At 59.3% G+C, this 40,724-nt stretch carries 15 protein-coding genes and 5 pseudogenes; 6 read left to right on the top strand and 14 right to left on the bottom strand.

Features of this window, described 5'->3' with window-relative positions:
• Positions 1 to 48 precede the first annotated feature (48 nt).
• A complete protein-coding gene (locus JMF86_RS34130) occupies positions 49 to 1,023 on the bottom strand; it encodes an N-acyl homoserine lactonase (RefSeq protein ID WP_201317409.1) in 975 nt (324 codons plus the stop codon).
• A gap of 574 nt (positions 1,024 to 1,597) precedes the next feature.
• Positions 1,598 to 4,816 carry a YadA family autotransporter adhesin gene (locus JMF86_RS34135; protein WP_201317410.1) on the bottom strand — a complete coding sequence of 1,073 codons (3,219 nt, stop codon included), beginning with the start codon at positions 4,814 to 4,816 and terminating at the stop codon, positions 1,598 to 1,600.
• Between the two features lie 543 nt (positions 4,817 to 5,359).
• Here JMF86_RS34135 and JMF86_RS34140 point away from each other — a divergent pair.
• The 3 genes from JMF86_RS34140 to JMF86_RS34150 all read left to right on the top strand — a co-directional run bounded on the left by JMF86_RS34140 (position 5,360) and on the right by JMF86_RS34150 (position 11,442).
• Entirely contained in the window at positions 5,360 to 6,271 is a 912-nt protein-coding gene (locus JMF86_RS34140; protein WP_201317411.1) for an N-acyl homoserine lactonase, read from the top strand.
• Between the two features lie 755 nt (positions 6,272 to 7,026).
• Positions 7,027 to 7,668, top strand: coding sequence for a response regulator transcription factor (locus JMF86_RS34145; protein ID WP_050014196.1), 642 nt, complete (start codon positions 7,027 to 7,029; stop codon positions 7,666 to 7,668).
• 168 nt (positions 7,669 to 7,836) lie between these two features.
• Positions 7,837 to 11,442 (top strand): ATP-binding protein, encoded by a 3,606-nt coding sequence (locus JMF86_RS34150; RefSeq protein WP_236593055.1) that lies wholly within the window; start codon positions 7,837 to 7,839, stop codon positions 11,440 to 11,442.
• A gap of 82 nt (positions 11,443 to 11,524) precedes the next feature.
• Here the strand turns inward: JMF86_RS34150 and JMF86_RS34155 are convergent, their stop codons facing one another.
• From JMF86_RS34155 to JMF86_RS34175, 5 genes and pseudogenes are all read right to left on the bottom strand, one after another.
• The gene (locus JMF86_RS34155; RefSeq protein WP_201317412.1) at positions 11,525 to 12,349 is read right to left on the bottom strand and encodes a S8 family serine peptidase; all 825 of its coding nucleotides are present in this window, start codon (positions 12,347 to 12,349) and stop codon (positions 11,525 to 11,527) included.
• Positions 12,350 to 12,421: 72 nt separating this feature from the next.
• Positions 12,422 to 13,147, bottom strand: coding sequence for a response regulator transcription factor (locus JMF86_RS34160; RefSeq protein ID WP_236593056.1), 726 nt, complete (start codon positions 13,145 to 13,147; stop codon positions 12,422 to 12,424).
• 443 nt (positions 13,148 to 13,590) lie between these two features.
• A complete protein-coding gene (locus JMF86_RS34165) occupies positions 13,591 to 13,788 on the bottom strand; it encodes a hypothetical protein (protein ID WP_201317414.1) in 198 nt (65 codons plus the stop codon).
• A 906-nt stretch (positions 13,789 to 14,694) separates the two neighbouring features.
• Positions 14,695 to 15,071, bottom strand: a pseudogene (locus JMF86_RS34170) (transposase); the annotation flags it as partial.
• A 64-nt stretch (positions 15,072 to 15,135) separates the two neighbouring features.
• Positions 15,136 to 15,369, bottom strand: coding sequence for a tautomerase family protein (locus JMF86_RS34175; RefSeq protein ID WP_050014192.1), 234 nt, complete (start codon positions 15,367 to 15,369; stop codon positions 15,136 to 15,138).
• Positions 15,370 to 15,790: 421 nt separating this feature from the next.
• Here JMF86_RS34175 and JMF86_RS34180 point away from each other — a divergent pair, with 421 nt between their 5' ends.
• Both JMF86_RS34180 and JMF86_RS34185 read left to right on the top strand, forming a co-directional pair.
• Positions 15,791 to 16,432, top strand: coding sequence for a response regulator transcription factor (locus JMF86_RS34180; protein ID WP_201317415.1), 642 nt, complete (start codon positions 15,791 to 15,793; stop codon positions 16,430 to 16,432).
• A gap of 204 nt (positions 16,433 to 16,636) precedes the next feature.
• Positions 16,637 to 19,798, top strand: a pseudogene (locus JMF86_RS34185) (ATP-binding protein); the annotation flags it as partial.
• Positions 19,799 to 20,038: 240 nt separating this feature from the next.
• On the opposite strand, the gene JMF86_RS34190 reads toward JMF86_RS34185, so the two are convergent.
• From JMF86_RS34190 to JMF86_RS35445, 4 genes and pseudogenes are all read right to left on the bottom strand, one after another.
• Positions 20,039 to 20,992, bottom strand: coding sequence for a sulfite exporter TauE/SafE family protein (locus JMF86_RS34190; RefSeq protein WP_236593058.1), 954 nt, complete (start codon positions 20,990 to 20,992; stop codon positions 20,039 to 20,041).
• A 91-nt stretch (positions 20,993 to 21,083) separates the two neighbouring features.
• A complete protein-coding gene (locus tag JMF86_RS34195; protein ID WP_082409467.1) occupies positions 21,084 to 22,013 on the bottom strand; it encodes a DUF2726 domain-containing protein in 930 nt (309 codons plus the stop codon).
• A 245-nt stretch (positions 22,014 to 22,258) separates the two neighbouring features.
• Positions 22,259 to 34,174: a YadA-like family protein gene (locus JMF86_RS34200; protein WP_269189824.1), complete on the bottom strand. Its 11,916-nt coding sequence runs from the start codon at positions 34,172 to 34,174 to the stop codon at positions 22,259 to 22,261.
• 225 nt (positions 34,175 to 34,399) lie between these two features.
• Positions 34,400 to 34,525 (bottom strand): annotated as a pseudogene (locus JMF86_RS35445) (ESPR domain-containing protein); the annotation flags it as partial.
• Positions 34,526 to 34,899: 374 nt separating this feature from the next.
• On the opposite strand from JMF86_RS35445, the pseudogene JMF86_RS34205 reads away from it, so the two are divergent.
• Positions 34,900 to 35,641: pseudogene (locus JMF86_RS34205) on the top strand (IS3 family transposase); the annotation flags it as partial.
• 161 nt (positions 35,642 to 35,802) lie between these two features.
• On the opposite strand, the gene JMF86_RS34210 reads toward JMF86_RS34205, so the two are convergent.
• From JMF86_RS34210 to JMF86_RS35215, 3 genes and pseudogenes are all read right to left on the bottom strand, one after another.
• The gene (locus tag JMF86_RS34210) at positions 35,803 to 39,162 is read right to left on the bottom strand and encodes an ATP-binding protein (protein WP_201317418.1); all 3,360 of its coding nucleotides are present in this window, start codon (positions 39,160 to 39,162) and stop codon (positions 35,803 to 35,805) included.
• Positions 39,159 to 39,833, bottom strand: a complete 675-nt coding sequence (locus JMF86_RS34215) for a response regulator transcription factor (protein ID WP_201317419.1) — start codon at positions 39,831 to 39,833, stop codon at positions 39,159 to 39,161. The genes JMF86_RS34210 and JMF86_RS34215 overlap by 4 nt, the downstream gene beginning before the upstream one ends.
• Before the next feature lie 651 nt (positions 39,834 to 40,484).
• Positions 40,485 to 40,724: pseudogene (locus JMF86_RS35215) on the bottom strand (DUF2827 domain-containing protein); the annotation flags it as partial.

Genomic DNA, 40,724 nt, shown 5'->3' on the forward strand with positions numbered 1-40,724 from the left:
GTATGCGATCTGCTCTTCGGTGAACTTGCTCTCCGTCACGGCATGACCTCACGCGGGAGGGATCGGCGGAACCAGCAGAGTCGGATCAACCCGCGGATTCGCAATTTGCGGAGGCACAACCATCTGATCATTCTTGTCATAGACGAACGTAGCCTCGTCTGACCGCGATGACGGAAGCGTTATCCGGATGATGGGTACGATGCGCTTCGAGGCTTGCTGGTAATCCACTTGGTCACCCTGAGCCCCCTTAAGTCCATTTGCGTGACCTGCAAGATAGAAAAATGCCATGACTGGCAGCTTCTCAGGGATATCTTGCTCCCATGTAGCTAAACGCAGTTCATTTTGCTCGTGCATGGATTCTTCGCCAATCAACGCCATTGCCTCAATGCTGGTTTTGAAAATCGCAGAGGTCGACGGGGCGCCGTGATGTACGTCGAAGCCACATTGGTGTGCGTGCTTATTGCCACTTGTGCTGCGGTAGTGTGAAAGCCATTCCGAAGCAGTTGAAATGCCTCGCGCCTGACATGGACCGCTGTCAGTCGGAAATGAGTTATCCGCGCCGCATCCTTTGTCCACTCGATTTTCAGTGTTGGCGTCGATCGGGAATGAGCATATAACTTCAGGCTCGACGACATTCGGCTTTATATTATACCTATACGGAACGAAAATTAATCCGTTACCGTACCCATAAGCCAGCTTGCTGAACTTCGAATCTTTTCGCAGATAGGAGAATGAGACGCCTCCACTCGAAACGGAAGCAGGACTCGGGTTCCATGAGTGGTACTGAGACGAATGCATGGTCCCGCGAAGCATTACTCCGGAACAGCGAAACGCCGGGTTTGTAGCACTACCGCAATCTGGAGCCAGATTATTGTAATTGTCCGTGAGCTGTTGCGCGACCTTGTTGCCAGCGACTCCGACGAGCGCGACCGAGCCATCTTCGCCCGAGTATGCATGGGCGAGTGATATTCCAGCGAGGAAAGACACTATTATTATCAAGATAAAAAACCATTTGTGTTTCATTTTCCACTTTTCTTAAAATGGATAAAATTTATGAGACATGCCGAATTTTCATCATCGGCACTCTTGCTTTTAATATGATTGAGCGAATGAGCTCCATCATCTCGCCCGGGCGCCAATGGAATGGACGCTCCGCGACATGGATATGTCGAAATGGCAAATAATCGGAGACGGTGTCGAATAGGTGCCATGGCGCCGTTAACTTTCCCGACGATATGGGCAGCCCGATGGCGTCATTGCTTATGGGAGTGAATGATGCGTTTCCACGACTCTCGCTTGCGACGGCTTCGGCGCACGGGAACCGCCCTCGGCCTGTCATGAACCGCGCGGTGGAATTTGTGGGGGTTGCGGCGGATATCGTCCGTACTCGCAGGCGATCGATCGTTGAAGTCCCGACGCTCGTTCGGCGCCGCCGTCACTGAGAATATTTGCCCAACGTCGGCGGCTCGTCGGTGGCCTCTATCTCGTTGCTCGATGTCTGCTGGTCCTGCCGCGTACTGCCGACAGGACCAGCGCTGGCAATGAGGTAGGTCCTAAGCACCACCCGCAACGCAGCTCAAAGCGTCATTCCGGTTGCTCACCACACGAAACCAGCGCCGACACCACCCGCCACAGTTCCTCGTGTGTTCGTCGAACCGGAAGCCTTGATGATCCAGCGCCCAGCGTAGGTGGACAAACCCACCGCAAGAGCAGACTGGCCGGCGTACGTGCCGCCGCCCACTGCGACGACGCTCTTCCCAGGCGCCGGCGCTTGCGGCAGCGACGCAATGGCCACGGCTGACGCGGTGCCTCCATTTGCATCCGCACGATCGTGTTCGATCTGCGATCGCAAGCCGCCCATCGATTCGTTGAGCTGTTGGACGTTGACGGCGTCCGTCGGTGCGACACCGGCCGACACGTTGGTCAGCGTACGCGTCATGCCCGTGGCGCTGTTGCCGAACGAGACGGCATTGTCCGCGTCAGCCACGGAACCTGCACCAATTGCAACGCTGTTAGTGCCCCAAGCGGTCGCGCCCTGTCCGACCACGGTGCTGTTCTCGCCGTGAGCGGATGCAGATTGCCCGATCGCCGTGCTATTGATCGCACGTGCATCCGCCCCGGCGCCGATCGCTGTCGCGCCCGACGCTTGCAGCGCCGAATTCGCGCCGATTGCCGTGGTGTCGCCGGCATCGCTGTCGATAACGGAGCCTGAGCCGGCCCCGACGTCGCTAACGTCCCGGCGCAGATTGGCCATCGTCATGACCCGACCATCACCGCGCGGATCGCCGGCATCGGTTTCGATCTTGCTGACGCGATTGTCCATCGCGCCCATTCGGTTTTCGAAGTCGCTTTGCAGCGACGACAACTGGCCATAGTTCACCGCGTCGTATCGGCTCTTGCCATCGGCAACGTTGGTCAGCATCACCGGCGCTGCCGACGGACCGCCCAGCGTCACCGAGCCATAGTTCGGATTGCCGTGCGAGTCGAGATCGTAGCGCAGCGCCAGCGAATCCGTGGCGCCATACGCCGCAGCCGCCTGCACCGCCTCCGATACCGTCCCGTACTGGTGACCGTGCACTTCAATCGAATGAATGGCCACGTGGCCGCTTCCATCGACCGTCGTGTCGCCGCCGATCGCGTTCGCAAGACTCGTAGCCGCGCCGTGCAACTGCGCCACGTTCACCGCGTCGGTACCCTGCGTACCCGCCGCAACGTTCACGATCTGGCGCTCGCTTCCGGCATTGCCCACTGAAACGGTATTGGCTCGACTCGCCTGGGAACCCGCCCCCAGTGCCACAGCGCCGTTCGCCCCTTTTTCCACGAAGGCTTTCGCGCCGAGCGCCATCGCGTCGGTCACGTTCCGGGCAACGCTCGCCCCCGTGCCCAGCGCAATGCCATTCGTCGCGCCCACCACGGCCTCGGCGCCATTGCCGATCGCAATCGAACTTTCGCCGATCGCGTGCACATCGTTATTGCCGATAGCGATCGCGTTCTCGCCGTTCGCCCTCGCCTGCGAACCGATTGCAAGGGCGCTGGCACCATTCGTCGTCACATGCGAGCCGATCGCCACCGAGTACGGCTGCTCGGCACCGGTTTGCGCCATATTGCCGATCGCCACGGAGTTGTCCGAGTTCGCGATGGTACGCATGCCAATGGCAATCGTGTCTGCGCCCGACGCAACCGACCCGACACCGATTGCAGCCGAGGTCGTACTCGCCGGATCGCCGTCGGCGATACTCGCCGCGTTCGGCAGGCTACCGTCAGCACCCTGGCCGTCGATCAGCACGAAATTGGACAAACGTTGCTCGTCGATGGCAAAGGGATTGGCAACCAGCAAGCTGCGCCGCGACGCCAGATCGGACGAGAGCTTGTCGGTACGGCTCGACACCTTCCCGATCGCATCAGTCAGCTGATTCAAGTTGACTGCATCGGTACCTTTCGTACCCGCCGCCAGGTTCGAAATGCGGCGCTCGCGCCCGACGTCGCCCACCGACACTTGGTTTGCTTCCAGTGCGACCGAGTTGATACCGATCGCAACCGAATTGACTCCGGTCACGCGCGAACCCGCACCCAAAGCGATCGAGCCATTCGCTATCGCATTTGCACCGGCGCCAATCGCAACGGCATTCGTTCCCGTCGCAATCGCGTCTACACCTTGAGGCTTGATCTGGATGGCCTTCATTGCAAGGCTGACGTCAGCCAGCTCATCCCGTATCGGCTGCGTCGCAGCAGTCAATTGCCCCACATTGACCGCATCGGTATCCGCACTGCCTGCCGCGACGTTCTTCAATGTCGTGCCATGCTCGCCACGCAGCGTTATCGTGCTGCCCGCGGCATCGTCGTACGCCACCGCGTTCGGATCGATACCGCCGCCACTGTCCGCGGCTGCCGCGATCGCGTCGCCGACGTTACCGTAGGTTTTGTCACCGACGCGATACTTCGGCGCCATCACGTTACCTCTCGCGTCCACCGTCGAACCGCCCCCCAGTGCCGTCGCGACACTCTGTGACGCACGGTGCAATTGCGAACCGTTTATCGCTTCCATACTCGTCGCACTGACCGTGCCGGCCGCCACGTTCTTCAGTGTCGTGCCCTTCACGCCAAGCGTGATCGAGCGCTTGGCGGAATCGTCATAAACGACCGCATTCGGATCCGTACCGCTATCGACGGCTGCCGCAATCGCATCCGCGACGTTGTCGAAAGATTTGCTGCCCACTCGATATGTCGGCGTCGTTACGTGGCCGTTGGTGTCGATATTCACGCCAAGCACGTTCGCCACCCTCGAAAGCTGGTTGACGTTGACTGCATCACCGGCGTGCGCGCCGTTCTTGACGTTGGAGATTCTAGAACCCGATACGCTGATTCCCGCTCTGGACGACAACACAAGCCGGCTGCCGGCAATGGTCGCGCCTTCGGCATCGACGATTATCCGATTCGCCTTGAACGGGTCGTCACCATAAAACAGCCCGGCCGATCTGCTTCCCGCCCATACTCCCGACCACAAATATGTGTCGGCCCCATTTCCAGAGGTAAGATAAGAAAAATACCGGCCCGCCATCTGGGAAAAATGAGCCCCACGCACACCCCTATAATTTGAATTATCCCATCTAGCGCAATTTTCAAATAGCACGCCGCTATTTATACAATTGCTGGCCACCGGGGTTTCATATCCAATGTATGGATTATGCGCATACGCGGCAGAAGAAAACAGGACACCACACCCGCCGCCAGCGACCGTCGCGAGAAAGACGGAAACCTTATACAGCTCGCGCGCCCCCACGTGCAACACCGTGCCTGAAACAAATTTACGTCGCATACCAATCAATTCCAATAGTTACAACACAAACCGACAACCATCAAAACAATTCGCAAGATTTTTAAAATCGGTTGCGTTGGCAGCAGAATACCGGCATCTGGAGAGCAGCCTCAATACATAGTCGGCGCGCTGTTGTAATTTCGGAAATTTCTCTAGTTCCAGAATTATCTAGCAGCGTTTCGAAGCGAACACGCTTATCGTCCCGGTCGGGCGGTTACATATATCCAGTTGGCGTTGCCCCCTCCGCGCCGCGTAGCGACGGATTAGATGCATAGCATCCTTGGAGCACCGAATGTCGGTGTTTCGGTGGTTGGCAACCGAGGCATCGTGGAAGATCAATGCTCACGGGCATGCACGCCGATCTCTCTTTCCAAGCGTTGTGCAACGCGCGCCCCGTGGTTTGCCGTCAGCGCCGCAGGGCGAGAGTCGACACGACAACTCCTAAAACACCCGAACGATACGGAGGAATTTATCGAACAGAAAAATGGCGATTAAAAATCGCAAAAAGGGTGCCGCCAGCCAATTTCCACCAACAGCATCACCATGAATCATTTATTCAAACTTTTATTATCTTCAATAGCAATCTTTTTTCTCAGCCAAACTGCACTCGCACAAAACACCGCCACCCAGGCAGAAGCAAAAGTTATCGACTACGTCGGACCTATTGCGATCAGCCAGCTATACGATTGGTATTACAAAACTCCCAAAAGCTGCGGCGGCCAGTATCGACCAGCTTTCCTGTGTAGCGGAGTAATGTTGCGCGCCACCGTGGAAAGTCCCGCATTCCGGCCATGGAACCCAAGCCCGGCCTCACAAGCGAGTGGCGGCGTCTCTTTCTCGTGGATCAGAGCCGACAGTAATTTTTCAAAGCTTGTTTTTGGTTATAAGAATGGATTCATACTATACCCCGGATATAGCACGCTTCAAGGCAAAGACAGCATCATGGTTCTCTGTGCTTATTCAATGGATGGAGGCACCGACCAGCGCCCTGGGAATGGTTGCGGCGCGTCCGCCAATTACCCTACCGAGAGCCGTCCCTGCATCGAGCAGGGAATCACAGATGCTCAAAAATGGATAAAACATTTTGATTCGCTAAAGATAAAATACAGCGATCAATGCGGCTGGGATGTCACCAAAGGACACTCAGGTACCGCAGATCATTTTTATCAAAGCATTCTGGCGAGGCAAAAGATGCTTTCGCCATGGTGGGATATCCAAAACGAGTTGCGCGTGGCTACATGGAAGCAAAACAATGGCAAAAAACTTCCGATTCATTCGTTTTTCTACATAACCGGCGACAATCAGGCCCTAATCAATGCAAAAATCGATCAAAAAACCTTCTATCAGGAATATGGAATTGTAGTTCCGGTGGTTGCGATCACTCTTCCAACATCGAAAGGCAAGGAAGCCTCTTTTTCCTATAAACGCAGCGATCAATCTTCGGAAGTTTTGTAACTGACTTGGGGGTTTTGCCCCCCAAGCTCGGCATGGTGTTCGCCTTGGTGCTGTCATGATCCCTGGTGCTGTCACCGGGCTTGGCGGGTGGCTCGTGATTTCCGAAAGGGGCTGGCCAGGATATCCGACACCGTCCGTAACGTGAAGACGTGCCATGTCATCCGATGCGGAATCCATGCTGCGACGTCACTCCCGTGTGGTCCGCACGATACCGGACCCGTCCGATTACGCCGCACCGCTTCAATCCTGGGCGGCCCCCTGTCCATGCACGACAGAAGCAATCAGAGACGCACTCAGCAGCAGAAATTCCTGCACTGTATACCCGAGCTTCCGCGCCGCCGACTCGATATGTCGGTAATCACTGGAACCCACCTCCACGATCACTGCCTTACCGTCCACCCAAGCGCTTCTCATTCCTCCTCCTTGCATCCGACTTCTCGAATCTACTCGGCTTCATCCTCGATGCCATTTGCAACGTCGCCCGGTACCGAAACACCCCAAAAAAGAGCTGTAACGATTAGCATTCTAATTACCGCCATACTCACCAAAAAATCGCCCAAAAAATTTACTAGTAGAAGGCAAATACAAACCTGATAAATCCCGATAAGACTATAAGGCAAAGCGTCCATTTTACATATCAGCCAATGCTTATTTTCAATCCAAGCGCGTAGGCGCATTCTGGTTTTATTCTTTGATGAGCATAAGCGGTCTATCACTTGCTAAAATTTGCCGAAATTAATTTGGGAGATTCTGAAATGGCTTGGCGCGTTGTGCTCGCAGACGACCATCCCATCATGTTGCTCGGTTGCCGTCTTCTGATTGAGCAGAATGGCATGGAGGTCGTGGGAGAGGCGCGCGACTCGAGCGAGTTGATGTCAATCCTGGCCCACGTCGCCTGCGATATCGTCATCACGGATTTCTCGATGCCCAACACCGGACGCGCCGATGGACTCGCAATGCTGTCGACCCTTCGACGGGATCACGGCGCCTTACCCGTCATCGTGCTCACGAATATGGCGAATGCCGGTTTGTTGCGTGCAATGTTGAACGAAGGCGTACTGGGCATCGTGGAAAAGGGAGCGGAAAAAAGTGAACTGTTCGCTGCCGTTCGCACTGCGCTGCGAGGCGCGATCTACATCAGTGCCAGACTGCAGCGCGAATTGACGAAACTCGGACTGACCGAGATGGAAAGCCAGCGGGCCGCGAATTTGACGCCCCGCGAGTTGGAGGTGCTGCGCCTTCTTGCCAGCGGCAAATCGCCGACGGAAGTCGGCCAGATACTACATCGGACCATCAAGACCGTCAGCTGGGCCAAGACATCGGCAAAGCGCAAGCTCGGCCTCAAAAGCGATGCCGAACTGTACGAGTATGTCGTCAATCTCGGACTCATTGGCTGATGCCGCTTGCCCGGCCGCGACGGCGGTCGGACGTGGCAGACGGCCCCGGTTCAGGCGTCATGCCCACCGGAACGATTCGATTCGCGCCCCCATCAACTGAAATGTGCGTGCCGCATCGGCGGCAGCATCGCCATCCAATCGCACGGTAAGTCAATTTTGAAGAACAGCTTGTGGGTCAGCTTGCGGTTGAGCGTGGCTGTCGTCGTCGCGGTCCTGAGCACGTGTCCGATCGAGTCCGTAACGGTTGCAAATGTCGGAGAATCGACGCTTCGGTCGGCGGTGCCCTGGCCGAAGGAACCGACGGTGCCGATACAAACTCATCGCACGGTCGAGCGCTTGACGCTTACGCCGGAAGACCGTAGCTGGCTGGCCTCGCTTCCCCCGATCAAACTGGGCGTGGACCCGGAATGGGCGCCCATTGCCTACCTTGACGCAAACGATCGCCCGAGCGGCATTGCTGCGGACTATCTGGGCCATATCTCGGCATCGCTAGGCATTCGCTTTGCTGTCGTGAAAACGAATTCGTGGGCGGAAACCTTGTCTCGCGCGCAGTCGGGTGAACTGGATGCTGCCATACCGGTCAATACGCCGGTCGCCCGCGACGGGGTCTTGCTCTATAGCGTCCCGTTCATCACGCTCCCGGACGTGGTCGTGACTCGACCTCACGTGTCGCCGCAAGGAATCGTCGATCTAGCCGGCCGCCGGATAGCGGTCTCGGATCCCAGCGAGCTTCCCGCCACGGTACGGCAACAGATGCCCGACGCGGAAATCGTCATGGCCGCGAGCGCTCATCAAGCGATGAGCGCGGTGGCAGAAGGACGTGCCGATGCCTATGTCGGAAACGCGGCGATCGTCGATTTCAACATCCGGAACTATTTCCCTGGCATTCTCAAGATCGCGTCGCCGGCCGATCTCGACAGCCGGCTGAGTATTGCAGTCAACCGCCGCTACGAACGACTGATTCCCCTGATCAACTGTGCGCTTGCAGCTATCCCCAAGAGGGAACAACAACGCATTCGAAGCCGATGGCTGTGGCCTCGATATTCGGCGGGCCTGCCATGGAAAACGTTCGAGCTTGTGTTGCTCGGCACCGCGATCGTATTGGCAACCATTACCACTGCATACGTCCGGCTGCGCCGCGAGGTTCGCCGGCGATTGGCAGTTGAGCGTGAACTGGCCGATCAGCTCAGCTTCCGCGAAGCGCTGATGGAATCCCTTCCATACCCATTGGTCGCGAAAGATAGCGCGAACCGATATATCGCGCTCAATCACGCTTATGAAACTGCATTCTCGGTGAAGCGCGACGAGCTGATCGGTAAAACGACGCTCGACGCGTCGCCGCTGGATCCCCAATGGAATCGGAGCATCCACGCGATGAGCGAACGAGTTCAGGATCAGCAACAACCTCATCACGCCGAGGTCAATCTGATGGATCGCGACCAGAAGCAGCGGTCCTGGCTGTACTGGATGCATCCCTTTCAATTGCCGAGTGGGAAGCCGGGCGGGCTGCTCGTCACGTTGGTGGATGTCACCACGATTCGTGATGCAGAACAGCGTGCACGCGCGCTGGATCAACGATTGAGGCGCGTGACCGCCCATCTTCCGGCAGTCGTCTTCGAATTGCGTCGCACTCCGGATGGCGTGCTCCGTTTTCCTTATGTCGGAGGCAATACCCGCGCCATGTGGGATCTGGATGCGCAAACGATGGAAGACGATGCGCTGACGGCGCTTTCACGGGTGCATCCCGATGACCGACCTCTCATCAAATCGGCTGTCAGGCATTCCGCACGGACCATGCAGCGGGTTTCCATCGATTTTCGCTGCCGTTCCCAGGGATGCGAGCGCTGGATTCACACGGAAGCGACACCCCAAACCGAGCATGACGGGACGATATTCTGGAGTGGCGTGTGGTCGGATGTCACTCACATCAAGGCGCAAGCCAGGGAACTGGCCCGTGCGAAAGAAGTGGCCGAATTGGCCGCGGCATCAAAAGCGAGATTTCTCGCCACCATGAGCCACGAGATACGCACACCGATGAACGGGATCATAGGGATGCTCGAGCTGTTGCGACACGAGTCGTTGAGCATCAGGCAGCAGCGCATGCTTCACATGATCGGGGAATCCGCGATGACGTTGATGCAGATTCTCGACGACGTTCTGGACTTCTCGAAGATCGATGCAGGACAGTTGGAAATCGTGAACGAACCGACCGACCTGCGCGCGCTCCTGGACGGCGTCAGTGCGGTAGCCGCCACGCTCGCCCACGACAAGGGCCTCGTCGTGCGCAATTTCGTCAGCCACCGACTCGCCGCTGAACTCGAGATAGACGGCCTGCGTCTTCGCCAGATTCTATTCAACCTGATGAGCAACGCAATCAAGTTCACGGAAAGCGGCGAGGTCGGCGTACGCGTCGAGATTATCGACTACCGCAATGCGTGCCAGCGCGTTCGCTTCACGGTACACGACACAGGCATCGGCATCACCCCGGCGCAACTGCAATGTCTGTTCGCGCCTTTCACACAGGCCGACACGTCGATCTCGCGCCGCTTCGGCGGCACCGGTCTGGGGCTGGCCATCTGCAAACGACTGGTCGAACTGATGCAGGGCTCCATTCGCATTGACAGCACGCCGCGTGTCGGTACGCACGTCATCGTCGAATTCGACCTGAACGTCCATCTTGTGGCTCGGTCTACGCCGGTCGCAGGCAAGCAGGCCACTATCGACTTATCCGACATAGCGCTCGCGGCCGCGCTGCGCGAAGTCCTGATGCCGCTCGGCGTCGTCGTGACCGGCGATACGTCGCGGGCAGACATACGCTTTGTGGACGAATGCCGGCTCTTCGAAATCCGCGACGACGGGCTCGTTATCGGCCTGACCGACGAACCCATCCCGACGGGCTACGAGATCTCGCCCGACGGCACGTGTCGGCTCAGCCACAATCCGTTGACATGCGCCGCGGTCGAAGCACTATGCCTTCATGCCACTGCCGCACCTCGCTTCGCAGGGACCGATACCCGCCCTCCATCCGTTGAATATCCGTCGTCGGGTATTCGAATCCTCGTCGTGGACGACCATCCGATCAATCGGCTCGTCATCGAGGCGCAACTCGCTCGACTCGGCTATACCGCCATTGCGGTCTCCAACGGCACGGACGCACTGCACGCGCTGGACGATTCCGGTATCGCGCTGGTGCTCAGCGATTGCGCGATGCCGGACATGGATGGTTACGACCTGGCGAGACGTATCCGCTCCCGGGAGCCCCGATCGCGGCGCATCCCCATTCTTGCGTTGACGGCCAACGCATTGCCCGACGAAGCGATTCGGTGCGCCGAAGCCGGCATGGACGGCCTGCTCGTCAAACCCACCACGCTGGCGGTACTGCGCGAGCAGCTCGCGCGTTGGGTGCCGACGGCGCCTTGCCAGATACAGACGGACGCCATGCGCTGGCTTTCCCCGCCCGTCTCGCCTGAAGAACGCACGCACTTGCCCAAGCTGATCCGGGGATTTCTGGCCGAGACCGCGAAGGATATGGCCTTCCTTCAGGCCGCAATACAAAGCGGCAACGCAGTGGCGGCGGCCGAGCATATCCACCGCATCGCCGGTGCCAGCAAATTATTCGGCTCGGATGTCCTGGCTGATGCCGGCGAGCGATTATCCGAGCGACTTCGAGAGGATGGCGTGACGGGCCAGGAGGCAGCACTGGCGGCGTTTTTCGCACAAGTCGAGCAGTTGACCACCAGACTCAGCACGTTGATGGCCGCACAGCGTGAATAGTGTGGCCACCCGGCGCGAAAAATCGGATTGTGGCGAGCGCCACCTCTAAAATGAAAGTCGGCCCTTTCATTAGCGGGTCGGGCTATTCCGCTCGGCGGCAGCAGTCGATACAGCAGCCTGCTGCATCGTGTATGCCACCTCTCGGCGAAATCACCCTGCGCGATCGTGTCTCCGGCGCAATTGACGCAAAACGTGCCGTGCGCTTCAAAATGCTCGCGACCTCAGCGGGGGTCAACCAAGGGTTGGTCGTCAACATCAGCGATACCACGCCCGACACCTGGGGTGCCGCGAGACTAGTGCCATGCATATCGCCGTGGGACGCATCGGCTGGTACTCGCGTACCGGTATGGGAGAGAGTCCCGATGTTCGTCCCCGGTGAGCTCAGCGTCACACGTGAATGCGTATTGCCGCCGAGCACGCGACGACCGGCCTGGTCGCTTTTCGCCACTGAAATCATATCCCGACGACCCGGCGATGCATCGATCTCGCTAACGACATCATTGCTGGCGGCAGCGACAACCGTCACGCCTTGCCCCATGAGATCGTCGATAGCGTCCTGAAATGTCCAACTGCAGGCGTCGACCGATGCGACGCTCAGGTTGACTGCCTTTTCAGGACGTCGATTTTCCAGCGCGCGAGTAACCGGCACCGTCGCCCATCGCGTTCCGTCAACTACATCGTTGTACATGTCCCGTGCCATCACGGTGCCGTAACGCTGCGTCCCGCCGGACGATCGGCGCATCTTGACGACGATCTCGTTGCCGTGGTTTTCCTTCCACCCGATGCTCCCTACCCCAGAATCGCCACCGCATGAGGAAAGTAATACGGCTATCATTACAAAAGCGGGGCATAAGAGCGGGAATTTCCTGCGATCTTCAATCACGTCGAGCTCGAAAACGTAATTCAACGGTGGCGCGGGCGGCCCTTTCATTGAAAAGAACCATTGTCAGAAAATGGTCGAACCGCGTCAAAAAATCAGCTAGCCTCGCCAAAGCATATCCCGCACGGCGTCTACCAGATCGACATTGGTCTTCACGCCGAACTTCTTCATTGCATTTGCCTTTTGCGTACTGATCGTTTTCCGACTTCGACTGAGCTTTTCCGCGATTTCCCCGACTGCCATTCCGCGCGACAGAAGCCGTACCACATCAAGCTCGCGCGGTGACAATAAATTGGTTCGCGCCTGCCTGTCACCACCTCGACCCGAATCGCACAGCATATCTCCCGCAATGTCCGGATCCACATACCTTTTCCCGCGCATGACTTTATCGACGATTTTCGGCAAGGAAAGTGAATCGTCACTCGATTTCACAACGAATGCCGATACGCCCTTTTTCATCACGCGCTGGACGGACAGTCCATCCCTCAACTCGGCCAACAGGATAATCTTCACGTTCGGATGGTTTCTGCGGATGGTTTCAAGCATTCGCATCCCGTCCGGCTCCGGATCGTCGCCAAATGCATAATCGCAAATCAACACATCACATTCGAAAGTGCTCAACATCGACGCCATGCCGGACAACGTATGCGCCTCGGCGACGATTTGCATACTTTCCACACTCGAGAAAATGTGACGCAGGCCCTGCACTATCATCGGATAGGAGTCTGCGACGACAATATTTATCTTCCGTGCCGAAATAAAATCATCTGCATTCATGCCGGACGAAAACGAACTCGAATAGCTTTCTCGATCAATAAAACTCATCGATGGAAATTCCAAACATGGCTATCAAAAAACTGTCGTGGCGACACCTCCGACACGACAGAAGGTATCAAGTCACTGCGACAGTACGCTATCCCAAGCTGGAGATCGTGACACCGACGGTCGCGCGAAATCCAATGCCTGAACAATAGCGCTCGACATCGCCGTAAGGGACTAGAAAATTCTCATCGTCGGTGCGAAAAAAGCACATTCATCGTGCATCATTGCGAAGACCATGGCGCGAGAAAGGCGCTTAGATGCGTTTGTAACCTACATGCGCAGCCCGTCCGGTATGTGCACGTGGCTCATGCCCGCCGTTCTCAGCGCAGATGGCATGTCGCGCCCGATCAAATGGCATTGTTCGATCACGCGTTATGGGGTGCCCACTGGCGGAACGGCTTCGGATCGTGAGGATTTCGGCTAGGTCGTGAACGCGTCGTCCACTGTCAATACGGGATCAGGCGCGGGTGGTTGATGGAGTCGAAGTACCACTTGCCCTGTTCGGAGAGGGGCTCTCGACGGCGGGAATGATCCCGCGTCGCTTCCCGCCAGTGCACGAATTCAGCGTCGGTCATGTCAAGTCCTTCGGCCAAGCGCTCTACCGACGCTCCATGCTCGGCCTTGGCTTGCACGTTCGTGCGCATCGTTCGCACCGAGGTGTGCCCGCCACGGTTGTGAGACTTCGTCACTGCCGTCGGGGCGGCAGCGTTGCGCACCGGGTCACGATGCGATGCCTCATCCCGTGACATGGCACGCGAATACGGCCCCAGCGCCGCCTCCACCTCTACGTCGTCAGCGGCCGATACGCGCGCTGGTACCGATTGCCGCGTCGACACACCGGAGATGGAGCCCCGGTAAACGGTGTCTGGAGATGGATGTGCTGGCCCGTTTTCGAGCATATGTGTCGCAAGGCAGCACGACGCCGCGAACGCAAGGCCAACGGCAAGCGTCCGCCGCAACGAACGGGACGCAGGACGCTGACGCAGCCATGCAGCGTTGCCAGATCCGAAATCCGCCGCGGACGCTTTTGCTTGCTCACGCGAGATTCCGTGGGAGCACAAGTCGAACACGCGTGGCCCGGGGCCGCCCCTTTTCTCACACATGCTACGGCACCGACCGTACGGCGGCGGCACATCCGAAAAAGGGGGCGTAAGCGGGAGCGCGAAACGACCGGTAATGTCCTGCATATCCGTATGTGAGCGACGATTCTGCCGACACGTGACGCGTCGCCCCTCCGTCAATTTGAATGAAGTGCCGAGTATCGCTGTGGGTTCCGACCGCCGTAAATCAGCCAAGGACGAATCAGCGCAGTCCGGCGTCGGCCGATTCCCATCCGCCCCGGACTTGCATCCGCAGCAGTGTAGTAAGCACGATGGTGGCAGCCATCGCGAGCAGAACGCTCCCGGCAGCAGCACCTACGGAGTCGTGGCCGGTGCCTGGAGAATCACCGTCGATGTCGGCTCCGCCGCAAGCGCGCCCGTCGCTGCGCTTGCCCAATGGGGTTGCGATTGATCTGGAATGCTCGTGCAGAACACACCCCTGTTCAACGCGATGATGCGTTTGTCAAAGCCGGTGAAGCGGTGCTCATGCTTTGGAATCGGGATCAGCTCGAAGCTGCCGTCGCGATCGCGGGGGACGTCGACCCGGACCGGGCCGCGATCGGTGATGACCGTTTTGCCGCCGGCGCCGTTGCGCTCGTTGGCCTGCCCAGTGGCTTGGACGGGCTCTGCAGGTAGCCCAGATGCAGATTCATCTTGGCGCCTATCGCGCGCTCGATGACCGCCTTGTTGAACGCCAGCATCAGGTCCTGCACCTCGGCAGGCGTCATCGGCCCCTTGACCAACTGGTCCAGCAGTTGCTTGGGCTATTATTCAGGCAGCGGCCCGCGGGCCGCTGCCTGGGACGCCACCATTCGTTTCTTCTTCATTGGCGGCATATCCATGACTTCTACACCTCATGATATGCCCGCCCACGAAATCACGGATAGGTCCTTAGTTAGAGGATTTGGCGCCTCTCATGCGTAGCATGTCGATGGTCTTCAATGTCACCTTGTGGCCTCCCGACGAGTAGAGCCCGTCCGACACTTCCTCCACAATGACGACGGTGTGCGGACGAATATACTCTCCCGCTATTGCCGCAATCGCGTCGGTAACGCCATCCATCATCTGCTGCGTCTTCTCTTGCGAAAACGCGCCTTTCAGCAGCTTCAAGGTGACAACTGGCATTGCTTTTCTCCCATAGGAATTGCCATCACGGCTTTGGGGCGCCCACATCACGAGGCGGGTACGCCCGGAATGAAGACCTTTCAGATGTACGTCAACCCAATATCAGGACCAAGCCTAAAGCGTGAGCGGTTACGGTTTTCCTGACGGCAACCACGCTTGCATTTCGACAGCGGGTAATCCAGGACCCCGGCAGGTCACTCAGATCACTCGCCGCCGGTACAAATCCACCACCTTTGAAGAGGAGTGCCGGCGTGGCATGGCGCGATCAAAAAACAATATAAATTGATTCGCGCACTTTCGAAATCAGACAATTCTGATATTTATGAGAAGCGCACAGGCGTAATCTGGCTTTTTGGTTGGCGCACATCGGCCCCATATCATTTGGCAAACTCGGCCGATACTAATTAGTGGGGAGTCTGGAATGGCATGCCGTGTTGTACTCGCAGACGACCATCCGATCATGCTGCTCGGCTGCCGCGTTCTGATCGAGCAGAATGGCCTCGAGGTCGTGGGGGAGGCGCGCGACTCCAGGGAGTTGATGTCGATCTTGGCACGCGTCGCGTGCGATGTCGTGATTACCGATTTCTCGATGCCTAACGCCGGACGTGTCGACGGATTGCCTATGCTCTCGATCATTCGACGAGAACACGCAGCCTTACCGGTCATCGTGCTCACAAACATGGCAAATGCCGGGCTGTTACGCGCGATGTTGAACGAGGGTGTGCTGGGTATCGTCGAGAAAGGAGCGGAAAGGAACGAACTGTTCGCCGCCGTCCGTGCCGCCCTGAGAGGGGCAGTCTATATCAGTGCCAAGCTGCAGCTCGAACTATCGAAGCTTGGGCTGACCGAAACAGAAAGCCGGCGTGCTGCTAATTTGACTCCTCGAGAGCTCGAAGTGTTGCGCCTTCTCGGCAGCGGTAAATCACCGGCTGAAGTCAGCCAGGTTCTCCATCGGACAATCAAAACGGTAAGCTGGGCCAAGATATCGGCAAAGCGCAAGCTTGGCCTCAAAAGCGATGCGGAACTCTACGAGTACGTCGCCAATCTCGGGCTCAACGGTTGACACTACCCTCCTCACTGCAAGCGCTATTGGACGTCACGGTTCCCCCGGCACAAGATCCATGCCCCAAAGCGATGAGGTACACGGCGAGTTGAAATGCTCTATACGGCGCGCGTTACAACGTACTCCACATAATCCGTTATTTTGAAGAATACCTTTTGGATAAGTGCCCGGTCGAGCAGTATCATTGCCATAGTCGTCCTGACTATGAGTCTGATCGATTCGGCAACGGTTGAAAATATCGAAGCATCAGCGCTTCGGTTGACGCTACCTTCGCCGACAAACCCGGTGTCGCCGCCGCAGATTCCTGACGAGGCCCACGGTTTGGCACTCACGGCAGATGAGCGACGCTGGCTGGCTTCGCTGCCTCCGATCAAACTTGGCATTGACCCCGACTGGGCACCGATCGCCTACATTGATGCCAATGGTCGCCCGAGTGGCATCGTCGCCGACTATCTGGCATATATCTCGAAATCCCTTGGCATCCGCTTCGCACTGGTGAAAACGAAGTCGTGGGCAGAAACCTTGTCCCTGGCGCAATCAGGTCAAGTGGATGCCGCCGCGCCTGTCAATGCACCGACGGGGCACGGCGACGACTTGCTCTACAGCACTCCGTTTATTACCCTTCCCGACGTCATCGTTACCCGCCCCCACGCGCTGCCGCAAGGCATCGTCGATCTCGCTGGCCGTCGAATCGTTATTTCGGATCCAAGCGAGCTTCCCGCTCAGGTATTGCGCCAACTGCCAGACGCCGATATTGCCGTGGCCACGAACGCCTATCACGCGATGCAAGAGGTAGCGGAGGGGCGTGCCGATGCGTATCTCGGAAACGCAGCGATCGTCGATTTCAACATCAGGAGCTATTTCCCGGGTGCTCTCAAGATTGCATCACCTGCCAATATCGAGAGTCGGTTGACCATTTCAATAAACCGCCGCTATGAGAGACTGGTACCTATAATTAATAACGCGATCGCCGCGATGCCAAAAATGGAGCAGCAACGGATTCGAAGCCGTTGGCTTTGGCCTCGCTATTCAGTCGGACTGCCATGGAGGACCTTCGAGCTTACGTTACTAGGCGCTGCGGTCATATTGGCGATCATTATCATCGCGTACATCCGGCTTCGTCACGAGGTCCGTCAGCGGCTGGCGGTCGAGCATGAGCTGGCAGACCAGCTTAGCTTTCGTGAAGCGCTAATGGAGTCGCTACCGTATCCGCTGGCCGCCAAAGATAGTGCGAACCGATATATCGCGCTCAACCATGCCTATGAAACCGCATTCTCGGTGAAGCGTGAGGACTTGATTGGTCGAACAACGCTGGAAGCTTTACCGGTGGAGCCCGCATGGAGTAAGCAAATCCACGCCATGAGCGAGCAAGTCCAAGATCAAAATCGAGCCCATCATGCCGAGGTCAACCTGATGGACGGCGACCATAAGCTGCGGTCCTGGTTGTACTGGATGCATCCGTTTCAATTGCCAAGCGGAAAGCCAGGTGGCCTTCTGGTGACGTTGGTCGATGTGACGACCATTCGCGACGCAGAACAACGTGCGCGTGCTCTGGATCAACGTTTAAGACGCGTGACTTCTCATCTTCCGGTGGTCGTCTTCGAACTTCGCCATACACCGGATGGTGCACTAAGGTTTCCTTATGTAGGTGGTGATACGCGTGCCATGTGGAATCTGGATGCGCTGACGATGGAAGCCGATGCGCTTACGGCGCTCTCGCGGGTTCACCCCGACGACAGGCCTCTCATTAAAACCGCCGTCAAGTACTCGGCGCTTACCATGACGCCGATCTCTATCGATTTTCGATGTATGTCACATGGCCGCGAGCGGTGGATCCACACCGAAGCGACGCCGCAAACGGAGCCAGACGGCACGATGTTCTGGAGCGGAGTCTGGTCGGACGTCACTCACGCGAAGGCGCAGGGGGAAGAGCTCGCCCGTGCGAAAGAAGCGGCTGAAATAGCGGCAGCGTCGAAGTCGCGATTTCTCGCCACCATGAGCCACGAGATCCGCACGCCGATGAACGGGATCATAGGGATGTTGGAACTGTTGCGCCACGAATCGTTGAGCACAAAGCAGCAACGGATGCTTCACATGATCGGGGAATCTGCGATGACGTTGATGCAGATTCTCGACGACGTTCTCGATTTCTCGAAGATAGATGCCGGACACTTGGAGATCGTGACGGAACCGACTGATCTACGGGCACTCGTGGACGGCGTCAGCGCCATGGCCTCGACGTTGGCTCACGATAAGGGCCTTGTCGTTCGTAATTCCGTCAGTAACCAACTCGCCGCCGAATTGAACGTCGACGGTCTGCGCCTTCGCCAGATTCTCATTAATCTGATAAGCAACGCGATCAAGTTCACGGAAAACGGCGAGGTTGGCATCAGCATCTCCGTCTTCGACCAACGGGAAGCGTGCCAGCGTGTGCACTTCACGGTACATGACACGGGCATTGGCATCGCGCCCGCGCAACTGCAATGCCTGTTCGCGCCCTTCACGCAGGCCGACACTTCGATCGTACGTCGCTTCGGCGGCACTGGATTGGGTTTGGCCATTTGCAAACGCTTGGTCGAGCTGATGCATGGATCCATTCACATCGAGAGCACGCCGGATTTCGGCACTCGAGTCACGGTTGAACTGGACCTGGACGTACAGTTGCAGACTCGTTCCACGCCGCTAGCGGGAAAACATGCACATATCGCGTCGTCCGACCCGGCGCTAGCCGCAGCGTTATGCGAACTCTTGACACCGCTAGGTATCATCCCTGCGGGAGCCGCCTCACAGGCAGTCATACACTTTATCGACGAAAGTCGACTCGAGGCAATCGATAATGACAAGCCAGCTATCGGACTAACGGACGCCCCGATTCCAACGGGCTACGAGATCTCGGCTGACGGCACCTGTCGGCTCAGCCACAATCCGTTGATGTACTCCGCGGTCGAAGCACTTTGTCTACATGTCGTCGGTGCAACTCCATCCGCCGAGAACGATATCCGGAATCTGCACGTCGAATATCAAACGTCGGGAATTCAAGTTCTTGTCGTCGACGACCATCCGGTCAATCGCCTGGTCATCAAGGCGCAACTTGAACGACTCGGTTATACCGCTGTTGCGGTATCCAACGGCATGGACGCACTCCGAGTACTGGACGATTCCGACTTCGCATTGATACTCACCGATTGCGCGATGCCGGAGATGGACGGCTATGAATTGACGAAACGCATCCGCTCCCGGGAACATCGATCACGGGATACCCCCATTGTTGCCTTGACTGCAGGCGCGTTGCCCGATGAAGCAATCCGATGCGCGGAAGCCGGCATGGACGGCCTGCTCATCAAACCGACAACCTTAGCCGTGCTGCGTGACAAACTCGCGCATTGGATTGGAATTTCGCCTTGCCCGACACGGCCAGACTCAATTAGCAGTCTGGCCCAGCATCCCTCGCCCGAAGAAGGCGCATACCCGCCGATATTGATTCAAGGGTTCGTGACAGAGACCTTGAAGGATATTGCCTTCCTTCAGGCAGCAGTAGCCGACAAAAACGCGGTAGCCGCCGCCGACCGCATCCATCGGATAGCTGGCGCAAGCAAATTGTTCGGCTCAGGTGCTTTGGGGGATTACGGTGAAAAACTGGCCGCCCAACTTCGGCTGGGTGACCTCTCGGGTCAAGAGGCGGCATTGGCGGTCTTTTGCACCAAAGTCGAACAACTCATCACACGGCTTAACAAGGCACGCACCAGTGGCGAGTGATCCGCCATGTCGAAACACGCCAGATTTCCAGATCATTTGCGCCGCTGCGATGAGCACGAACAGCAGGACGACCGTCCTGAAAATTTCAGGGGACATCTTGTCCCGCAGCGGACGAACCAGCCACATGCCGGCAATCGCTGGCAGCGTGGCGGCCACCGAAATCGCGAGATCCGCACCGCTCGCCTGCGCGGCGCCGCTGAACGTAGTGAGCAGCGTCACGACCGAAACCACGAGGATGATCGCGATCTGCTTCGTAAACGCCCGGCCGCTCGCTCCGGACGAAATCAAGTAAGTGGCAAGCAACGGGCCGGGAATCGACGCAATGCTCTCCGTCACTGCCGCACCGAAGCCGAGCGTGAAACCAACAGGTTTGCGCCATGCGGGTGCCAAATTGAGCTTCGGTGCCGCGAGCATCAGTGTCGCGACCACAATCAGTACTGCGCCAGAGGCTGCCTGTGCGTGACCCGAGTTCAGCGAAAGGAGGATCGCCACGCCGACGATATTACCTAATACCGTCCATGCGATCGGCGCGGCGATTTTCCGCGCCGTTGCAAGCACCTGACCACCTTCGAGCGCCTGCGGAATGTTGCCGAGAATGATCGGCATAGACAGCAGCAATACTGCATCCCGAATCGGCATGAACTGGCTGACGATCGGCATCGCGATCAGCGGCACGCCGATGCCGGTGATGCCCTTGGCCATTCCACCCAGTACAAGCGCAACAACGATCTCGATTAGGTCGAATGTCGGAAGCACCTGCAGGCTGGAAGCTAGCACCCCTTCTGTCACATTGAATTGCATCATCGAATGACATGTCTCGGCATATCTATCAGCAGCCGATGTCGATTGCACCTGTAGGAATCAACCACGCCCCACGTTGCCATGAAATAATAGGTTAACTCCGCCGTCCAAATGAGCGAGCCGCGCACGACTCAAAATCTCGCCTCAGCACGGTCAAATCAGTCTTGACGCTCCAATACCGCATCACGCGCAACCCAATGGCCCGTGCAACGTCATCTTTCAACAAATCATCTCGGCGAGTATATTGCCACGCACACGACCTATCATCCAACTCAACAGCATACAATAAGCCACCATCGCCTCCACGAACCACGAAATCGAAAACCTTTCTATTATATAGTTTGATATTCGATTTATCATTATGCTCAGCATCAACGAGCTCTTTCAAAGCAACTTTCTTGAAAATGTCCGCCTCCGGCAATGCAGTGCACAATCGATCATAAAACTCTGACTCTTGCGCAGCGGTAAGTGCCCGATGTCCATGAGGAGCTGCGCCCGCGAGCAAAGGTTTGGGCTCGCTTTTTATCATTGGACCGCGCCTCGCGGTGAGCTTATCCGGGCAGTCAGGATGACTTCCGACGTCAGGCACTGCCGTTCCGGCCACTCGTCCACGCTCCACAAGCAACTCGCTCTCGAACTGCGCACGCCCCGGCGCGAGCGGCTCAACTCCCTTCGCAAGACTTTGACGCTCGGCCCCCGAACCACCTTCCGATTGCCACCTATATTTTCGCGAACGCCTTACCCCGTTCACGCCAAGAGCGACAAAAGCCGCACCGACAATCGCAAGAAAAACCAGCAACAGAGCCATCATAGTTTTAGTTATATTTGGAAAATCTGAATTTTCTTTAACGTTCGAAAATCGATCAAGTCTCCCGTGACAATCCGCAACACCTCGCCACCAAATCATCTTAATTAGATTATTCCAGTTGCAAAATCGATGATCACCTTGCCGTTCATGCGAACGCGGTTCACCGAAGAACAAATCATCGGCATCTTGAAGGAAGGGCGACTGACATGAAGCCATCAGAGCTGTGCCGCAATTACGGGATCTCCGAAGCGACCTACCACAACTGAAAAACCAGGTTCGCCGGGATGACGGCCCCGAAGCGCGGCACCTGAAGGAATTGGAGCGGGATAACAACAAGCTCAAGCACCTGTTGGCCTCTACGAATTCCGTCCGACCTCACATGCTGGGTATACATAAAAAGACCCGCGCGAGGCGGGTCCGGAAATACGGGAGCGGGTTGCCCCGCTCCGTCAGTCAGGCAGTTACCACTGATACGATGCCCCCAAGCCGACAGTGTTACCACCGCTCGACAAGCCCACACCGGCCTTCATCTTCAGGTTCTTGTTGATGCGGGCCTCCCCGCCGAACGCGACCGCCTGATAGCCCTTGTAGCTCGCACTGCCGATACCGAACGACAGCGTCTTGCCAGGGTCGACACCCGGGATCATCGTCAACGCCGTTGCCGCCGCGATACCCGAATAGGCATTGCGCGATACGCCGTTGATCTGACCTTGCAGCCCGCCAACCGCCCGGTCGAGCTGCCCCTTGGTCGCCGCATCCGACGCATTCACGCCATCCGCGATATTGACGATCCGGCGCTTGCCCTGGTCGGAGCCGTCACCAAACGAGACCGTGTTGTCCTCGTTCGCGACGGAGCCCGCACCAATCGCAACGCTGTTGTCGCCGCGTGCCTTCGCACCCTGACCGATCGCCGCGCTGTTCTCGCCGTGAGCCGACGAGTCCTGGCCGATCGCGGTGCTATTGGCCGCGTGTGCATCAGCACCCGCGCCAATCGCCGTGCCGCCCGCGGCGCGCACCGTCGCGTTCGCGCCGACTGCCGTGGCGTTGCCGGCATCGTCGTTGATCGTCGAGCCCGAACCCATCGCGACGTTGTTGCTGCCGTTGCCGGATTGGGCCGCCGTCACCGCCTGGCCCGCTTCGCCCGAACCGCTGATCAGATCGTTGCCGACCGTACGGCGCGAGTCGCCGCCCGAACCGCCGGTGGTTTCGATCTTGCTGACGCGATCGTCCATCGTGTCGAGGCGGTTTTCAAAGTCGGTCTTCAGCGACGACAGCTGGCCGTAGTTCACTGCGTCGTACTGGCTCTTGCCATCTGCAACGTTGGTCAGCATCACTGGCGCCGCCGCAGGGCCGCCCAGCGTCACCGAACCGTAGTTCGGGTTGCCGTGCGAGTCGACGTCATAGCGCACTGCCAGCGAATCGGTGGCGCCATACGCCGCGGCCGCCTGCACCGCCTGCGAGACGGTCGCGTACTTGTGACCGCCCACTTCGAGCGAATTGACCGCAACCTGCCCGTTTTCATCGACGGTCGTGTCGCCCCCGATCGCATTCGCGACGCTTGTGGCCATGCCATGCAGTTGCGATCCGTTCACCGCATCGGTGCTCGTCGCGCTTACCGCTCCGGCCGCCACGTTGTGCAGGCCAACCGCTGTACCGGCATCCCCGAGCGTGACCGACGCACGATTCGCCGAACCGTCTTCGTTGCGATCGTAGCGCACCGCTGTGACCGCGTGCCCGGTTTCCGGATCGATCAGACCGCTGTTCGCGATCGTATCCTTCAGGGTCGAGATGTCGCCCGTGTTGGCCGTCACCCGCCCGTCGAGATTGCCGATCGCCGCACCGACACTGTTCACCGTCGTCGTGCCGCCCGCGAGCGAGTAGCTGGGCGCGGAGATTGTGCCGTCGGCGCCTGCCTGCGAGCCGCCGCCGAGCGCTGTGGCCATGCTCTGCGACGCACCATACAGTTGCGAGCCGTTCACCGCTTCCGTGCTCTTCGCATTCACCGCGCCGGCCGCAACGTTCTTCAGCGTCGTGCCTTTCTCGCCAGCCAGCGTGACCGTGCTCTTCGCCGCATCGTCGTACGCAACCGCGTTCGGATCCATACCGCCACCGCCGCCGCTTGCCGCTGCAGCCGCGATCGCGTCGCCGACGTTACCGTAGGTCTTGTCGCCGACGTGATACTTCGGTGCCGTCACGCTGCCATCGGCGCCGATGCCCGCACCGCCGCCCAGCGCGGTCGTTACGCCGCTCAGCTGGGTCACGTTCACCGCGTCGGTGCCTTGCGTACCCGCCGCGACGTTCACGATCTGGCGCTCGCTTCCGGCGTTACCCACCGAAACGGTATTGGCGCGCGTCGCCTTGGCGCCTGCGCCCAGCGCCACGGCACCGTTCGCCGCGCCTTCCACGCTCGTATTGGCACCCAGCGCCATCGCATTGGTCACGTTCGGCGCAACGCTCGCACCAGTGCCCAGCGCAATGCCATTGGTCGCGCCCACTGCGGCTTCAGCGGCATTGCCAATCGCGATCGAGCTTTCACCGATCGCCTTGATGCCGTTATTGCCGACCGCGACCGCGTTCTCGCCGTTCGCCTTCGCGTTCGAACCGATCGCCAGCGCTCCCGCGCCATTGGTTGTCACCTTCGAACCGATGGCCACCGAGTACGCCTGGTCCGCGCCCGTTTGCGCCATATTGCCGATCGCAACCGATTCGTCCGACAGCGCCCCAGTGTTCAGCCCGAGCGCGATCGCGTTTGCCCCTGCCGCATGAGCCTCCACGCCGATCGCGGCGGCCGTCGTGCTCTCCGGATCGCCCCCGCTGATACTCGCCGAGTTCGTCCCCCCCATACCGTCGACCGCGACCAGGGAATTCGACTCGTCCGAATCCGCAAGCGCATTGACCCGAGACAACAGGTGCGACTGCTCAGCTGCGACACGGGATTTCAGTTTGCCCAGCGCCTCGAACAACTGCGATCCATTGATCGCATCCGTACTCCTGGCTGTGACGTCCCCCGCTCTCACGTGGACGATCTTGCGTTCGGTCCCGTCATCACCGACGGACACCGTCATCGCCTCGTTCGCAACGGAGTTGGAACCCAGCGCAACCGATCCGCTCGCGAGCGCACGCGCACCGGCACCCAGCGCCAATGTATTCGAACCGCCTGCCAAGGCCTTTGAACCGATCGCGACAGACTGAGCGCCAGTAGCGGTCGCGGGTGCGTCGCTGGCCCGGACCTTGATGTACTTCAGATCGATGTTGCCTTCAGCCAGTTCGCGCTTCATATCGGACAACCCGGTGTTCAACTGGCCGACGTTCACCGCGTCGCTATCATCCACGCCTGCTGCGACGTTCTTCAACGCCACCGGCGCTGCTGCGCCCGCACCACCCAGCGTCACCGAACCGCGATCCGCCGTGCCGTCTTCCTTGCGGTCGTACGTCACCGCCGCGATCACCTTGCCCGTGTCCTTGTCCACCAGGCCGGATTCGGCAATATCGTCTCGCAGCTTCTCAACGTTCGTCGCATTCGTCGTCACACGGCCGTCCAGGTTCGACACTGCGTCGCCAACGTTTTTCGCCGTCGTCTTGCCGCCGTCCAGCGTGTACGCCGGTGCCGTCAGCTTGCCTGCTGCGTCTACCGTCGAACCGCCGCCCAGCGCGCTTGCCACGCTCTGCGACGCGCCGTACAGCTGCGAGCCGTTCACCGCTTCCATGCTCGTTGCATTCACGGTGCCCGCTGCAACGTTCTTCAGCGTCGTGCCTTGCTCGCCAGCCAGCGTGACCGCACGCTTGGCTTCATCGTCGTATGCAACCGCGTTCGGATCCGTACCGCTACCCATTTCGGCTGCGGCGACGATCGCGTCACCCACGTTACCGTACGTCTTGTCGCCAACGTGGTACTTCGGTGTCGTCACCTTGCCCGCCGCGTCCACCGTCGAACCACCACCCAGCGCGCTTGCCACGCTCTGCGACGTGCCGTACAGCTGCGAGCCGTTCACCGCTTCCATGCTCGTCGCATTCACCGCGCCAGCCGCGACGTTCTTCAACGCCACCGGCGCTGCTGCGCCCGCGCCGCCGAGCGTCACCGAGCCGCGATCCGCCGTGCCGTCTTCCTTGTGGTCGTACGTCACCGCCGCGATCACCTTGCCCGTGTCCTTGTCGATCAGACCGGACTCCGCAATATCGTCTTGCAGCTTCTCGACGTTCGTCGCGTTCGTCGTCACTCGGCCGTCCAGGTTCGACACCGCGTCGCCAACGTTGTTCGCGGTCGTCTTGCCGCCGTCCAGCGTATACGCCGGTGCCGTCAGCTTGCCTGCTGCGTCCACCGTCGAACCGCCACCCAGTGCGCTTGCCACGCTCTGCGACGCGCCGTACAACTGCGAGCCATTCACCGCTTCCGTGCTCGTCGCGTTTACCGCACCGGCTGCGACGTTTTTCAACGCCACCGGGTCCTTTGCACCCGCACCGCCAAGCGTCACCGAGCCACGATCTGCAGTGCCGTCCTCCTTACGGTCGTACGTCACCGCCGCGATCACCTTGCCCGTGTCCTCGTCCACCAGACCGGACTCGGCAATATCGTCTTGCAGCTTCTCGACGTTCGTCGCGTTCGTCGTCACACGGCCGTCAAGGTTCGACACCGCGTCGCCAACGTTGTGCGCAGTCGTCTTGCCGTCGTCCAGCGTATACGCCGGTGCCGTCAGCTTGCCTGCTGCGTCCACCGTCGCACCGCCGCCCAGCGCACTTGCCACGCTCTGCGACGTGTCGTACAGCTGCGAGCCGTTTACCGCTTCCATGCTCGTCGTATTCACCGCGCCGGCTGCAACGTTCTTCAGCGCCGTGCCCTTCTCGCCGGCCAGCGTGACCGTGCTCTTGGTTTCATCGTCGTATGCAACCGCGTTCGGATCCTTGCTGCTACCAATCTCCGCCGCGGCCGTGATCGCGTCACCCACGTTGCCGTAGGTCTTGTCACCGACGTGATACTTCGGCGCCGTCACGCTGCCATCGGCGCCAATGCCCGCACCGCCACCCAGCGCCGTCGTTACGCCACTGAGCTGCGTCACGTTCACCGCGTCGGTGCCTTGCGTACCCGCCGCAACGTTCACGATCTGGCGCTCGCTTCCGGCGTTACCCACCGAAACGGTATTGGCGCGCGTCGCCTTGGCGCCTGCGCCCAGCGCCACGGCACCATTCGCCGCGCCTTCCACGCTCGTATTGGCACCCAGCGCCATCGCATTGGTCAGGTTCGGTGCAACGCTCGCACTCGTGCCCATTGCAATGCCATTGGCCGCGCCTACCGCGGCTTCTGCTGCATTGCCGATCGCGATCGAGCTTGCCCCGATAGCCTTGATGCCGTTACTGCCGAGCGCAACCGCGTTCTCGCCGTTTGCCTTCGCGTTCGAGCCGATCGCCAGCGCTCCCGCGCCATTGGTCGTCACCCATGAACCGATGGCCACCGAGTACGCTTGATCCGAGCCCGTCTGCGCCATATTGCCGATCGCAACCGATTCGTTCGACAGCGCCCCGGTGTTCAGGCCGAGCGCAATCGCGTTCGCCCCGGCCGCATGAGCGTCCACGCCGATCGCGGCGGCTGTCGTACTCTCCGGATCGCCCGTCGCGATGCTCGCGGTATTGAACCGACTACCGTCCGAACCCATACCATCGATCGTGACGAAGCTCGAGCCTTTACCACCACCGCCGCCGCTGGCTGCCGCGGCCGCAATCGCGTCACTGACGTTACCGTAGGTCTTGTTGCCGACTCGGATCGTTGGCGCCGTCACCTTGCCGGCCGCGTCCACCGTCGAACCACCGCCCAGTGCGCTCGCCACACTTTGCGACGTACCGTACAGCTGCGAACCGTTCATCGCTTCCATGCTCGTCGCATTCACCGCGCCGGCTGCAACGTTCTTCAACGTCGTGCCTTTCTCGCCGGACAGCGTGACCGCGGTCTTGGCCGCATCGTCGTACAAGACCGCGTTCGAATCCGTACCGCCGCCTCCGCTCGCTGCCGCGGCTGCGAGCGCGTCGCCAACGTTGCCGTAGGTTTTGTCGCCGATGCGATACTTCGGTGCCGTCACGCTGCCATCGGCGCCGATGCCCGCATCACCGCCCAGCGCCGTGGTAATGTCTTTCACCTGACGCACGTTCGCCGCATCGGTGTCGCCGATGCCCATTGCAACGTTCTTCAACGCCACCGGCGCTGCTGCGCCCGCACCGCCAAGCGTTACCGAACCGCGATCCACCGTGCCGTCTTCCTTGCGGTCGTACGTCAGCGCCGCAATTGCCTGGTTCTTGTCCTTGTCGAACAGACCAGATTCGGCAAGATTGTCTTGCAGTTTCCCGACGTTCGTCGCGTTCGTCGTCACACGGCCGTCCAGGTTCGACACCGCTTCGCCGACGTTTTTCGCCGTGGTCCTGCCGCCGTCCAGCGTGTACGTCGGCGCCCTCACCGTACCGCCTGCGTCCACAATCGAATCACCGCCCAGCGCACTCGCCACACTCTGCGACGCGCCGTACAGCTGCGAGCCGTTCAGCGCATCCGTGCTCGTTTTGGCCACCGCGCCATCTGCAACGTTCTTCAACGCAACCGGCGCTGCCGCGTCCGCGCCGCCCAGCGTCACCGAGTTGCCATGCGCCGTGCCGTCGTTACGGTCGTACGTCACCGCCGCAAGCACCTTGCGCGTGTTCTTGTCCACCAGACCCGACTCAGCAAAATCGCCTTGCAGTTTCTCTACGTTCGTCGTGTTCGTCGTCACACGGCCGTCGAGATTCGACACGGCTTCGCCAACGTTATTCGCACTGGTCTTGTCGCCGTCCAGCTTATACGTCGGTGCCGTCACCTTACCGGTTTCGTCTACCTTCGACCCACCACCCAGCGCGCTCGCCACACTTTGCGCGGCGCCATACAGCTGCGAACCGTTCACCGCTTCCGTGCTATCCGCACTCACCGCGCCCGCTGCAACTTTCTTCAGCGTCGTACCTTTCTCGCCAGACAGCGTGACTGCGCTCTTGGCTGCATCGTCGTACACAACCGCATTCGAATCCGTACCACCGCCACCGCTTGCTGCCGCGGCTGCAAGCGCGTCACCCACGTTAGCGTAGGTCTTGTCACCGATGTGATACGTCGGTGCCTTCACGCTGCCGTCGGGGCCGATACCCGCATCACCACCCAATGCCGTGGTGATGCCCTTCATCTGGCCTACGTTCACTGCGTCGGTATCCGAAATCCCGCCTGCAACGTTCTTCAACGCCACCGGCGCTACTGCGCCCGCACCGCCAAGCGTCACCGAACCGCGATCCGTCGTGCCGTCTGCCTTGCGGTCGTACGTCAGCGCCGCGATCGCCTTGCCCGTGTCCTTGTCGATCAAACCGGACTCGGCAATATCGCCTTGCAGTTTCTCGACGTTCGCCGCGTTCGTCGTCACGCGGCCGTCCAGGTTCGAGAATGCGTCGCCAACGTTGTGCGCGGTGGTCTTGCCGCCGTCCAGCGTATACGCCGGTGCCACCAGCTTGCCTGCTGCGTCCACCGTCGAACCGCCGCTCAGCGCACTCGCCATACTCTGCGACGCGTCGTACAGCTGCGCACCGTTCATCGCTTCCATGCTCGTCGCATTCACGGCGCCGGCAGCAACGTTCTTCAGCGTCGTGCCTTTTTCGCCAGCCAGCGTGATCGCGCCTTTGGTCTTGTCGTCGTATGCAACCTCGTTCGGATTCGTACCGCCACCACCGCCGGTTTCCGCCGCGGCCGTGATCGCGTCGCCCACGTTACCGTAGGTCTTGTCGCCAACGTGGTACTTCGGTGCCGTCACGCTGCCATCGGCGCCAATGCCCGCACCGCCACCCAGCGCCGTCGTTACGCCACTGAGCTGCGTCACGTTCACCGCGTCGGTGCCTTGCGTACCCGCCGCGACGTTCACCATCTGGCGCTCGCTTCCGGCATTACCCACCGAAACGGTATTGGCGCGCGTCGCCTTGGAACCGGTACCCAGTGCGACCGCACTATTCGCGCCTTTTTCGACGCTGGCATTTGCGCCCAGCGCCATCGAGTCGGCCACGTTGCGTGCAACACTCGCGGACGCGCCCAGCGCAATGCCATTGGTCGCACCTGCTGCGGAGCTGGCCTTGTTACCGAGCGCAATGGAATTCGCGCCGATTGCCGCCACGCCGTTATTGCCGAGCGCGATCGCGTTGTCACCGTTTGCCCGCGCCTGCGAACCCACCGCAAGCGCACTTTCCCCATTGGTCGTCACATTCGACCCGATGGCCACCGAATTGGCTTGGCCGGCACCCGTTTGGGCCATGTTACCGATGGCCACTGCGCCATCCGAGTACGCGTAGCTACGCACGCCGAGGGCGACCGCATTCGCGCCCGAGGCAATGGAACCTACACCGATCGCGGCGGCAGTGTCGCTCGCCGGATCGCCGCCGACGATGTTCGCGGTATTCTCCTGACTACCGTCCGCTCCCGCGCCGGCAACTTGCAAGAATTTCGATGGGTCGACCGATGCCAAGTCCGTCTTGGCAGCGAGGACGTTAGCCGTCAGCGAGCCATGCCGCGACCTGAGTTCCGACGACAGCTTGTCGGTCCGGTCGGACATCTTTTCGATCGCTTCGGTCAGTTGATTCACGTTGACTGCGTCGGTATCTTCCGTACCGTCGGCCACGTTCGAAATGCGACGTTCGCGACCGACGTCGCCAACCGATACCTGGTTCGCCTCCGTAGCAACCGAATTGAGGCCGATCGCGACCGAGTTGAGCCCGTTCGCGCGTGAACCCGTACCCAAGGCCAGCGAGCCATTTCCGGTCGCGTTTGCGCCCGCGCCGATCGCGACGGTATTGGTTCCCATCGCATTTGCGGCTTGCCCCGTTGCCTTGACCTTGATGTAGCGCATCGACAGGCTGCCGTCCGAGAGCGAATCGCGAATCGACTTCGTTGCATCCGACAATTGGCCGACGTTCACTGCGTCGGTCGCGTCCACGCCGGCTGTGACGTTCTTCAACGTCGTGCCTTGCTCGCCAGCCAGCGTAATCGCGCCTTTGGTCTTGTCGTCGTATGAGACCGCGTTCGGATTCGCACCGCCGCCGGTTTCCGCCGCGGCCGTGATCGCGTCACCAACGTTGCCGTAGGTCTTGTCGCCGACGTGGTACTTCGGTGCCGTCACGCTGCCATCGGCGCCGATGCCCGCGCCACCGCCCAGCGCCGTGGTAATGCCTTTCATCTGGCCCACGTTCGCTGCATCGGTGTCGGCAATGCCCATCGCAACGTTCTTCAACGCCACCGGCTCCTTGGCACCCGCGCCGCCAAGCGTCACTGAGCCGCGATCGGCCGCACCGTCTTCCTTACGATCGTACGTCAGCGCCGCGATCGCCTGGTTCTTGCCTTTGTCCCACAGACCGGAATCGGCGAGATTGTCTTTCAGCTTCTCGACGTTCGTCGCATTCGTTGTTACTCGGCCGTCCAGGTTCGACACCGCGTCGCCAACGTTTTTCGCCGTGGTCTTGCCGCCGTCCAGCGTGTACGTCGGGGCCGTCAGCTTGCCCGCCGCGTCCACAATCGAATCACCGCCCAGCGCACTCGCTACACTCTGCGACGTGCCGTACAGCTGCGAGCCGTTCACCGCTTCCGTGCTCGTCGCATTCACAGCGCCGGCTGCAACGTGCTTCAGCGTCGTGCCTTTCTCGCCAGCCAGCGTGACCGCACTCTTGGCTTCATCGTCGTATGCAACCGCGTTCGGATCCGTACCGCTACCCATTTCGGCTGCGGCAACGATCGCGTCACCCACGTTACCGTAGGCCTTGTCGCCGACCTGGTACTTCGGCGCCGTCACCTTGCCGGCTGCGTCCACCGTCGAACCGCCCCCCAGCGCACTTGCCACGCTCTGCGACGTGCCGTACAGCTGCGAGCCGTTCACCGCTTCCGTGCTCGTTGCATTCACCGCGCCGGCTGCGACGTTCTTCAACGCCACCGCGTCCTTTGCACCCGCACCGCCAAGCGTCACCGAGCCACGATCCGCCGTGCCGTCTTCCTTGCGGTCGTACGTCACCGCCGCGATCACCCTGCCCGTGTCCTTGTCCACCAGACCGGACTCGGCAATATCGTCTTGCAGCTTCTCGACGTTCGTCGCGTTCGTTGTTACTCGGTCGTCCAGGTTCGACACCGCGTCGCCAACGTTGTCAGCATTCGTCTTGCCGCCGTCCAGCGTGTACGTCGGGGCCGTCAGCTTGCCTACTGCGTCCACCGTCGCACCGCCGCCCAGCGCGCTTGCCACGCTCTGCGACGTGCCGTACAGCTGCGAGCCGTTCACCGCTTCCGTGCTCGTTGCACTCACCGCGCCGGCTGCGACGTTCTTCAGCGTCGTGCCTTGCTCACCAGCCAGCGTGATCGTGCTCTTCGCCGCATCGTCGTATGCAACCGCGTTCGGATCCGTACCGCGGCCGGTTTCCGCCGCAGCCGTGATCGCGTCACCCACGTTACCGTAGGTCTTGTCGCCGACGTGATACGTCGGTGCCGTCACGCTGCCATCGGCACCGATGCCCGCACCGCCACCCAGCGCCGTCGCTACGCCCTTCAACTGCGTCACGTTCACGACGTCGTTGTCCTGCGTACCCGCTGCAACGTTCACGATCTGACGCTGATTCTTCTCCGATCCAATTGATACCGTATTCCTGCGGTCTGCCACAGAGCCACTGCCCAGTGCGACACTGTCTATGGACGTAGCACTGGCATTGAAGCCAATGGCGGCCGAATTGGCTGCCCAAACGTAGGCACCCTCACCAAGCGCTACCTGGTGCCATTCCGTAGACGTGAATGAGTTTGCACCGATGGAGATATTGGTATCGCCCCCTTCCCCGGGTCCGTACGAGTATTTTGCGACTGCGTTATCGCCAATAGCAATGCTCCGAGCCCCGGTCGCTTGCGCCGCAGTCGTTCCCCTTGCTTTCATGTACTTGTCGGAGTCCGACAGTTCGCCCTTCAAGCTCTCAAGATCGGATACATTCTTCGTCACGCGACCGTCGAGGTTGGACACCGCGTCGCCAACGTTGTGCGCGGTCATCTTGCCGCCGTCCAGCGTGTACGCCGGCGCCGTCACGCTGCCATCGGCGCCGATGCTCGCACCACCACCCAGCGCCGTCGCTACGCTCTTCAACTGCGTCACGTTCACGACGTCGGTGTCCTGCGTACCCGCTGCAACGTTCACGATCTGACGCTGGGATTTGGTGTTCCCCACTGAGACCGTATCGGCTCGCTCAGCTGCCGAGCCAGTGCCAAGCGCCACCGCCCACGTGGCATTCGCGCCTACACTGGCGTGGTCCCCTACCGCGACCCCATTACCTGGGCTGGACTGAGCATCGGGTCCAATGGCAACAGAAACCCCCTGCGCCTGCGCGCCTGCTCCGACTGCTACTGCACGCATCCAGCCGCCTTGCGAGCCACCGACCGCGCGCGCGCCGTCGCCAATCGCAATAGCACCCGAATACCCCGGCCGACCGGCTGCTGCGTTAGCGCCAATAGCAATCACGCCCGCTCCCGCTCCCCCAGTATCCGCCTTCGCGCCCTCGCCTACCGCGACATTATTACTGGTTGCGTACGCATCCTTCCCGATCGTGACCCAATCGGCATCAAGCCGGTCACTGCTAGCCTTCGCAACGGCGGCATTCATCTGGTCCGACGTTACCGCCGCAGTCACTTTGCCCGTTTTCGCGTCCAGCAGGCCAGTATCAGCAAAGTTGCCTTGCAGTTTCTCGACGTTCGTCGCGTTCGTCGTCACACGGCCGTCGAGGTTCGACACCGCGTCGGCAACGTTTTGAACAGTGGTCTCGCCGGCGTCCAACTTGTACGTCGGTGCCTTTACGCTGCCATCTGCAGCGACGCCTGCACCGCCACCCAACGCAGTCGCTACGCCATTTAGTTGCTTCACGTTAACGACGTCGGTGTCTTGCGTACCCGCTGCCACGTTCACGATCTGGCGCTGAAGTGGCCCGTACTTTCCGCCTCCCACCGAAACGGTATCGACACGGTCTGCCTTCGCGTCGCTGCCGATAGCTACCGAACCGCTCACTGCCGTTCCTCTGGCCCCGATAGCTACACCCTCTTCCTGAGCTTCCGCTGACGACCCGATAGCCACAGCAGATTTTTGTGCGCTTGCCCAAGGCCCGATCGCTACCCCGAATTGACCCGCACCATTTGCATTCAAGCCGATTGCGACAGCGTAGTCTTCCGAAGCACTCGCCTCATTTCCGATTACGACTTGGTCGAATCTACCGGCAATCGCTTTCGGTCCGATCGCAACACTGCCAACCTCCCAACCGTTGTACTTGTCAGCACGCGCGCCATTACCAATCACGACACTCTCATCGGTCGACGAATACAACTGTTTGACGTTCATCGCATCGGCGCCTGCCCCGCCTGCGGCGAAAGATGTAACCTTCGAATTAGCAACGTCAATGCCACTCACCAACGACAACGCTACTTTTTTTTCATAAATATTGTCGCCACTGGCACATTCCATTGACTTACCACTTTCCGATTCGCAATACTGGCCAGCCTCTGTGTTGGACGCATGAGCATGCCCCGCCCCCGCGGCCATCCCAACCCCTATAGCAGCTGCCAACACAACAGGAGTTTTTCGCAAAACATCTTTCGACGATGCACCGGAGGCACGAGATTTCGCAGTTTCAGGAACCGCTGTCCATGTGCCACTGGATACGTTCCAAACTACCTTATACGATTTATTCATAAAGCACTCTCTATCTCAACACAAATTAGCGACTACTCATCGGCATGGAGAATCACTACTATCGAACGACCAACCGTCTAAATCCACGCCTCGCATGACTTCAACTATGGATGCGACGCCCACAAAAATTCACAACCTTGCCAATTACCGTGCGCTGATGAAGCGTTGCAACTATTCAATTTCAAACGCCATAGAATTATCCGCCCGGTTCGATTCTGAGAAATATAGGAGGCGGCGCGAAATACGCCATCCCGTGTCTTATTTTTTATAGAAAAAATAGGCCGCGGCCTATGCTGCGCCCGAAAATCATCTCGACAAAAATTTGTTTCCAATATCCAGTTTAAATATCTAAAGTGCGGATATATAACGATATTCACCGATATCGCAGCGTCAAGGACCCGCAGACGGCACTGCGTCAACGCATGCGCGAGATCGCGCAGACGCGCGTTCGATATGGCTACCGGCGCGTGCACGTGCTGCTCAAGCGAGAAGGTTGGCGTGTGAACCGGAATCGGGTCTATCGGCTCTACGCCGAAGAACAGCTTCAGCTGCGCTCGAAGCTGCCCAAGCGCCGCACGATGGTGGTATCGCGACGAGAGCGTTGCGTGCCTATCCGTCCGTGTGTGGTCTGCAGACTGGACTTCGTAGCGAACCAATTGGCCGACGGTACGCGCCTGCGAGCCCTGGCGGCCGTAGACAATCTAGTCGTGAAGCACTGGCCATCGAAGTCCGCAAGCGCGCCTGCGTGCCGAGGACGTCATGTCAGTGCTGAATCGTTTGGTGGCTCAGCGCCGCGCACCACGTTTCCTGCTGGCCGATAACGGCAGCACGTTCTCGGGACCGTTCACTGGACATGTGGGCATACCACGACAAGGTGCAGATCGACTTCAGCCGGCCAGGCAGCCCACCGAAAAGCTTCATCAAGACATTCAACGGCTCGTTCAGGGACGAACACCTGAACCTGCATTGGTTCGAATCGTTGGCGGAAGCCAAACGGGAGATCGGGCTTGGCGCCGCGACTACAATGAGACCCGCCCTCATATCGCACTCAAGGAACTAACACCGGGCGAATTCGTCCGGCAATACAGCCGTCGACCTACGGCCGAAGGCTCATGAATGAAAGACCGAACACTACACTCGGCACTGTCCAAGAAATCCAGGCGGGTCATATTCAGCAACCTTAATGTGACGCCGTGTCCGGTATCACAGGCGCACCTCCACCGGCGTGGGTCCCTTGAAGACTGTTGAGCGTGTATCTCGACCGCTGGCGTCACCTTTCAGGAATACTTTTTGGCTGTAGCATGCAGCGCCAGCCAGGACTCCACCGCATGGACGAACGACTGGAAATCTGCTTCCTCGACACATTTGGATTCCGCCATCTTCGCGGACCAGTCTTCCAAGTGACTTACCAGTTCGCCCCCGTCGAGAATCATCAGGGCGCCCTGGATCCGGTGCAATCGTTCCAGCACCTCGGGCACGTGACCCGCCTGCACCATCGATCGGAGTGCTTCTCTGTCGGAAATCCACGATTCGATGAACAACGACAGAAGTCGGCTGACACCAGGCGTAGCCACTGTCCGTTGCGGAACGTCGCCAGGTCCGAGCACGTTTTGCAACACGAGAGAAAGGTCGCTCAAAGTCGACGGTTTTGTGATGAGCGCCTCGAATGGGATGTTTGCCGCTCCCGCGAGCGTCGCATCGGCGGTACACAAAACGACCGGCCACGATATCCCTGCTGCTCGCAAGTCGGACAACAGCTCAGCACCGCCCTTGCCCGGCAAATTGGAATCTGTGACGATGAGATCGTAGATTCGAGACTGGCAACGTCGAATGCCATCCTCCGCACTACCGACGACTTCTACATGTCCAATCCCGAGCATCCGCAATTGATCGCACATCAACTGCGCACTGACTCGGTCGTCCTCGACCACCAGAACGCTGGCCTCACTCCACGCACCGCCTGTGATCTCGCCGGAACCGTCAGTGCTCTCACGGCCATCATCATCCGCTCCAGAAAGGACCAGTTCGATCGCATCGAGAAGCAACTGACCGCTGTAGGCGCTAATTGTGACGGCATGGCTTGTGGAGATCGGGACAAGCGGCCCGTCCAGGCCGATCGTAATGCGACGGTAGGCACCACTCGTTTTGGGCGAACCGTCATGTTCGAGCCAGTCGCGCGCGTCGATGAAAACGGTGGATGCAGGCGCTTCCTCCCGCCCGTCATCCTGTCCACTCGTGACGCGGGCCGCCGGATACCACGCGCTGAGCTGGGCCACCAGTTGCCCACGCCAACTGGGAATATCGCAATTCACGACGAAATGGATGCCTTGGCCGGCATTGCCGTTGATTCGCGCCGCCGAATCGTGACGAAGTGGCAGCACGACGGTGAAAATCGATCCGACGCCAACCTCGCTTTCGACCGTGATACTTCCACCCATTCGTTCGGCGATTTTCTGGCAAAGAGACAAGCCGAGCCCGGTACCCGCTCGCGAACTTTTCGGCCCGGCCGAGCCTTGGACGTAAGGCATGAAAACCTTTTCAATCTCGTCCTCGGGAATACCCCTGCCGGAGTCAGCAACGCGAAGCCGCACCTGGCCGTCCTCGGTCGAGCCGAGTGAAACCGTGATCGCCCCGTGAGATGTAAACTTGACGGCGTTGCCAATGAGATTGGTGACTATTTGCGTGAACCGGTACCCGTCGCAAATCCACGTGCCCCGTAGCGCCGGATCGATCAGGCAGAGAAGCCGCACGCCGTTTTTCTGCGCGTCTACCGCAAACGTCCGGCTTGCCTGCTCGACGAGTTGATCAATATGTTGTGGCTGTTCCTGTAGCAGGAACTCGCCTGCCTCAATCCTGGACAGATCGAGCACGCCGTTGATCAACGAAAGGAGTGAGCCAAACGAGTCCTGCGCGATCAATAAGCGCGAGCGCTGCTCCTCGGTCAATCCCATCCGCGAAAGCAATTCAAGATTCCCCAATGCCCCGTGCAACGGTGTCCTGATTTCATGGCTCATCGTCGCCAAAAACATTCCCTTCTCGTGACTTTCGGCCTGAGCACGCGCTCGGGACTCTCGCAGCCGCCGTTCGATTTCCTTTCGCTTCGCCAAATCGACCATCCCGATCACGAAAACGTCGTCTCCGCGATACTTGGCCTGCGCATAGGCAACCTCGAGATCAGGCTCCATCTCAAACCGGCTTACCACGCCGGTGCGCTCGGCACTTCCCGCATGAAACCTGACCAGTGCGCCGGCACGTGCAAGTACGTTGTCGGAGCTGGACTCCTTTTCCCCTTGACTGGCAAAGGTCATCTGAAGGCTTTGCGCTTCCGCGTTCTGCAGCAGGATGGCACCGCTCCTCCTGGCCACGACGGTCAAGCTCACTGGCGCGACCTGGATGATGGACCGACTGAACGCCTCGCCCTCCAAAAGGCTATGCAGCCGCTCGCTGGATGGCCGAATCACCTCGCGATTCATCCAGAACGCGCCTCCGATGACCAGACCGCACCCACTCAGCGTCGCGAGTACAACAAGCAGCAGTTGCTGGGTGATTGCGCCCAGAAGGTCGCTCCAGGTATATGCATATACCGCGACCCACTGCGGGCCCGGCACACGCTGAATAACGAAGAAGCTGCCCTCCCGCCAGATGCGTTGGGGCCGTCCGTTCGCCGCCTGGTATACCCACGGATTTCTCGATATGATTTCCGCCCAATGCGCCTCTTGCGGATTCGTTTCGTCGATACCCAATAGTCGCTGCACCGCGCACGAGACAACAAAAAAATGCGGATCGCCTTCGTTGTGCAGAAAATACTGATTGAATCGATTACACGGAATTGACAATGCGATCGTTGCCTTGCGTTGCTCACCCTCGTAGACGGATGTCGCAAAATACGTGGTCGTCATGTCGTTGAGCGGATCCTTGGACCCGGTCACCCATACAACCTTGCCCCGAACTCCGTTCCGGGCATCGCGCTGCATCTCCTCTTCGATAGCCTCCATGCGTTTCCCGATGAAGTCTTCCGCGGCCTTGTCAGTGTTCAGCCGGGCAATCTGGTCCGGTGCGAGTGGCGGAAGCGTTGCCAGAAATCGCTTATCGGGCGTATAGATAAACCCTTCCGATAGCGCTGGCGAGTTGTCCTGATGGGAAAGCGAAAATGTCGACGCATATCTCGCCAGATCGATCAAATTTGTCTGGCGGGCCGCGTCCAAGGGTGAAGTGAGTGTCGATACGACCGAGAATGCGCGGGTCGCCGCAGATCCGGGCACTGTCTGAGCTAACTGGTTCTTTCTGGGCAACAGAACCTTCCGCGCCTGCGAGTCGCCTGACTCCAGGTACTCCTTTGCAATCTGGTACGTCACGACCAACTGGCGAATGCGGGCCTCGCGCCTGTCGACCTCCTCCTTCAATGCCTCTCTCTGCGCGGAAAATTGCTGCGCAAATTCCTCGTGCTGATGTGATATCAGGAGCTCGGTCACGCCTCCAGCGCATACCAGGATAAGGCACGTCAGCGTTATGGTCGAAACAATTAGCAGGCGCTTAGAGAACGTCAACCTGAGCGGGACGTAAGCTGGGGTTGCCGCCACGATTCCGTCGTTGGCCCCATCCGAAGCTTCCTCTGCGTTGCCGCGAGACTGGCTCATGAGCCGAAATGCTCCGTGTAGATGCGATAGAGGTCCGCTTCGGATCTTGCCCCCAGCTTGTGCATGGCCCTCATCTTCTGGTGGCTGATGGTCTTGATGCTGCGATTCGTATGCATCGCGATTTCCGTCACCGACATCCCGCGCCCAAGCATTCGAAATATTTCGAGCTCGCGCTCGCTGAGCGATTCGATCGAAGTCTGCGCCGCATGTCCGGCCTCGAGCAGGTCGACAGCCACGGCCGGATCAACGAACGTTTGCCCGGCATGCACGCGGCGCACGATTGCAGCCAAGCGTGCGAAATCCTGGCTGGATTTTCTCAGGAAGCCTGCAACGCCCGTGTTCATGACGCGAGAGACGAGCAGAGCGATATCTTGATGTGCGGTCAGCACGACGATCGCAACATTCGGATGGCTACGCCTGAGTCGCTTGAACAGTGCTACGCCATCCGGCAGCTGATCGCCGCTGAATGAATAGTCGCAGATCAATACATCGCAAGGCTGCTGTTGCAACAACTGCAGCAGGTCCGAAATTGTCGATGCGACACCGACCACATTGATGTCCATCTCGGCCGACAGGATCGCGGCGACGCCGGTAGAAACTACCGGATGGTCATCGGCCACGACGACATTGATGCGACGACGAGCGTTGCCACTTTCAGTGGATGCATTCATCAACATTTTCCCCAAAAACAGCTGTCTATCCTTCCGATGGCGGTTGCAATCCGCGGGCTCACCCTTCGGCCCCCCGTCAATCTTAATCAACTTTCTATTCGGATACCGACCAAGTCGAGATCTCTCTTCGAACGCAGCGCGGGCATGCGCGGGGATTCATGTTTCCACGGTGCTTGCGGAGCAACGGTGCACCTCGATATGACGGAATTTGCCAGCCCACCTTTCTCGAAGCCTCGCCCCGAGCATTGAAATTTTGCGGCGCACAACGCCCGTGAGTCGCGCTCACGTATAATACCCGGTCGCGATTTTCCATGGAAATTTATACAAAGAGCCGAAATCCGGCCTAATCCGTTTGCCATGGCAGCGTGTCTCTCGCCGATGCCCGAATCAGCGATCGAGGTCCTGTCTGCAATTCAGTTTGCCCCTCAGAAGGTGCTACCGTACGCACACACAAGCTGGAAGCCCCTCATGTAGACTGTCGCCTGGGGCACCTTGCTCGTCTCTTTCAGCCTCGCGAAGCATGCGTTGACCGCATTCGCAATCTAATCCGTCCGCGAGTTGATTAGGCCGACATTACCGCATCCGGTGAATCATTCGCCGAGGTCCAAGTCCTGATACATGCGCCAACGCCTCCAAAGAATATGCGATGTGTCATGCATCGCGATATAACGATGCGATTGCGTAGAAATACACGGCGACGTTGCCGGAGTCGTGGCTGCCGACCGAATTGAGCAGGAGCTTCGAGCGCTCGTGACACGCGCCGCCATTTTCGCGTCGTGCTCCGTAAATGCCTGTAACAGCACGCGCGGGCCAGGCTGGCGTCGAAGTCCGGATAGAAGTCCCGGTCTTGCCGAGGAACGGCAAGTTGTGAGTCGGCAAAAATGGGCTACT

Origin of the sequence: Burkholderia sp. E168m15 (assembly GCF_016586105.1) — a bacterium.
Taxonomy (GTDB): Bacteria; Pseudomonadota; Gammaproteobacteria; order Burkholderiales; family Burkholderiaceae; genus Burkholderia; species Burkholderia orbicola.

What these genes read in the sequence shown, in the direction of transcription:
- JMF86_RS34130 (WP_201317409.1), bottom strand. Translation starts at nt 1,023, where the DNA reads ATGAAACACAAATGGTTTTTTATCTTGATAATAATAGTGTCTTTCCTC.
- JMF86_RS34135 (WP_201317410.1), bottom strand. Translation starts at nt 4,816, where the DNA reads ATGCGACGTAAATTTGTTTCAGGCACGGTGTTGCACGTGGGGGCGCGC.
- JMF86_RS34140 (WP_201317411.1), top strand. Translation starts at nt 5,360, where the DNA reads ATGAATCATTTATTCAAACTTTTATTATCTTCAATAGCAATCTTTTTT.
- JMF86_RS34145 (WP_050014196.1), top strand. Translation starts at nt 7,027, where the DNA reads ATGGCTTGGCGCGTTGTGCTCGCAGACGACCATCCCATCATGTTGCTC.
- JMF86_RS34160 (WP_236593056.1), bottom strand. Translation starts at nt 13,147, where the DNA reads ATGAGTTTTATTGATCGAGAAAGCTATTCGAGTTCGTTTTCGTCCGGC.
- JMF86_RS34165 (WP_201317414.1), bottom strand. Translation starts at nt 13,788, where the DNA reads ATGCGCACGAACGTGCAAGCCAAGGCCGAGCATGGAGCGTCGGTAGAG.
- JMF86_RS34175 (WP_050014192.1), bottom strand. Translation starts at nt 15,369, where the DNA reads ATGCCAGTTGTCACCTTGAAGCTGCTGAAAGGCGCGTTTTCGCAAGAG.
- JMF86_RS34180 (WP_201317415.1), top strand. Translation starts at nt 15,791, where the DNA reads ATGGCATGCCGTGTTGTACTCGCAGACGACCATCCGATCATGCTGCTC.
- JMF86_RS34190 (WP_236593058.1), bottom strand. Translation starts at nt 20,992, where the DNA reads ATGATGCAATTCAATGTGACAGAAGGGGTGCTAGCTTCCAGCCTGCAG.
- JMF86_RS34195 (WP_082409467.1), bottom strand. Translation starts at nt 22,013, where the DNA reads ATGGCTTCATGTCAGTCGCCCTTCCTTCAAGATGCCGATGATTTGTTC.
- JMF86_RS34200 (WP_269189824.1), bottom strand. Translation starts at nt 34,174, where the DNA reads ATGAACGTCAAACAGTTGTATTCGTCGACCGATGAGAGTGTCGTGATT.
- JMF86_RS34210 (WP_201317418.1), bottom strand. Translation starts at nt 39,162, where the DNA reads ATGAGCCAGTCTCGCGGCAACGCAGAGGAAGCTTCGGATGGGGCCAAC.
- JMF86_RS34215 (WP_201317419.1), bottom strand. Translation starts at nt 39,833, where the DNA reads ATGAATGCATCCACTGAAAGTGGCAACGCTCGTCGTCGCATCAATGTC.